Annotated in this window: 58 protein-coding genes, 4 tRNA genes and 2 pseudogenes (2 of these 64 cut by a window edge); 35 read left to right on the forward strand and 29 right to left on the reverse strand. The window is 67.4% G+C overall.

What is annotated here, in order from left to right:
• The 6 genes from GY812_07175 to purE form a co-directional block, all read left to right on the forward strand.
• On the forward strand, positions 1–260 hold the end of the coding sequence (locus GY812_07175; protein ID MCP4435265.1) for a hypothetical protein. The gene continues 976 nt to the left of window position 1, outside the view; only the last 260 of its 1236 coding nucleotides appear in the window; the start codon falls outside the window, past its left edge; its stop codon occupies positions 258–260.
• Positions 261–329: 69 nt separating this feature from the next.
• Positions 330–1610, forward strand: coding sequence for an adenylosuccinate synthase (locus tag GY812_07180; protein ID MCP4435266.1), 1281 nt, complete (start codon positions 330–332; stop codon positions 1608–1610).
• A 9-nt stretch (positions 1611–1619) separates the two neighbouring features.
• Positions 1620–1994, forward strand: a complete 375-nt coding sequence (locus GY812_07185) for an antibiotic biosynthesis monooxygenase (protein ID MCP4435267.1) — start codon at positions 1620–1622, stop codon at positions 1992–1994.
• 2 nt (positions 1995–1996) lie between these two features.
• A complete protein-coding gene (purD, locus tag GY812_07190; protein ID MCP4435268.1) occupies positions 1997–3223 on the forward strand; it encodes a phosphoribosylamine--glycine ligase in 1227 nt (408 codons plus the stop codon).
• Between the two features lie 68 nt (positions 3224–3291).
• Positions 3292–4404, forward strand: coding sequence for a 5-(carboxyamino)imidazole ribonucleotide synthase (locus GY812_07195; protein ID MCP4435269.1), 1113 nt, complete (start codon positions 3292–3294; stop codon positions 4402–4404).
• The gene (gene purE / locus GY812_07200; GenBank protein MCP4435270.1) at positions 4404–4910 is read left to right on the forward strand and encodes a 5-(carboxyamino)imidazole ribonucleotide mutase; all 507 of its coding nucleotides are present in this window, start codon (positions 4404–4406) and stop codon (positions 4908–4910) included. Before GY812_07195 ends, purE begins: the two co-directional genes overlap by 1 nt.
• 18 nt (positions 4911–4928) lie before the next feature.
• Here the strand turns inward: purE and GY812_07205 are convergent, their stop codons facing one another.
• Positions 4929–5237: a hypothetical protein gene (locus GY812_07205; GenBank protein ID MCP4435271.1), complete on the reverse strand. Its 309-nt coding sequence runs from the start codon at positions 5235–5237 to the stop codon at positions 4929–4931.
• 20 nt (positions 5238–5257) lie between these two features.
• On the opposite strand from GY812_07205, the gene GY812_07210 reads away from it, so the two are divergent.
• The 4 genes and pseudogenes from GY812_07210 to purQ all read left to right on the forward strand — a co-directional run bounded on the left by GY812_07210 (position 5258) and on the right by purQ (position 8721).
• Positions 5258–6814: an adenylosuccinate lyase gene (locus GY812_07210; GenBank protein MCP4435272.1), complete on the forward strand. Its 1557-nt coding sequence runs from the start codon at positions 5258–5260 to the stop codon at positions 6812–6814.
• Positions 6815–6843: 29 nt separating this feature from the next.
• Entirely contained in the window at positions 6844–7728 is an 885-nt protein-coding gene (locus GY812_07215) for a phosphoribosylaminoimidazolesuccinocarboxamide synthase (protein MCP4435273.1), read from the forward strand.
• A 54-nt stretch (positions 7729–7782) separates the two neighbouring features.
• Positions 7783–8037, forward strand: a complete 255-nt coding sequence (gene purS / locus GY812_07220; protein MCP4435274.1) for a phosphoribosylformylglycinamidine synthase subunit PurS — start codon at positions 7783–7785, stop codon at positions 8035–8037.
• A pseudogene (gene purQ / locus GY812_07225) lies at positions 8037–8721 on the forward strand (phosphoribosylformylglycinamidine synthase subunit PurQ). Before purS ends, purQ begins: the two are co-directional and overlap by 1 nt.
• Here purQ and GY812_07230 read toward each other — a convergent pair.
• Complete coding sequence (locus tag GY812_07230; protein MCP4435275.1) at positions 8714–9121, reverse strand: hypothetical protein; 408 nt, start codon at positions 9119–9121, stop codon at positions 8714–8716. The pseudogene purQ and the gene GY812_07230 overlap by 8 nt on opposite strands.
• Positions 9122–9264: 143 nt before the next feature.
• Here GY812_07230 and purL point away from each other — a divergent pair, with 143 nt between their 5' ends.
• The 7 genes and pseudogenes from purL (at position 9265) to GY812_07265 (ending at position 20148) form a co-directional block, all read left to right on the forward strand.
• Positions 9265–11520 (forward strand): phosphoribosylformylglycinamidine synthase subunit PurL, encoded by a 2256-nt coding sequence (gene purL / locus GY812_07235; protein MCP4435276.1) that lies wholly within the window; start codon positions 9265–9267, stop codon positions 11518–11520.
• 131 nt (positions 11521–11651) lie between these two features.
• The gene (locus GY812_07240) at positions 11652–13793 is read left to right on the forward strand and encodes a DUF4185 domain-containing protein (GenBank protein MCP4435277.1); all 2142 of its coding nucleotides are present in this window, start codon (positions 11652–11654) and stop codon (positions 13791–13793) included.
• Positions 13794–13864: 71 nt separating this feature from the next.
• A complete protein-coding gene (locus GY812_07245) occupies positions 13865–14776 on the forward strand; it encodes a tRNA glutamyl-Q(34) synthetase GluQRS (GenBank protein MCP4435278.1) in 912 nt (303 codons plus the stop codon).
• Positions 14777–14815: 39 nt separating this feature from the next.
• Positions 14816–16468, forward strand: coding sequence for an amidophosphoribosyltransferase (gene purF, locus GY812_07250; GenBank protein MCP4435279.1), 1653 nt, complete (start codon positions 14816–14818; stop codon positions 16466–16468).
• Complete coding sequence (locus GY812_07255) at positions 16461–17492, forward strand: phosphoribosylformylglycinamidine cyclo-ligase (protein MCP4435280.1); 1032 nt, start codon at positions 16461–16463, stop codon at positions 17490–17492. Before purF ends, GY812_07255 begins: the two co-directional genes overlap by 8 nt.
• Positions 17493–17540: 48 nt before the next feature.
• Positions 17541–18638 (forward strand): annotated as a pseudogene (locus GY812_07260) (hypothetical protein).
• 103 nt (positions 18639–18741) lie between these two features.
• A complete protein-coding gene (locus tag GY812_07265) occupies positions 18742–20148 on the forward strand; it encodes an NAD-dependent malic enzyme (protein ID MCP4435281.1) in 1407 nt (468 codons plus the stop codon).
• A gap of 43 nt (positions 20149–20191) precedes the next feature.
• On the opposite strand, the gene GY812_07270 is transcribed toward GY812_07265, so the two are convergent.
• The 7 genes from GY812_07270 to GY812_07300 form a co-directional block, all read right to left on the reverse strand.
• Positions 20192–20626: a hypothetical protein gene (locus GY812_07270; protein ID MCP4435282.1), complete on the reverse strand. Its 435-nt coding sequence runs from the start codon at positions 20624–20626 to the stop codon at positions 20192–20194.
• A gap of 231 nt (positions 20627–20857) precedes the next feature.
• Positions 20858–20930 (reverse strand) — tRNA-Phe (locus GY812_07275).
• Between the two features lie 27 nt (positions 20931–20957).
• Positions 20958–21032, reverse strand: a tRNA-Asp gene (locus GY812_07280).
• Between the two features lie 25 nt (positions 21033–21057).
• Positions 21058–21130: transfer RNA gene (locus tag GY812_07285), tRNA-Glu, on the reverse strand.
• Positions 21131–21204: 74 nt separating this feature from the next.
• Positions 21205–21705: a DUF2017 family protein gene (locus tag GY812_07290; protein ID MCP4435283.1), complete on the reverse strand. Its 501-nt coding sequence runs from the start codon at positions 21703–21705 to the stop codon at positions 21205–21207.
• Entirely contained in the window at positions 21705–21950 is a 246-nt protein-coding gene (gene clpS, locus GY812_07295; protein ID MCP4435284.1) for an ATP-dependent Clp protease adapter ClpS, read from the reverse strand. The genes GY812_07290 and clpS overlap by 1 nt, the downstream gene beginning before the upstream one ends.
• Positions 21951–21991: 41 nt before the next feature.
• Entirely contained in the window at positions 21992–22930 is a 939-nt protein-coding gene (locus tag GY812_07300; protein ID MCP4435285.1) for a heme A synthase, read from the reverse strand.
• Between the two features lie 122 nt (positions 22931–23052).
• On the opposite strand from GY812_07300, the gene GY812_07305 reads away from it, so the two are divergent.
• From GY812_07305 to GY812_07340, 8 genes are all read left to right on the forward strand, one after another.
• Positions 23053–23958, forward strand: a complete 906-nt coding sequence (locus GY812_07305; protein MCP4435286.1) for a protoheme IX farnesyltransferase — start codon at positions 23053–23055, stop codon at positions 23956–23958.
• A 128-nt stretch (positions 23959–24086) separates the two neighbouring features.
• Positions 24087–25661 (forward strand): hypothetical protein, encoded by a 1575-nt coding sequence (locus GY812_07310; GenBank protein MCP4435287.1) that lies wholly within the window; start codon positions 24087–24089, stop codon positions 25659–25661.
• Positions 25661–26239: a hypothetical protein gene (locus GY812_07315; GenBank protein MCP4435288.1), complete on the forward strand. Its 579-nt coding sequence runs from the start codon at positions 25661–25663 to the stop codon at positions 26237–26239. Before GY812_07310 ends, GY812_07315 begins: the two co-directional genes overlap by 1 nt.
• 7 nt (positions 26240–26246) lie before the next feature.
• On the forward strand, positions 26247–27092 hold the full coding sequence (locus GY812_07320; GenBank protein MCP4435289.1) for a hypothetical protein: 846 nt from the start codon (positions 26247–26249) through the stop codon (positions 27090–27092).
• Positions 27085–28305 carry a cytochrome c oxidase subunit II gene (gene coxB, locus GY812_07325; GenBank protein ID MCP4435290.1) on the forward strand — a complete coding sequence of 407 codons (1221 nt, stop codon included), beginning with the start codon at positions 27085–27087 and terminating at the stop codon, positions 28303–28305. Before GY812_07320 ends, coxB begins: the two co-directional genes overlap by 8 nt.
• Positions 28306–28345: 40 nt before the next feature.
• Positions 28346–30400 (forward strand): cytochrome c oxidase subunit I, encoded by a 2055-nt coding sequence (gene ctaD, locus GY812_07330; GenBank protein ID MCP4435291.1) that lies wholly within the window; start codon positions 28346–28348, stop codon positions 30398–30400.
• Positions 30401–30494: 94 nt separating this feature from the next.
• Positions 30495–31031, forward strand: coding sequence for a cytochrome oxidase subunit III (locus GY812_07335; GenBank protein ID MCP4435292.1), 537 nt, complete (start codon positions 30495–30497; stop codon positions 31029–31031).
• A gap of 10 nt (positions 31032–31041) precedes the next feature.
• The gene (locus GY812_07340) at positions 31042–31476 is read left to right on the forward strand and encodes a cytochrome C oxidase subunit IV family protein (protein MCP4435293.1); all 435 of its coding nucleotides are present in this window, start codon (positions 31042–31044) and stop codon (positions 31474–31476) included.
• 11 nt (positions 31477–31487) lie between these two features.
• On the opposite strand, the gene GY812_07345 is transcribed toward GY812_07340, so the two are convergent.
• Together GY812_07345 and GY812_07350 are read right to left on the reverse strand one after the other, a co-directional pair.
• Positions 31488–32216, reverse strand: a complete 729-nt coding sequence (locus tag GY812_07345) for an ABC transporter permease (GenBank protein MCP4435294.1) — start codon at positions 32214–32216, stop codon at positions 31488–31490.
• Complete coding sequence (locus GY812_07350) at positions 32213–33166, reverse strand: ABC transporter ATP-binding protein (protein ID MCP4435295.1); 954 nt, start codon at positions 33164–33166, stop codon at positions 32213–32215. The genes GY812_07345 and GY812_07350 overlap by 4 nt, the downstream gene beginning before the upstream one ends.
• Positions 33167–33258: 92 nt before the next feature.
• On the opposite strand from GY812_07350, the gene serS reads away from it, so the two are divergent.
• Positions 33259–34539: a serine--tRNA ligase gene (serS, locus tag GY812_07355; GenBank protein MCP4435296.1), complete on the forward strand. Its 1281-nt coding sequence runs from the start codon at positions 33259–33261 to the stop codon at positions 34537–34539.
• Positions 34540–34559: 20 nt separating this feature from the next.
• Here the strand turns inward: serS and GY812_07360 are convergent, their stop codons facing one another.
• A complete protein-coding gene (locus GY812_07360) occupies positions 34560–34892 on the reverse strand; it encodes a hypothetical protein (GenBank protein MCP4435297.1) in 333 nt (110 codons plus the stop codon).
• Positions 34889–35275 carry a CrcB family protein gene (locus GY812_07365; GenBank protein ID MCP4435298.1) on the reverse strand — a complete coding sequence of 129 codons (387 nt, stop codon included), beginning with the start codon at positions 35273–35275 and terminating at the stop codon, positions 34889–34891. Before GY812_07365 ends, GY812_07360 begins: the two co-directional genes overlap by 4 nt.
• A 35-nt stretch (positions 35276–35310) precedes the next feature.
• On the opposite strand from GY812_07365, the gene pdxH reads away from it, so the two are divergent.
• A complete protein-coding gene (gene pdxH, locus GY812_07370) occupies positions 35311–35964 on the forward strand; it encodes a pyridoxamine 5'-phosphate oxidase (protein MCP4435299.1) in 654 nt (217 codons plus the stop codon).
• Here pdxH and GY812_07375 read toward each other — a convergent pair whose 3' ends face one another.
• The 6 genes from GY812_07375 to orn all read right to left on the reverse strand — a co-directional run bounded on the left by GY812_07375 (position 35965) and on the right by orn (position 40868).
• Entirely contained in the window at positions 35965–36669 is a 705-nt protein-coding gene (locus GY812_07375; GenBank protein MCP4435300.1) for a hypothetical protein, read from the reverse strand.
• A gap of 9 nt (positions 36670–36678) precedes the next feature.
• A complete protein-coding gene (locus tag GY812_07380) occupies positions 36679–37647 on the reverse strand; it encodes a cytochrome c biogenesis protein CcdA (GenBank protein MCP4435301.1) in 969 nt (322 codons plus the stop codon).
• Entirely contained in the window at positions 37644–38273 is a 630-nt protein-coding gene (locus GY812_07385) for a TlpA family protein disulfide reductase (protein MCP4435302.1), read from the reverse strand. The genes GY812_07380 and GY812_07385 overlap by 4 nt, the downstream gene beginning before the upstream one ends.
• A gap of 155 nt (positions 38274–38428) precedes the next feature.
• Positions 38429–38794, reverse strand: coding sequence for a WhiB family transcriptional regulator (locus tag GY812_07390; GenBank protein ID MCP4435303.1), 366 nt, complete (start codon positions 38792–38794; stop codon positions 38429–38431).
• A gap of 355 nt (positions 38795–39149) precedes the next feature.
• Positions 39150–40301, reverse strand: coding sequence for an MBL fold metallo-hydrolase (locus tag GY812_07395; protein ID MCP4435304.1), 1152 nt, complete (start codon positions 40299–40301; stop codon positions 39150–39152).
• Between the two features lie 21 nt (positions 40302–40322).
• A complete protein-coding gene (gene orn / locus GY812_07400) occupies positions 40323–40868 on the reverse strand; it encodes an oligoribonuclease (GenBank protein ID MCP4435305.1) in 546 nt (181 codons plus the stop codon).
• On the opposite strand from orn, the gene dut reads away from it, so the two are divergent.
• Positions 40813–41346, forward strand: a complete 534-nt coding sequence (gene dut / locus GY812_07405; protein ID MCP4435306.1) for a dUTP diphosphatase — start codon at positions 40813–40815, stop codon at positions 41344–41346. The genes orn and dut overlap by 56 nt on opposite strands.
• Before the next feature lie 209 nt (positions 41347–41555).
• Here dut and GY812_07410 read toward each other — a convergent pair whose 3' ends face one another.
• Both GY812_07410 and GY812_07415 read right to left on the reverse strand, forming a co-directional pair.
• A complete protein-coding gene (locus GY812_07410) occupies positions 41556–42611 on the reverse strand; it encodes a site-2 protease family protein (protein MCP4435307.1) in 1056 nt (351 codons plus the stop codon).
• 108 nt (positions 42612–42719) lie between these two features.
• Complete coding sequence (locus GY812_07415) at positions 42720–44129, reverse strand: hypothetical protein (protein MCP4435308.1); 1410 nt, start codon at positions 44127–44129, stop codon at positions 42720–42722.
• A 179-nt stretch (positions 44130–44308) separates the two neighbouring features.
• Here GY812_07415 and GY812_07420 point away from each other — a divergent pair, with 179 nt between their 5' ends.
• Positions 44309–44950, forward strand: a complete 642-nt coding sequence (locus tag GY812_07420; protein ID MCP4435309.1) for a nitroreductase family protein — start codon at positions 44309–44311, stop codon at positions 44948–44950.
• 9 nt (positions 44951–44959) lie between these two features.
• Positions 44960–46030, forward strand: a complete 1071-nt coding sequence (locus GY812_07425; GenBank protein MCP4435310.1) for a glycosyltransferase family 4 protein — start codon at positions 44960–44962, stop codon at positions 46028–46030.
• Positions 46031–46057: 27 nt separating this feature from the next.
• Here GY812_07425 and GY812_07430 read toward each other — a convergent pair whose 3' ends face one another.
• On the reverse strand, positions 46058–46750 hold the full coding sequence (locus GY812_07430) for a hypothetical protein (protein MCP4435311.1): 693 nt from the start codon (positions 46748–46750) through the stop codon (positions 46058–46060).
• Between the two features lie 49 nt (positions 46751–46799).
• Here GY812_07430 and GY812_07435 point away from each other — a divergent pair, with 49 nt between their 5' ends.
• The 4 genes from GY812_07435 to GY812_07450 all read left to right on the forward strand — a co-directional run bounded on the left by GY812_07435 (position 46800) and on the right by GY812_07450 (position 50645).
• Positions 46800–47306: a hypothetical protein gene (locus GY812_07435; protein ID MCP4435312.1), complete on the forward strand. Its 507-nt coding sequence runs from the start codon at positions 46800–46802 to the stop codon at positions 47304–47306.
• 34 nt (positions 47307–47340) lie between these two features.
• Positions 47341–48270 carry an ABC transporter ATP-binding protein gene (locus GY812_07440; protein MCP4435313.1) on the forward strand — a complete coding sequence of 310 codons (930 nt, stop codon included), beginning with the start codon at positions 47341–47343 and terminating at the stop codon, positions 48268–48270.
• 3 nt (positions 48271–48273) lie between these two features.
• Complete coding sequence (locus GY812_07445; GenBank protein ID MCP4435314.1) at positions 48274–49428, forward strand: ABC transporter permease; 1155 nt, start codon at positions 48274–48276, stop codon at positions 49426–49428.
• 71 nt (positions 49429–49499) lie between these two features.
• Positions 49500–50645, forward strand: coding sequence for an ABC transporter permease (locus GY812_07450; protein MCP4435315.1), 1146 nt, complete (start codon positions 49500–49502; stop codon positions 50643–50645).
• A gap of 37 nt (positions 50646–50682) precedes the next feature.
• Here the strand turns inward: GY812_07450 and GY812_07455 are convergent, their stop codons facing one another.
• From GY812_07455 to GY812_07470, 4 genes are all read right to left on the reverse strand, one after another.
• Positions 50683–51048, reverse strand: a complete 366-nt coding sequence (locus tag GY812_07455) for a hypothetical protein (GenBank protein MCP4435316.1) — start codon at positions 51046–51048, stop codon at positions 50683–50685.
• A gap of 64 nt (positions 51049–51112) precedes the next feature.
• Complete coding sequence (locus tag GY812_07460; GenBank protein ID MCP4435317.1) at positions 51113–53356, reverse strand: glycoside hydrolase family 31 protein; 2244 nt, start codon at positions 53354–53356, stop codon at positions 51113–51115.
• Positions 53356–53431: transfer RNA gene (locus GY812_07465), tRNA-Lys, on the reverse strand. Before GY812_07465 ends, GY812_07460 begins: the two co-directional genes overlap by 1 nt.
• A 228-nt stretch (positions 53432–53659) precedes the next feature.
• Positions 53660–54184: a hypothetical protein gene (locus GY812_07470; GenBank protein ID MCP4435318.1), complete on the reverse strand. Its 525-nt coding sequence runs from the start codon at positions 54182–54184 to the stop codon at positions 53660–53662.
• 197 nt (positions 54185–54381) lie between these two features.
• Here GY812_07470 and GY812_07475 point away from each other — a divergent pair, with 197 nt between their 5' ends.
• Positions 54382–55224, forward strand: coding sequence for a class I SAM-dependent methyltransferase (locus tag GY812_07475; GenBank protein ID MCP4435319.1), 843 nt, complete (start codon positions 54382–54384; stop codon positions 55222–55224).
• 417 nt (positions 55225–55641) lie between these two features.
• Here the strand turns inward: GY812_07475 and GY812_07480 are convergent, their stop codons facing one another.
• The 3 genes from GY812_07480 to GY812_07490 form a co-directional block, all read right to left on the reverse strand.
• A complete protein-coding gene (locus GY812_07480) occupies positions 55642–55965 on the reverse strand; it encodes a hypothetical protein (GenBank protein MCP4435320.1) in 324 nt (107 codons plus the stop codon).
• A 322-nt stretch (positions 55966–56287) separates the two neighbouring features.
• A complete protein-coding gene (locus GY812_07485) occupies positions 56288–56563 on the reverse strand; it encodes a hypothetical protein (GenBank protein ID MCP4435321.1) in 276 nt (91 codons plus the stop codon).
• Positions 56560–56588: the 3' end of a thioredoxin gene (locus GY812_07490; protein ID MCP4435322.1), read on the reverse strand. 1345 nt of this gene lie beyond the right edge of the window; only the last 29 of its 1374 coding nucleotides appear in the window; its start codon lies beyond the right edge, outside the window; it ends in the stop codon at positions 56560–56562. Before GY812_07490 ends, GY812_07485 begins: the two co-directional genes overlap by 4 nt.

A 56588-nucleotide genomic window follows, 5' to 3' on the forward strand; every position in this document is an offset into this window, starting at 1 on the left:
TGATCGGGCGCATCCGCTCCGATGGCTGGTTCGATGCCGTGACCGAGCCTGCGGCGGTCGGATTCATCCTCGTGTGCGCATTGTGCGTGTGGGTGCTGGCATCGGCCGACCTGAGTCCCCGGTTCCTGTGGGTCGGGTTCCCGTTCGCCGCCTCCATGACGGCGGACTGGCTCGCGCAGGGCCACCTGGGCCCACTTCTCGAACGCCTCGCTCCGGAGCGCCTCGTCGGTGCCGACGACCGCGCCCGTGCGGCGGGCTGACGTCGTTGCACAGCGTGCTTCACGGCTAACATCGGCCGTTCGCAATTTTCACGGAGTAGGTGATTTCGCGTGCCGGCAACGGTTGTCGTGGGGACCCAATGGGGCGATGAGGGCAAGGGCAAACTGACCGACCTCATCGCCAAGGAGATGCAGATGGTCGTGCGCTACCAGGGCGGCCACAATGCTGGTCACACCCTGGTTGTCGACGGCGAGTCCTTCGCACTCCAACTCGTGCCGTCGGGGGTGCTCTATGACCACATCACCCCGGTCATCGGCAACGGCGTCGTGGTCGACCCGTTCGTGCTCCTCGCCGAGATCGACACCCTGGAGAGCAAGGGAGTCGACTGCTCGCGGCTCAAGGTGTCCGGCAACGCCCACCTCATCCTGCCGTACCACCAGGAAATCGACATGCTCACCGAGCGGTACCTCGGCAAGAACAAGCTCGGCACCACCAAGCGCGGGATCGGTCCCACCTATGCCGACAAGTCCATGCGGGTTGGCATCCGGGTGCAGGACCTGCTCGACAAGAAGATCTTCCGCGAGAAGCTCGACGCCGTGCTCGCCGACAAGAACACAGTGCTCGCCAAGGTCTACAACCGGCTCCCGGTCGAACCTGCCGAACTGGCGGACCGGGTCATGGCCGAGGTCGTGCCCCGCCTGACCCCGTACGTGGCCGATTCGGTCTCGCTCGTGCACGAGTCACTCGAAGCCGGCCAGCACGTTCTGTTCGAGGGCGCCCAGGCAACCTTCCTCGACCTCGACCACGGCACCTACCCATACGTGACCTCTTCCAACCCCGTCGCCGGTGGTGCATGCACCGGGGCAGGAGTGGGCCCGCGCGACATCCAGCGCGTCGTCGGGATCGCCAAGGCCTACATCACCCGCGTCGGTGCGGGACCTTTCCCCACAGAGCTGTTCGACGCCGACGGCGACACGCTCGTCGACCGGGGCCACGAGTTCGGCACCAACACCGGACGCCGTCGCCGCCCGGGCTGGTTCGACGCAGTGATGATGCGCCAGGCGGTACGGCTCAACTCGCTGTCCGAGGTGGCCATCACCAAGCTCGACATCCTCGACACCTTCGAGACCCTCAAGATGTGTGTGGCCTACGACGTCGACGGCACTCGCCACGAGCACCTGCCTTACCACCAGAGCGACCTGCACACGGCCAAGCCGATCTACGAATCGCTGCAGGGGTGGCAGACCGACCTCACGCAGGTGCGTGAGCGAGCGGACCTGCCGGCGGCCGCGGTGACCTACCTGGAGTTCCTCCAGGAGCAGATCGGCGTACCCATCACGTTGGTCGGCGTCGGTCCGGGTCGTGACCAGTTCGTCCACTTCAACGCCTAGGGAGGCCAAGTGAGTGTCGTGAAGATCAACGCCATCGAGGTGCCGGAGGGCGCCGGTGCAGAGTTGGAGAAGCGCTTCGCCGCTCGTGCCGGGGCGGTGGAGAACTCGGCGGGCTTCGAGTCGTTCCAGCTGCTGCGGCCCACCGAGGGCGAGACCCGCTACTTCGTGGTGACCCAGTGGGAGAGCGAGGAAGCCTTCCAGGGCTGGTTGTCGAGCCGGGATTTCGCGAAGGGCCACGCCAATGCGGGTGGGTCCGACGCAGCGGCCCCCGGCGGCGGTCACCCCGGTGGCGGCCATCCGGGTGGGGACGAGAAGCCGGTCTCCACCGGGGCCTCACTGCTGTCCTTCGAGGTCGTCGAGCAGATCCCGGCTCAAGGCGCCTGAGCATGCGCGTCTGTGTCGTCGGCGGCGGCGGACGCGAGCACGCCCTCGCCGATGTGCTCGGGCGCACGGCCGAGGTCGTGGTCACACCTGGCAACCCGGGCATCCCTGGGTCGGTCGACACGCCACCCGAGGAGGTCCAGGCCGACCTGTTCGTGATAGGGCCCGAGGCGCCGCTGGTGGACGGTCTCGCCGACCGCCTTCGGGCTGCGGGGCGACTCGTGTTCGGACCGGGCGCGGATGGCGCACGGCTCGAGGGGTCCAAGGCCTGGATGAAGGAGCTGCTCGATGAGGCGGGGGTTCCCACCGCTGCGCACGGCACGTTCACCGAGAGCGGGCCCGCGATGGAGTTCCTCGACACAATGGCGCCGCCATTCGTGGTCAAGACCGACGGCCTCGCTGCCGGCAAGGGAGTGGTGGTCACCGAGTCGCTCACCGAGGCGCGCAACGCGATCGAGGACTACCTCTCGGGCGCAGCGTTCGGTGATGCGGGGCGCCGCCTCGTGATCGAAGAGGGTCTGGTCGGACCGGAGCTGTCCGTGCTCGCAGTGTGCGATGGCACCAAGGCGTGGCCCCTACCTCCAGCACAGGACTTCAAGCGGGCGCTCGACGGGGACCTCGGTCCCAACACGGGAGGCATGGGGGCATACTCGCCGGTGCCGGCGGCGCCGCCCGAGCTGCTCGACACCGTGATGGTGGACTTCGTCGAGCCCACGCTGGCCGCTCTGAGCGCCCGGGGCATCGACTACCGCGGAGTGCTCTACGCCGGACTCATGCTCACCGCCGACGGGCCGAAGATGCTCGAGTACAACGTGCGCTTCGGCGACCCGGAGACGCAGGTGGTGCTGCCCCGACTCGAGAGCGACCTCGCGGAACTCCTGGCCGGCGCCGCCGCCGGCGACCTCGGCGAGACGATCCGCTGGAGCGACGACGCAGTTGTGACCGTGGTGTGTGCCAGCGAGGGCTACCCCGCCTCCCCGCGCACCGGCGATGTGATCGAGGGAATCGAAGCGGCCGAGTCGATCGAAGGGGTCCAGGTGTTCTGTGCGGGAGTCGGCGGCGAGTCCGGATCACTTCTCACCTCCGGTGGCCGGGTGCTCAATGTGACCGGAAGGGCGCCCACGCTGGCAGCGGCACGGGCACGGGCCATGGAGGGGGTCAACCGCATCTCGTGGCCCGGCATGCAGTTCCGCACCGACATAGCGCTGATCGCCTCGGAGGCCGCGTCCTGAGCGGCGGCTCCGCCCGCGGCGGCCCGGCACCCGTGCTGGGCATCGTCGGGGGTGGGCAGCTCGCGCGGATGCTCACCGAGGCCGCGACGCCGCTGGGCGTCGTTGTCAGGGTGCTGGCGGCCGAGGGCGAGCAGGGCGCCATCGGCGTTGCATCGGATGTCGTGACCGGCTCCGCGGCCGATCCCGAAGCGCTCAGGTCGTTTGCCGGTTCCGTGGACGTGCTGACCATCGACCATGAGAACGTGGACCACGACACATTCGCGGTGCTGCAGCAGCAGGGCGTGGCCGTGCGGCCCTCGGTGTCCACGCTGGCCTATTCCGACAAGGCCCACCAGAGACGCAGTTTCGCAGCGGCAGGACTCCCCGTGCCTGACTTCGCGGTGGTGAACCCTGTCTCGGACCTCGAGGGTGCGACCCGCGAGAGCCGGGGGTTCGCAGCCCGACACGGCGGCCGGCTCGTCGCCAAGGCGTCGCGCGGGGGCTATGACGGCCGCGGCGTCTGGATGCTCGCCGAGGCCGACATCGAGTCCTTCCTGGCCGACTACGAGGGCGCCCCCCTCGTGTTGGAGCCACGCCTCGACCTGGACATCGAGCTCGCCGTGCTGGTGGCTCGCAGTCCGTCGGGACAGGTGCGCACCTGGCCGGTGCTCGAGACCGTGCAGGTGGACGGAATGTGCGACGAGGTCGTGTTCCCGGCTCCGCTCGACGAGGCAACCTCGAGCCGGGCCCGCGAGGTGGCCACCGCAGTCGCGGACGTGACAGGTGCTGTCGGCGTGCTCGCAATCGAGTTGTTCGTCACCGGGGGAGAGGTGCTGGTCAACGAGATCGCTCCGCGCGTGCACAACTCGGGACACATGTCCATCGAAGCGTTCGCCACCTCGCAGTTCGAGCAGCACATCCGCGCAGTGCTCGACTGGCCGCTCGGGCCCACGGATCCCACAGCTCCGGTCGCGGTGATGGCCAACGTGATCGGTCAGGCGGGTCGTGACCCGCTCGACCGACAGCCGCTCGCTCTGGAAATGGTGCCCGAAGCGCACTTGCACCTCTATGCAAAGACCCCGCGCGACAAGCGCAAGATCGGTCACGTGACCGTGCTGGGCGACGACCGCGAGGCCGTGAGGGCGGCCGCAGCCCGTGCGGCGGCTGTGCTCGCCGGCGATGACCCGTACGATGGCCGGTGATGAGCGACAGCGACGGTGAGACCAAGCCCCTCGTGGGAATCATCATGGGCAGCAGCAGCGACGCTCCTGTGATGGCAGAGGCCGCGGACGCGCTCGCCGAGTTCGGCATCGACCACGAAGTGCACGTTGTGTCGGCGCACCGCAGCCCGGAGAGGATGGTCGACTACGCCCGCAACGCCGCCGGTCGCGGCCTGCGCGTCATCGTGGCGGGCGCCGGCGGAGCGGCGCACCTACCCGGGATGGTCGCATCGTTGACGACCCTTCCCGTGATCGGCGTGCCGGTGCCCACGAAGCACCTCGGCGGGCAGGACTCGCTGCTGTCGATCGCCCAGATGCCCGGGGGAGTCCCGGTGGCCACGATGGCCATCGGCGGGGCGCGCAACGCCGGCCTGATGGCGGCGCGGATCCTCGGCACCTCGGACCCGGAGTTGGCTGAGGCGCTGGAGCAGTTCCGGCTGTCGCTCGTGGACTACTCGGTGAACCAGGACGCCGGGCTGGAGCGCTGACGCGACCGGCTGCTGGTCTCAGAACCTCTTCGACCAACCGCCGGCTTGTTCGGCATCGATCTCACCTGCCAACCACGCCTCGTCGGAGTCCTCGGACTCGGTCGGCGCGGGTGGTGGGAGGGGCTCCGGTGCCTCGTCGGCCTTGTCGGCCAGCCGTTGCTTGACCTGCTTGTTCGCCAGCCGTGGCCGTCCCGTGTGCTGCTTGCGCACGCCACCCGCCTCCAGCGCACATGAAATGCAGAGCGGAGCCTTGGCGAGGCCGAATGGGAACACCACGCATTCGGGGCAGAACTCGTGTCCACAGCGGCCACAAACGTGATCGGACACTGCCATCGGGTGTTGCACGCATGATCCCATGCCCTCCGATCGGCGTCCGGTGGCGCGTTCTTGAAGGATTCGGCAGCCTCCGGCGGACCCGTCGCGTGGCGACGGAGGCAGCTCCGGTCGCCGGGTTGGGCGAGAATGGCTGTGTGAGCGAACCAGGCCCAGTTCCCAACGTCCTCGCCAACCGCTACGCCAGCGTCGAGATGACGCAGCTCTGGTCCCCCGACCACAAGGTCGTGCTGGAGCGCCGGCTGTGGCTGGCCGTGATGCGAGCCCAGGCCGAGCTCGGCGTCGACATCCCGACCGAGGCGATAGCGGCCTATGAGTCCGTGGTCGACGAGGTCGACCTCGAGTCGATCGCAGCGCGCGAGCGCGTCACGCGCCACGACGTGAAAGCCCGCATCGAGGAGTTCTCCGACCTTGCCGGCCACGAGTACGCACACACCGGGATGACATCGCGCGATCTCACCGAGAACGTCGAGCAGTTGCAGGTGCGCCGGTCCCTGGAGATGATGCGTGACCGTTCGGTGGCGGCACTCGTGCGCCTGGCGGATCTTGCGGTCGAACATGGAGAAACCGTCGTGGTCGGTCGCAGCCACAACGTGGCCGCCCAGGCCACGACGCTCGGCAAGCGCTTCGCCAACGCCGGCCAGGAGCTGCTGGTCGCTCATCGAGCGCTCCAGGGCCTGATCGACACGTACCCGCTGCGCGGCCTGAAGGGGCCGGTGGGCACACAGCAGGACCAGCTCGACCTGCTCGACGGTGATGTCGATGCAGTCGAGCGGCTGGAGGCGGCTGTCGCCCGACACCTCGGGTTCGCCAACGTGCTCGGCAGCGTTGGTCAGGTATACCCGCGCTCGATGGACCTGCAGGTGGTGTCGGCGCTGGTGCACCTGGTGGCGGGGCCGGCCTCACTGGCCACCACGATCCGGTTGATGGCCGGCAACGAGTTGGTCACCGAGGGGTTCCGCGAGGGTCAGGTGGGGTCGTCCGCGATGCCCCACAAGATGAACTCGCGCAGTTGCGAGCGGATCTCGGGATTCCGCGTGATCCTCGATGGCCACCTCACCATGGCTGCGGGCATGGCAGGCGAGCAGTGGAACGAGGGCGACGTGTCGTGTTCGGTGGTTCGACGGGTCCTGCTGCCCGACGCGTTCTTCGCCGCCGACGGCGTGTTCCAGACGCTGCTGGACGTGCTCGGGGGTTTCGGTTCATACCCGGCCGTGATCGACCGCGAGCTGCGGCGCTACCTGCCGTTCCTCGCGACCACGAGCGTTCTCATGGCAGCTGTTCGAAACGGCGTGGGTCGCGAGGCCGCGCACGAAGCCATCAAGGAGAACGCGGTGGCCGTTGCGCTCGACATGCGTGAGCACGGCACCGAGGTGAACGATCTCGTTGAGCGCCTGGCCGCCGATCCCCGCCTCGGTCTCGACCAGCAAACGCTTCGGGAGGCGATCGGGGATCCGGTGCGATTCGTGGGTCGTGCCCCCGCGCAGGTCGCCGCCTTCGCGTCGGAGGTGGCAGGTATCGCCGCCGAGTTCCCCGAGGCCGCTGCGTACGAGGCGGGCGACATTCTGTGAGCACGCTGGCTGCCACACCTCCGCTGGACCTGGAGCACCTGCACCGGGGGAAGGTCCGGGACCTGTTCGATGCCGGCGACGGCCGGATCCTCATGGTGGCGAGCGACCGGCTGAGCGCGTTCGATGTGGTCATGGCGGAGCCCGTGCCCGACAAGGGCAGGGTGCTCACTGCCATGTCGTCGTTCTGGTTCGACGAGCTGTCCGATGTGATCGGCAACCATCTGGTGTCGACCGACCTCGCGGCCCTGCCCGAGCCGGCACGCCTCGACGAGTTGGCCGGGCGCGTGATGCTGTGCCGACGGGCGCGGATGCTGCCGATCGAGTGCATCGTGCGCGGCTACGTGGCCGGCTCGGCTTGGAAGGAGTACAGCCGCAACGGCACGATCCACCACATGGAGGCGCCCGCCGGCCTCACGGAGGCCGAGCGCCTGCCCTCGCCGATGTTCACACCGTCGACCAAGGCCGAAGTCGGCGACCACGACGAGAACATCGCATTTGATGTCGCCGTCGAGATGGTGGGCGGCGATGTGGCCGAAGCCGCCCGGGAGTTGAGCCTGGCCATGTTCGAGCGTGCTTCCGCCCGGGCAGAAGCAGCGGGCTTCCTGCTGGCCGACACCAAGTTCGAGCTCGGCTTCGTCACCGACGAGTCGGGCGCGGACCAGTTGGTGGTGGCCGATGAGGTGCTCACGCCCGACTCGTCAAGGTTCTGGGCGGCTGCCGACTGGTCACCCGGATCCACTCCCCACGGCTTCGACAAGCAGCCGGTGCGGGACTTTCTCGACGGCCTCGAATGGGACAAGACGCCACCTCCACCGGCGCTCCCAGCCGAGGTGGTGGACGCGACCGCGCAGCGCTACCGCGACGCCTACGAGCAGATCTGTGGCCTCTCGCTGCACGACTGGCCCGGCGCCTGAGCGCTGTCAGGGGCCCTGTCGGAGCATCCCTTCGGGGTGTGCCAATGTTGGGCCATGACCTTCGATGTCGTGGTTGAAGTGACCCTCCGCCCCGGGATCGCCGATCCTCAGGGAGCGACGATCGAACGTGCCCTGCCGGCGCTCGGCTTTGACGGCGTGAGCGACGTTGCGGTGGGCAAGAGCATCCGGTTCACGCTGGAAGGCGCGGACGAGGCGGCTGCTCGTGCCGAGGTCGACGACCTGTGCCACCGCTTCCTGTCGAACCCGGTGATCGAAGACACTGCGGTCACCCTTTCGGCGGCTTCCTGATGGCAACCAAGGTCGCAGTGGTGCGCTTCCCGGGCACGAACTGCGAGTTCGACGTCGTGGAAGCTGTCGAGCAGCTCGGTGCAACCGCCGAGCTGGTGTTCCATGACAGCACCGATCTCGGCGGCGCCGACTGCGTGGTCATCGCTGGTGGGTTCGCCCATGGCGACTACCTGCGGCCCGGGGCCATCGCCCGCTTCTCACCGGTTATGGACGAAGTGAGCGCACTCGCTGCCGACGGTGGGGCTGTCGTCGGAATCTGCAATGGCTTCCAGGTGCTCACCGAAACACATCTGCTTCCCGGTGCACTCCAGAAGAATGCAGGGCTGAAGTTCCGCTGCGGGCAGGCACGAATCCGTGTCGAGACGACCGACTCGGTACTCACCTCCGAGGCGACTGTTGGTGACGAGCTGTCGATCCCGATCAACCACTTCGAGGGCAATTACACATGTTCCGGGGAGACCCTCGCCGAGCTGCGGTCCGAGGACCGGATCGTGTTCCGCTATGTCGACAACCCCAACGGTTCTATTGACGACATAGCGGGTATCTGCAACGAGGGGCGCAACGTGGTGGGGCTAATGCCCCACCCCGAGCGGGCATGCCATCCGCTACTCGGCTCAACCGATGGCGTCCCCCTGATGCGCTCGCTGCTGGCTGCGCCGCTGGCGGTCGCGGCCGGCTAGCTGACGGCTCCGCGACCTATGCCGGCGGCCTTGAGGGTTGCTGCTGGCACACCCACCTCGCGCCAGGCTCCGTAGCTGATGCCCTTGCGGCCGCTGTACCCGGCTGCGACATCCACGAAGGCCTTCTCGATCTCAGCGAACTCCGACGCGTTTTCCGTGCTGGCCAGCTCGTTGCGGAGGTCGATCCGCTCCTGCACCAGATTGAGCCTCTTGAGCGGATCCGAGTCGGCAATGGTCGCTTCGATGCCATCAAGACGCTTGCGGATGCTCTCGGGTGTGCGCTTACGGCCGCGCTTGGGCTTGTTTTCCTCGAGTGCTTCGAGGTAGGCCTTCACAACGCGACCTTCGACGCGCCCGGCGGCCATTGCCTTCTTGTGTGAATCGGAAACCTGTCGCTTTGCCATAGTCGCGAATATATCCCCGCGCTCGGCGGATGCAAGGCGGCGCACCCGGTCAACGCCATTGACGGAATGCGCGGCGGTCCATTTGGGCAATAGAGTCAGTTGGGGTCCTCATCCCGAGCGGACGATGCGACGTGGTCTGATGCATGCCCCGGCGGCTTGTAGGTTTGGCCGCGATGTCGAGTGATGCAGCAGATGAGGCGACATACCGGGCCCTCGGGCTCACCGATGACGAGTACGACCTGATTGCGTCGACCCTCGATCGCGCGCCCAACCACCTCGAACTGGCCATGTACTCGGTCATGTGGTCCGAGCACTGCTCCTACAAGAGCTCGCGGATCCATCTGAAGCGCTTCCCCACGGAGGCCCCATGGGTATTGGTGGGTCCTGGCGAGGGAGCCGGGGTCATCGATGTCGGCGACGGAATCGCAGTGGCCATCCGAATCGAGAGCCACAACCATCCGAGCGCGATCGAGCCGCACCAGGGAGCTGCCACAGGTGTTGGCGGCATTCTGCGCGACATCTTCTCGGTCGGCGCACGACCGATCGCGGTCATGGATCCACTGCGGTTCGGCCCGCTCGAGGACGCGAGGTCGCGCTGGATCGCCGAGGGTGTGGTGTCGGGAATCTCCCACTACGGCAATTCCGTCGGGGTGCCGACGGTCGGCGGCGAGACCGTCTTTGACGAGACCTACGCTGACAACCCGCTGGTCAACGTGTTGTGCCTCGGCACCATGCCAACGGAGAGGCTGGTGCTCGGTCGGGCAGAAGGCACGGGCAACCTCGCGGTCCTGCTCGGCTCCTCGACCGGGCGCGACGGCATCGGCGGTGTGTCGGTGCTGGCCTCAGCGGGCTTTTCGGACTCTGAGGCCGACGCCGGTAAGCGCCCCAGCGTGCAGGTGGGTGATCCGTTCGAGGAGAAGCGGCTGATCGAGGCGTGCCTTGAACTGCTCGACCGCGACCTGGCCGTGGGAGTGCAGGACCTCGGCGGTGCCGGCATCACCTGTGCCACGTCTGAGACCGCTGCCAAGGGTGGCGCCGGCATGGACGTGGTGGTCAGTTCGATACCGGCGCGCGAACCCCACATGGAGCCCTTCGAGGTGATGACCTCGGAGTCCCAGGAGCGCATGCTCGCCATCGTGGAGCCGGCCAAGCTCGACGATGTGCTCGACATCGCGCGGCGCTGGGAGGTCACCGCCACGGTCATCGGCGACGTGACCGGAAGTGGCAAGCTCAGGGTGCTCGACGGCCCGGATGGCGAAGTGCTCGCGGAGGTGCCCGCCAGCTCACTCGAGCACGACGCTCCGCTGTATGACCGTCCGCGCGCCGAGCCCGCGGACCTTGCCCAGCGCCGGACCGACTCGGCTGATCGCCTCGATCCGGGTGACCCGGCTGCTGACCTTCTCGCCATGCTCGCAGGCACCGAGTGGGTCTGGTCCCAATACGACCACATGCTGTTCCTCAACACCGTCGCCGGGCCCGGCTCCGACGCGGCCGTGCTGCGCCTCAAGCACCCCACCACGGGTGCCGACACGGGGCGCGGCCTTGCGGTCACCACCGATGGCAACCACCTGTGGTGTGCGGTCGACCCCCGCGCGGGCGGTGCGATGACGGTCGTGGAGTCGGTCATGAACCTCGCGGTGGTGGGCGCTGAGCCAAGGGCGATGGTCAACTGCCTCAACTTCGGCAACCCGGAGCACCCCGAGGTGATGTGGCAGCTGTCCGAGGCGGTTGATGGACTGTCAGCGGCACTCGACGCATTCGGCGTGCCCTGCGTGGGCGGCAACGTGAGCCTCTACAACGAGTCCCGCGGCTCTGATATCGACCCCACGCCGATAATCGGGTTGCTCGGCGTGATCGCCTCGCTCGACGAGCCACCCCCGCCACCGACACTCGTCGACGGCGGTCGGCTGCTGCTGGTCGGCGACGCCCCGTCGGGCCTCTCGGGCTCTCGTTGGGCTGCGACAAGGGGTCACCGCGGCCGTGGTGAGCTGCCGGCGACCGACCTTGCCACCGCCGGCCGTACCGCCGCTGTCGTGCGGGACCTGGTTCGCCATCCGGCGGTGCTCGGTGCCCACGATGTCGCTTCCGGAGGGGTAGGCCTTGCCTTGGCCGAGATGTGTGCATCGGCGGGTATCGGAGCCACGGTGGCGAGGATCGCGGACCATGTGGAGCTGTTCTCCGAGGCGCCGGGGCGCGCTCTGCTCTGTGTCGACCCGGAGCAGGTGGCCGAGGTCGTCGCCACCATCGAGGCAGCCGGTGTGTCTTGTTCGCGCATCGGCGTGGCGGGAGGCGACTCGTTGTCGGTCAAGGGCCTGCTCGACCTGCCCGTTGCCGATCTGGTCGGCGCGTGGAGCGACACACTGCCGGACGCCCTCGGCTCGGGTACGACCCAGGGGTAACCGCCGCCGGGCCCGGCGCCCGGCTGGATCGCCGAGATGGTGGTCCGTAGCCTGTTGTGTACGCAGAATCGCCCTCTGGAGAGGGTGTGAGCCCAGGTGGGAGCAAGGCAATGAAACATCGGCGGAGCATATTGGGCGGCTTCTCGGCCCTTGTGGTGCTCGCGCTCGTGTCCACCGGTTGCCTGCTGCCGGGCCAGTTCGATCCCACCGGAGGTGCTCCCATCGGCAGCCTCGACCTCGTGGTCGACGCAGGCGGCGCGATCCGCGTGGTCGGTTGGGCACTCGACCCGGAGACCGCCGGCCCGATCGTGATCAAGGTCGGCTCCGAAGGGGTCGTGCACGACGTTGTGGCCGACAGCCCCCGGTCCGACATCGCTGCCGCCTACCCCGGCCATGGCGCAGCCCATGGTTTCGACTACACCTTCAGCGGCCTCGCTCCGGGCCTGCGCGGCATATGCGTGTGGGCCCCCAACACCGTCGGCGTTGGCGATGACCGGCTGCTCGGGTGCGCCAACATCGAAGTGTCCGACGGAACTCCGATCGGCAGCCTGGACTTCGCCACCTCGCTGGCGCCGCGCACCGTGACCGTCGGCGGCTGGGTGTTCGACAAGAACCTGGCAGGCAGCTCCGAGATCGTCGTGAACGTCGACGGCCAACTCGCCAACCGGTCCGTGGCGTCCAACTACCGGCCCGACGTAGGGACCGTGTTCGGCCGGCCCAACTCCGGGTTCCAGGTCGAGGTGCCCACCTCTGCGGGATCACACCAGGTGTGTGTGGCCACGTTCAACGCGGGTCCGGGAGTGGACAGGCTGCTCGGTTGCCGCACCGTGGTCGTCGCCGAGTCCACCGAGGAACGCCGGCCCGTCGGTGAGCTGACCGCGGTCACGCCGGCCTCGCACGGCACGGTCATGGTGACAGGCGAGGCGTCGGACCCCGACGGTTCCGCCGGGCTCCAGGTGCGCCTCGACATCGACACGGGTACCCCCGACGCGCAAAGTGTCACGCTGCCCGTCAGCGGTGGCGTGTTCAGTACGACCATCAACGGGCTCGAGGCGGGCCTGCACACGATCTGCCCGGTCGGGCTCGACGTCAACGGCGGGTTCGGAGTCACCGGCGACCGGGCCTTCATCTGTGGATCCACCGTGGTGGGTGAGCTCTCGGTGGGAACGGGAGGTGCTGCGTCGGACAAGAACTGGGTGGCGCCCTCGCAGGGGCACCCGCTACGTGATGCCGAGCGCGACGCCGGGGTTTCCGTCGAGCTGTCCGATGGCTCGGTGATGTGGTTCTTCGGCGACACCCTGGCCCGTGACTCCGTGGGCAACGTGGAGTACTTCGTCAACAACACAGCCGCCTGGGCGTCTGCAGGTGCCCCCACGGTCACCCGCGACGGCACGGTCGGCAACAACCCCGTGCAGTTCGTGTCGCCCCCGCCCGGCATGTGCGACGGAGCACAGTTCCCCACAGCGGCCCTCTGGCCGGAGTCGGCGGTGGCCGTGCCCCAGGGCGGCGGGACCGACAAGGTGCTCGTGTTCGCGTCGAAGGTCTGCCTCGGCACGAACTTCCTCGACATCGAAGCGCGGGGCATGGCGCTGGTGGAACTGGACTACGACAGCTCGTCGCCGCCGGTCGACACTCCCGTCACGGGTGCGGTGACCCAGGCGAACCTGTTCGACGCGACGGATCCCTATGGCCGCGGTGCCGTGCTCGATGCCGACGAAACGACGATCTACACCTACCAGTGCGGCCGTTTCGACCCGGCGGACACGTCGGACTGGGGGCCGTGCAACGTGGGTCGCGTCGACTTCGTTGACCGCACAGTTCCCGCCAACTGGGAGTACTGGGACGGCGGCGACTGGACCAGCGACGCGAGCTGGGTGGTCAGTGCGGCGTCAGCTGCGCCGATCGAATCGCCCACTGGCAGCGACGTAACCGTGCCCGTTGCGGCCTTCACCGTCACATACGACGCGGCACACAATGCCTGGCTCATGGTCTACAGCCCCTGGCCCGGGTTCACCGACAGGGTCGAGGTGCGCGTGGCCGACACTCCGGTGGGGCCGTTCAGCGACCCGGTCACCGTCTACCTGCCGGGTTGCAACGACACCACAGGCGGGGTCGCCTACTACTGCTACGCGGGTACGGCCCAGCCGAAGCTGAGCTCCACCGGCCTGCTTGGCGTCGGCTACTACGACCAACTGATCTCCGTGGCACCGCTTCGGGCGCAGTACGTGACGGTCACGGTGCCGTTCTCGGTGGTTGTGACCCCGGCGCCCTGAGCCCTGGACGCCCTCTCGCCGCGGACAACGTGTCGTCACAGACGACGGGTCGCCGCGGTCACAATGGGGCCGTGACCACGGGCAGATTCGCGCCGAGCCCCTCGGGGCGCCTGCATCTGGGCAATCTGCGAACGGCCCTGCTGGCGTGGTGCCTGGCCCGCCATGACGGCGGGCGGTTCCTGGTTCGGATGGAGGACCTGACCACACAGGCAGTGGCTGACCGCGATGCGGAGCAGTTGCGCGATCTCACCGCGGTCGGAATCGACCATGACGGCCCGGTCTGGCGCCAGTCGGAGCGAGGCGAGGCCTACCACTCGGCACTGCGGCAGTTGCAGGAGGCCGGTCTCACGTATCCGTGCTTCTGCACGCGCCGCGAGATCCGCGAGGCCGCCGTAGCGCCTCACGGCGCCTCTGTGGAAGGCGCGTACCCGGGAACCTGCGCCGCGCTGCCCGACTCCGAGGTGCGGGCGCGCACGGCCGAGGGTCGCGATCCGGCCACCAGGCTCCGCGCCAGGGGTGAGGTCGTGTCGGTGAGCGATTCGATGCTCGGCACGATCGAGTACCAGGTCGACGACTTCGTGCTGCGGCGCGGTGATGGTGTCGCCGCCTACAACCTGGCGGTGGTCGTGGACGACGCGGCCCAGGGCGTGGACCAGGTGGTGCGCGGCGATGATCTGGCCCCGACGACCCCCCGCCAGGTACTGCTGCAGCGCCTGCTGGGCCTGCCGACGCCCGCTTACGTACATGTGCCGCTCGTGGTCGGGCCAGACGGCGACCGGCTGGCGAAGCGTCATGGAGCCGTCACCCTCGAGGCCCTGGCCGGCTTGGGCATCGGGCCCTCGGGCGTGCTGGCCATGCTCGCCTGCTCCCTGGGGCTGGCCGGGCCGGGCGAGTCGGTCACGCCCGATCAACTGCTGCGACGGTTCGACCCCGATGACATCCCTGTGGAGCCGTGGGTCTACGAGGCGCCTGGGGGCAGCTGAGCCGGGTCGGCCGGTGTCACTGCGGTGTGCCACGATGGCATGGTGACCCCAGAGGGTGCCCCGGCCTCTACGTCCTCCCACGTTGGATTCGATCCAGCAGCCGCGTCAGCGGCCGACGCCGCCGACGGCGGCAAGCCACGGGAGGCCTGTGGAGTCTTCGGTGTCTACGCCCCCGGCCAGCCCGTGGCGCACCACGCATACCTGGGCATCTACGCCTTGCAGCACCGAGGGCAGGAATCGGCCGGCATCGCTACCTCCGACGGCAACCACCTGACGGTGGTGAAGGACATGGGCCTCGTGTCCAACGTGTTCGATGACCGCACGCTCGTCGCCCTCGACGGCGACCTGGCGATCGGCCACACCCGATACTCCACGACCGGCTCCAGCATGTGGAAGAACTCCCAGCCGGTGTTCCGCGACTGCGAGCACACGCAGTTCGCGCTGGCCCACAACGGCAACCTCGTGAACACCTCGAAGCTGGCGGAGGAGGCAGGCGTACTGCCGGGCACCGTCACGAGCGACACGGACGCGATGGCGGAGTGGATCAGCCGGGCGGTTGCCGAGCACGGCATCGATGACGACGGCGCCCTGGTGCCTGCCATGTGCGAGGTGCTGCCCCATTTCGAGGGCGCCTTCTCGCTCGTGGTGATGGACCGCAAGCGTGTCATCGGTGTGCGTGACCCGCGGGGTTTCCGCCCCTTGTGCCTCGGCAAGCTCGAGACAGGCTGGGTGCTGGCTTCGGAGACTCCTGCGCTCGACGTGGTCGGCGCCCACTTCGTGCGCGAGCTTGACCCCGGCGAGATGGTCGTGATCGACGACACCGGGGTGAAGTCGCACCGGCCGTTCGACGACGTGAGCGTCGATCCGAAGCTGTGCCTGTTCGAGTTCGTCTACTTCGCCCGTCCGGATTCACAGCTCTATGGGCGCAACGTGCACCAGGCCCGGGTTCACATGGGCGAACAGCTTGCTGAGCAGACCCCGGTCGAAGCCGACCTCGTGATGGGTGTGCCGGAATCCGGGATACCCGCCGCCGAAGGCTACGCGAGGCGCTCCGGGATTCCGTTCGGCCACGGGCTGGTGAAGAACCGCTACATCGGGCGCACCTTCATCGCCCCCAGCCAGGAGATGCGTTCGCTGGGCGTGCGGATGAAGCTGAACCCACTGCGCGACAACATCGCCGGCCAGCGGCTGGTGGTGGTGGACGACTCGATCGTGCGCGGCACCACGACCCGGTCGATGGTGCAGATGCTCCGCGAGAGCGGCGCCAAGGAGGTCCACATGATGATCTCCTCCCCGCCGTACCGCTGGCCCTGCTTCTACGGCATGGACACCGGCTCGCGGGGCGAGCTCCTGGCGGCCAACATGGAGGTCGACGAGATCCGCGACTACCTGGGTGTCGACACGTTGTCCTACCTGTCGCTGGATTCACTGATCGATGCCGTGGGTGCGCCCGGCGCCGGTTTCTGCACGGCATGCCTCACCGGTGACTATCCGGTGCCGATCCCGCCCGAGGCGGGCAAGGGTGTGCTCGAGGGCGGCGAGACCGAGGCGCCGGAGCCACAGTCGCTGTTCCAGGGCTCGATGTTCGGCGGCGGCGATGCGACCATGCCCGCCCAGGAGGCCGCCGGCTCGGCTGCCGCACGCACAGACCCGACGAGCGCGGGCCAACCGATGGACGGGGCAGATGGGTGAGACCTACGAAGCCGCCGGTGTCTCGATAGACGCCGGCGAGGAGGCAGTCGAGCGCATCAAGGCCGACGTGCGCTCCACATTCCGCCCCGAGGTGATCGGCGACATCGGAGGTTTCGGCGGTCTGTTCCGGTTCGACCCGAGCAGGTATCGCGATCCGGTACTCGTTTCCACCACCGACGGTGTGGGCACCAAGGCGATCGTTGCCCGCTCGGCCGGTCGGTTCGACACGATCGGCCTCGACCTCGTGGCGATGTGTGTCGATGACCTGGTCTGCCAGGGAGCCGAGCCGCTGTTCTTCCTCGACTACATCGCGGTCGGCCAGCTCGACCCCGACCAGGTCGAGCAACTCGTCGGAGGCATCGCCGAAGGCTGCCGGCAGGCGGGGTGTGCGCTGGTCGGCGGTGAGATGGCCGAGCATCCAGGGGCGATGAAACCCGGCGAGTTCGACCTGGTCGGTTTCGCGGTCGGGGTCGTGGAACGCGACGCCATGCTGCCCTCGGGTGTGTCCAAGGGCGACCTCGTGCTCGGGATCCCGTCGCCCGGGCTGCGCTCGAACGGCTACTCGCTGGCGCGGCGCCTCATGTTCGAAGTCGGTGGCAAGTCACTCACCGACCCGGCGTGGGACGATCCCCATGCGCCGACCGTGCAGGAGGAGCTCCTTCGGCCATCGGTCATCTACGCCCCGGCGATCCGGGCGCTGAGCGAGGCCGCGGAAGTCCACGCGGTGGCACACATCACCGGCGGCGGCTTGCCCGGCAACATCGTGCGTGTGTTGCCCGACGAACTCGACGCCTCGATCGACGAGTCGAGCTGGGAACCACCGCGCCTGTTCGCCGAGCTCCAGCGGCTCGGCGGGGTGGAGCCACAAGAGATGCGCCGGGTGTTCAACATGGGCATCGGCATGATCGCGGTCGTGCCGCCCGAAGCGTCCAACCGGGCGCTCGACGTATTGCGCACTGCGGGGCACCGAGCGTCGGTGATCGGAGAAGTCACAGGCGGTTCGGGCGAGGTTCGCTTCCCCTGACCGTAGGCGACACACGGTCAGTGACCGTTCGCCTGTATGTTCCGGGCCATGGCCGCATTCAGCAGACCCCCCGTGCACGGATCCCTGTCGTCGTTCGACGACTTCCCGGTTCACCAGACCGCGGAGACCGTGCGCCACGCCGTCACCTCCGACCGCAACTTCTATGACCGGTACTACTTCAACTGTCATTCCAACGACGGCGAGGCCTTCCTGATCTTCGGGTTGGGCCAGTACCCCAACCTGTCCACCACCGACTGCTTCGCGCTGCTGGTCACCGGCAACACCCACCGGGTGGTGAGGGCGTCGCGCGAACTGGGTGACCGGATGGACACGTCGGTCGGCCCCCTCTCGGTGGAGGTCGTCAAGCCGCTCGAGGAACTGCGCATCTCGTGCTTGCCGCGCAACGACGAAGAGGCCGCCCATGGCCTCTCATTCGACCTGCACTGGACGGGCTCGATTCCGGCCTACGAGGAGCCCCGCCAGTTCCAGCGCATGCACGGCCGCCCCGTGTTCGACACGATGCGCCTCGCCCAGACAGGCCGCTGGCAAGGACACATCGAGCTCGACGGCCGGACCTTCGATGTCACTCCCGATTCATGGTGGGGCACACGGGACCGCAGTTGGGGTGTGAGGCCGGTGGGTGAGGCGGAGCCACCCGGCATCCGCACGGAGGGCCAGATGCAGGGCTTCTGGAACTACGTTCCGATGCAGTTCGAGGACCACTCGATCATCTACATGGTCAACGAGCACGACGACGGTACGAGGGTGCTCGAGGAGGCGACCCGGATCTGGAACGACCCGCAGCGTGCCCCGGAGCACCTGGGCCGGCCTGAGCACGACGCCGTTCTCACTCCCGGCACGCGCCACGTGAGCGGCTCCACTCTGCTGTTTCCCGATGCTCCCGGCGGCGGCTTCAAGGTGTCGGTCGAGCCGATGCTCGAGGCGTGGCTGCTCCTCGGAACCGGCTACGGGATCGAGGAGGACTGGCGTTTCGGCATGTACCAGGGCCCCGAAGAGGTCGTACAGGTGGTCGAGATCGACTACGAGCGCGATTCCGAGCGTCTGTTCGGGCTGGTCGACCAGGTGGGCCGCTTCACCCAGAAGGGCGGCCAGTCCGACGGTGCAGTCGGCTTCGGCTTGCACGAGTTCTTCTTCGTGGACACGTTCAGCCGCTACGGCCTTTCGGGCTGGGACCCCACGCTCGCAACGCAATGGGATGACGGCTGAGAGTCGCACTACCCTCGCCGCGATGGCCGATACACCCACCCCTGCCTACTCAGTGCGTATCCGCGTCCGGATGAGCAACCAGCCGGGCATGCTCGGCAAGGTCGCTATAGCCATCGGCGAGGTCGGCGGCAACATCTCGGCCCTGCAGGGCTTCGAGGTGAAGACCGCCAGCCTGGATGAGGACCTGGTGGTCAACTGCACCAGCGAGGCCCACCAGGAGCAGGTGCGCACTGCGCTCGAGGAGCTCGACGGCATAGAGATCCTCGACTTCGAGGACCGCACCTTCCGTATGCACGAAGGCGGCAAGATCGAGGTGCTGTCGCTGGCGCCTGTGCGTGATGTGGAGGACCTCTCCATGGCCTACACCCCGGGCGTGGCCCGCGTGTGCCGCGAGATCGAGAAGAACCCGGCTGCGGCGCACGACTACACGATCAAGAAGAACACCGTGGCCATCGTCACGGACGGCACTGCGGTGCTGGGCCTGGGCGACATCGGCCCAGCAGCGGCCATGCCGGTGATGGAGGGCAAGGCGCTCCTGTTCAAGCACTTCGCGGGTGTCGACGCGTTCCCGGTGTGCCTCAACACTTCTGACACCGAGGAGATCATCGAGACCGTGAAGCGCCTGGAGCCCACGTTCGGTGGGATCAACCTCGAGGACATCGCGGCGCCCGGTGCGTTCGAGGTCGAAGAGCGCCTCGATGCCGAGATGGACATCCCCGTGTTCCACGACGACCAGCACGGCACCGCGATCGTTACCCTCGCAGCGCTGGAGAACGCCCTTCGGATCGTCGGCAAGCAGATGGGCGACATCAAGGTCGTCGTGGCCGGCGTCGGTGCGGCCGGCGTGGCCGTATCGAAGATCCTGATGAACGCGGGTGTGGTGAACATCGTGGGGTGTGACCGGCAGGGCGCTGTGCACACAGGTCGCGACGGGCTCAACGATTCCAAGCAGTGGTTCGCCGAGAACACCAACCCCGAGGGCCTCACGGGGTCACTGGCGTCGGTCATGCCCGACTCCGACGTGTTCATCGGGTTGTCCGGCCCTGACCTGATCACCGTCGACGACGTCGCCTCGATGGCCAGCGACCCGATCGTGTTCGCGATGGCCAACCCCGATCCGGAGATCCGCCCCGAGCTGATAGCCGACATCGCAGCCGTGATCGCGACGGGTCGCTCCGACTTCCCGAACCAGATCAACAACGTGCTGGCCTTTCCCGGTGTGTTCCGGGGTGCCCTTGATGCCGGAGCCACCCGCATCACGGAGAACATGAAGGTGGCCGCAGCCCGGGCGATCGCCTCGGTGATCTCCGCGGAGGAACTGGCGTCGGACTACATCATTCCGTCGGTGTTCCACCAGGGCGTGGCGCCGGCAGTTGCCGAGGCATGCGCGGCGGCGGCCGAGGCGGATGGAGTGTGCCGCCACAGTTGACCCACCGGCACAGCGGCCAAGGCAGCGCACACGGCCGCGGCCGTCAGGTGTCCCAGGGTTCCCAACTCTCGGCGCGGTAGAGGTGGTCCGCGGCCTTGGTGTTGCACACAGCCTCGTACCGCTGCTGCCAGGAGCAGCCCACAGCGTCGAATCGCCAGTCGTGCACCCTCACGATCTGGAAGCAACCAGCGGCGCTGCTGCGGGCATTCTGTGCATCGGGCTGGTTGCGCGACTCCCGCCACACGATCGCCCGCGCCGTCTCCTCGTCTCCCGAGAAGTGCACAAGGGCGCTGTAGCAGTCCGGCGGTTGCGTCGTGCTGGCGGCCTCGTCGGCAGCCGCAGCGGCCGTGGAAGACCCGGTCCCGTCGTCGCCGAGGGATCTGAGGGCGAGCACGCCCAGCAGGAGGGCCCCCACGCCGCAGGTGACTGCGACCACCCGCAGGGGCAGTGGGCGGGGCGGTGCCTCTGAGGGCTGCATCCCGCAGTCTTCAGCTGCTGCGAACGGAGCGGCCCGCAGGCGTCGAGGCGGTTTGGGTGGCGACTTCGCGGCGAAGAACGAGTTCCGCCCCGTGGAGGCGATCGAGGTCGTCGAGCAGCATCCGTGACACGCCAGAGAAGCTAGCGCCGCGTGTCGGCGGCTGTCGGTGCGCTCGACGCCGGCGGTCAGCACGCGAGCGAAGCCCCCGCCGGGGCGGGGGCTTCGTCGATGTGGTCGGGACCGGCGTCGATCCGGTGACCTACCGCTTTTCAGGCGGTCGCTCTGCCAACTGAGCTACCCGACCGTGTTGTCCGAACCCTAGGTTCGGTTGCGGTCCCGACGAGATTTGAACTCGCGACCTCCGCCTTGACAGGGCGGCGTGCACTCCAAGCTGCACCACGGGACCAATCCGTGCCACCAAAGGGTGGACGCACCCCCAACGGGATTCGAACCCGTGTTACCGCCTTGAAAGGGCGGCGTCCTGGGCCGCTGGACGATGGGGGCTCGCACCCAATGGGAGCCGAGTCAACATAGCAGCACACCGGCGGCCTTCCAAAGGACAACAAGGGGCCCGGAGCTCAGTTGGCCGAGCCCCCGACGTCGTCGCCGGGTAGGTCCTCGATGGTCGAGTTGAGGGGCACCACGATCACCTCGAGGAGGTAGCCGAGGTACTCGTACACGGCGTAGGTGTCTGCCATGTCCTCGGCGATGTCAGGCATCGCGTGGTCGTTGTCGATTCCGAGCAGCGTGCCGAGAACCAGGCGCATGTCGTTGATCGAGCGCATCCAGGCCATGAGCTCCTCGGCGGTGAGGCTCGTCGCCCGGAGTGTCTCTCGCAGAGTGGCGATGGCAGCGGTGCGGTTGTCCATCAATTCGGGAGTCGCCAACGCCGCGTAACCCTCGTTGCGCTCCTCATCGTCCCCGTAGGGGGGAGGGAACAGTCTTGTGAGCAGCGGGCTGTCGCTCTCGAGGAGTGCCTCGAGCTCAGCGCACATGTGCTCGAGCATGTCGAGCACCGACGGGTCGAGCTCGATGGAGAAGTCACCTGACGGCTCGCGGCGAATGGGCTGGGGAGGCATCAGTCCTGCTGCATCGTGGCCCACAGGCCGTGTTCGTGGAGGCGGAACACATCGCGCTCCGCTTCGCTGCGCGAACCCGACGAGACGACAGCCTTGCCCTCGTTGTGCACCTGCAGCATCAGCTTGTGGGCCTTGGACTCGGAGTACCCGAAGAGCTTGCGGAAGACGAACTCCACGTAGCTCATCAGGTTGATCGGGTCGTTCCACACGAGCACGACCCAGGGGGTGGCCACCTGTTCGGCCATGCCCAGGTCGGGCTCGCGGACCTCCTGCGGGGCGGTCGTGCTCACACTTCGAGACTACCTGCGGGAGTGCGCTCGGACGCCGGGGTGATCCGCCACAGCCCCAGCTGGAACCAGGTGGCCGAGATGGCGATGCATGTGGCGCCGACAATGTGGGCGAGCACCAACCAGGCCGGGATGCCGAGTTCGTACTGTGTGTAGCCGATGGCCCCCTGGGCCACGATCACGCCGAGCAGCACCCGCCCCCGCCGCTGTACCGCAGCAGGCGCGCCGTTGCGGTACAGCCCCACCAGCAGCACCACCACGAGCAGGCAGAACAGCCAGGCACTCAGGCTGTGGATGCGTGCCGCGTCGGGGATGGCCACCGAGAACCGCCGTGCAGAGCCGTCTCCGGCATGGGGGCCGGAGCCGGTCACCAGAGGCCCCGTGACCGCGAGCACGAGTGCGCCAGCCGCCATCGCAAACCAGCTGAGCCGTACCTCGGCGGGCTTCACCAGTGCTGTCGCACGGCCGTCGTCGGTCGCGCCCGCGCGCCACACCAGCACGGTGGCGTCGACCACGAGGATCATCGACAACAGGAAGTGGCCCGCCACCGACACCGGGTGCAGGTGTGTCAGCACGGTCACGCCACCGAGCACGATCTGGGCGACCACGCCGGCGACAAGGCCCCATGACAGCCAGACGAGGTCGCGGCGTCGGGGAGCCAGCATGTAGGACCCGAGCACCGCCGCGGCCACGCCGATGGACACGAGGCCGGTGAACAGTCGGTTGATCTGCTCGACCGCCTGGTTGGGCGTCGAGATCTCGATGAACTGGCCCGGCTCGCAGTTGGGCCATTCAGAGCAGCCCATCCCCGAGCCCGTCAGGCGCACCGCTGCGCCGCTGACCACGATCGCGCACAGCAACAGCAATGCGACCACGGCCACGCGCCTGTAGGCGGCCAGGCTCAGGGTTCGCCGGGGTGTGGGGGCGTCGGGCGACACGCCTGAAGCGTACGGCCGGCCGTTGCCGCAGGGCCATACGCGCCCGTGTGACGCAGGTCCTGTCGGCTGAGCCCTCCCTGTGCTGGCGCTGTGCGCGGCAACCTCCTACTTTTGTGGCCGTCATGGTCGCCCCGGCACTTCCCGCACGGCAGTCGATCGGCGCCAAGGTCGGTGCGTACATCGCGCTGACCAAGCCGCGGATCATCGAACTGCTGCTCGTCACAACCGTCCCGGTGATGGTCGTGGCCGAACAGGGCTTCCCGTCGGTCTGGTTGATCGTGGCCACGGTTGTCGGTGGCTCGCTGAGCGCCGGTGGTGCCAACGCGATCAACATGTACGTCGACCGCGACATAGACGCAGTGATGCAACGCACGCGCAACCGTCCGCTGGTCACCGGCGAGATGACCCCGTCGGCCGCCCTCGTGTTCGCCATCACGCTCGAGGCAGTTGCCTTCGTGTGGTTGTGGGCGTTCGTGAATCTGCTCTCTGCGGTGCTGGCCCTCGCCGCCTGCCTCTTCTACGTGTTCATCTACACCCTCTGGCTGAAGCGAACCTCCACCCAGAACATCGTGATCGGGGGAGCGGCAGGCGCCGTGCCCGTGCTCATCGGTTGGTCCTCGGTGACCAACACCGTGTCGGTGTCGGCGCTGGTGCTGTTCGGGGTCGTGTTCTTCTGGACACCGCCGCACTTCTGGGCACTGGCGATCAAGTACTCCGACGACTACTCGGCGGCCGACGTGCCGATGATGCCCTCGGTTCGTTCCCTCGAGCACACCACCAACCAGATGCTGGCCTACACGGTGGTCGTGGTGGCCACCTCGCTCCTGTTCGGCTGGACGGCCTCGATGGGCCTCATCTACTGGGTCTCCGCGGCGGTGCTGGGAGCGGCCTTCCTGCAACTCACATGGGCGGTGCGTCGCTCATTGCAACCCCAGGACGCAGTTAGGCTGTTCACGTTCTCGATCACATACATCACCCTCCTGTTCGGCCTCATGGCCGTGGACGTCCTGGTTCGGTACGGGTGGTAGCAGCGATCGTGGAGCGGGTCCGGTTCCACACGGTTCCTGACGTTTTTCCAAGGTTGCGCGGCGCCGCGGTAGTGTCGCCCCGCACGCACCGGCCCACTCCTCGGCCGGGCCGAACGAGGTCTTGAGGAATGGCAATCACCGAGACGAAACCCCCTGAGGCGCCCCAGACCGAGGGCGCAAGCGAATCGTCCCCCACCGGCAGAAGGCCGGGTGAGCTGGAGAGCCTGATCGGAACTGCCGACCACACAACGATCGGTCGCCTGTACGTAGGGTTCTCGCTGCTGCTGGTCGTCGCCGGGCTCATCGCACGGGTGCTCATCGGACTCGACGGCGCCACCGACAACGGCATCCTCGGCAGCGTCTGGGCGTTGGTCAACAACAGCTCGCTGGTGGCGTTGGTGTTCCTGGGGGTCGTTCCACTGCTGGTCGGCATCGCCACGATCATCGTTCCCCTGCAGGTCGGCTCACCCACCATCGCCTTCCCCCGAGCCGCGGCGCTGGCAATGTGGACCTGGCTGATCTCGGCTGCAGTGTTCATCACCTCCATGGCCCTCGACGGCGGCATCGGCGGCAATGACTTCGATGCCAGCGTGCTCGGCAACGCGTCCTTCGGAGCCATCGTCGTCTCGCTTGCCCTCGCATCGGTCTGCATCGCAACCACGGTCGTGACCCACCGCCCGGCAGGCCTCACCCTGGCCCGCACGCCGCTGTTCGCCTGGTCGATGCTGGTCGCCTCGGCGGTGTGGATACTGTCGTTCGGCTCGGCGATCGCCTGGTCGGTCATCGGCCACCTGGGTGCGGATTCCGCACCGGCGCTGCTCGACAACTTCGCGGTTGGTCTCGGATGGCTGCTTCGGGGTCCGGCTGCCTACATGCTCGCCATCCCGGTACTCGGCCTCGCCGGCGATGCCATCAGCGCCGCCACCGGTCGCCCGCTGCGCAACTACGGCACTTTCCAGGCGCTCATCGCCTTCTATGGCGTGTTCTCCTTCGGTGCATGGGCCCAGAGCCCGGAGTCGGTCGACACGCTGCTGTGGGCGCTGTGGGCGCTGGCGATCATGGTTCCGCTGCTCGGCCTGCTCGGCGGGCTGGCGGAGTCGATGCGCCACGGTCCGGTGAGGATCACCGCTGCCGTCGTCGGCTCCCTGCTGGCGCTGGTCAACCTCCTGCTGGCCGGACTCGTGGGGCTGCTCATGGCGCTCGACACCGCAGGTTCGGGCAACCTCTTCGACTTCGGGCCCCTGCAGCTCGGCACCGCCCAGACAATCCTGGTGTTCACCGCCGCGCTGGCGGGCGGCCTCGCGGCCCTGGCGCACTGGTCCCCGCAGGTCTGGGGCACCCAGGTCAACGACCAGATGGCTGCGGCCTCCATCGGTGCGGTCGACGTGGGCGGCGGCATCGTCGGGCTCACGCTACTGATCGAGGTGCTGGTGCAGGCCGGCGGCAAGGACACCGCCGATGCGATCTTCGGCGGGTTCGAGGCGGCAGGCGCGGTCATCGCTCTGGCCGGTGTGGTCGCATCGCTGTTCGCCTACCTCGGAGCCTCCCGCGAGGAGTCAGTCGGCGACGGTGACGATGAGCCGGTGGTCGGCCTCACCCTCGAGTGGCAGGTGCCTTCACCTGCCATCGCCGGGGCCCGCACCGCTGAGCTGCCCGTCATCGACTCCCCATACCCGTTCCACGAGTCCGAGGAGGACGCCTGATGTCAGAGGCCGCCCTCGCCCTGCCGGCCCCACCCAGAGGCCGCCGCCGCGAGCTTCTCTTCGGCACCGCGTTCGCCACCTCCGGCGTCGTGATGCTGATGCTCACCCTCGTTGGCGCCTACCTGAGTGCCCGCAACGCGGGCGGAGCCGATTGGCTCTCCCAGAACGAGCTGCCGCTCACCCAGCCCAACATGCAGTTGTTCGGCCTCGCCCTGTCGGTCATCACCATCCAGTGGGCGGTCTACTCGATCAACAACGATGACCGCACCAGCACGCTCGTGGCCCTCGCTGCAACGCTCGTGCTCGGAGCTGCGTTCATCAACCAGACGGTCTTCCTGTTCAGCTTGGCCGGTGTAACCGCCGATCAGGCCGAGGGCACCCTGTTCTATGCGGTGACCGGCGGCCAGCTCGCCATGGCGGTGATCGCGATGGTGTTCGTCGTATTCGTCTCCTTCCGGGCGCTCGGGGGCCAGTACTCGAGCCGCAACCCCGACGGCATCGCTGCTGCAGCGGTCTTCTGGGACGCCATGGTCGCGGTCTACGCGGTCGTGTGGGTCGCCGTCTACATCATGAAGTGAGCTTCAGATGATCACCCGAGGTTCCAAGTTCTTCTACACAGCCGCAGCCGTGGGGTATCTCTCCGCGCTGGTCTATGGCTTCCTCACGGGCGCCTCCGACCAGGGCGGCGTCACACAGGTGTTCAGCGACGGCGGCATCGTCGATTCGATCATCGGTCCCCTCAGCTTCGGCTGGAAGGGCTGGGTCGGTGAACACGTCGGCTACACGGTGCTGATGTCGTTCTCCGCCGTGATGCTCGTACTCGGTGGCTTCCACACCGCATTCCGCGATGGCGACGCCGAGGCCCTTGCCGAGGTCGAGGGAGTCGAGGTCGCCGACCTTCCGGCTCCCACCCCGCCCATGGGTCTGAGCATCTGGCCGCTCACCGTTGCACTTGGCATCGGCGTCGGAATCGTGGGACTCGCACTCTCCACCTTCCTGTTCTGGGCCGGCGTGGTGCTCGTGGCCGCTGGAGCCCTCGAGTGGACCGTGCGGGCCTGGTCCGAGCGGGCAAGCGGCGACTCGGCCGCCAACGCCGGATACCGCACGCAGCTGCTGGCGCCGATGGAGATCCCCATCGCCGCCGTGCTGGTGATCGCGGTCATCGCCGTGGCCGTGTCGAGAGTGCTCCTCGCGGTTCCGAAGTCAGCTGCCGTCTATGTGATCATCGTGCTCGCAGCCGTGGTGTTCGGCGTCGCCAACCTGCTGGCGCGCCGCCCCGACCTGCGGGGCAGGGTCGTCGGTGTCGTGACCCTGGTCGGTGTGCTGGTCATCGTCGGAGCAGGCATCGCCGGACACATCAGCGGCGAACGTGAAATCGAAGAGCATCACGAGGGAGCCCTCGTGGTCCTCGAAAGAGGTGGGAATGCGTAACAAGCGCAACGCAGCGATCGCCCTCGTACTGGGGGTAGTGGCTTGTCTGGTCGGAACATGGCTGCTCCTGCGCGGGGCGACCAGTCTGGTCACCTTCCCGCTGAACACCCTCAACCCGCAGGGCCGCAAGGCCGAGGACATCTACGACCTGGTGCTCAAGGTGTTCGTGATCGCGGGCGTGATCTTCGTGATCGTCGAGGTCGGCATCCTGTGGATGGTCAACCGGTTCCGCCGCACCGACGGCGACGTCGAGGGCGTCGACGAGCCGGTGCAGGTGCACGGCAACACCGGCCTCGAGATCGGCTGGACCATCGTGCCGGCGCTCATCCTCGCAGTCCTCGCGGTGTTCAACGCCAACACGATCCTGCGGATGGACAACGTCAACGACGACGCCCTCGACGTCACGGTTGTCGGCCAGCAATGGTGGTGGGAGTTCCGCTACGACTTCGACTCCGATGGAGTAGTCGATGTAATCACAGCCACGCAGTTGGTGATGCCCGAGGGACGCGACGTGGAGCTGTCGATCCAGTCCCGCGACGTGATCCACTCGTTCTGGATCCCGGCGCTCAACGGCAAGAAAGATGCCGTGCCGGGCCGCACCCAGCCCCTCGTGCTCCAGGCCGACCAACCCGGGATCTACTCGGGGCAGTGCACCGAGTTCTGTGGCCTGTCGCACGGAGTGATGCGCATGCAGGTGAAGGTGCTCCCCGAGGACGAGTGGGAGGAGTGGAAGGGCGTCATGCTGGACGTGCCCGACCAGCCCGCCGCGGACGATACCGATGCGCTCGAAGGCCAGGAACTCTTCGTGCAGCAGTGCACGGGGTGCCACCAGATCGATGGTGTCGCCCCTGGCGACACGGCACCGCTGGAGTACTCCAAGACTCCTGACCCCGACTACGGCGCGACTGTCGGCACCGGACTCACCGCACAGAACGCCCCCAACCTCACGCACCTGATGATGCGCGACACGTTTGCCGGCAGTCTGCTCCCGCTCTACGAGGGCGGGTTGGCAGCAGACGAGACCTCCACCGACCCTTCGGACGTCGCGGCTGTGCCGGAGAGAGAGCCCAATACAAACAACCTGAAGCGCTGGCTGCGCAACCCGGAGGACATCAAGCCGATGGACCCGGACAACGGCCAGGGCATGCCCAATCTCGGTCTTTCCGAGGACCAGATCGACAAGCTTGTCGCCTTCCTCGTGACCCTCAAGTAAGCCCCACGCCAGAACCTGTCAGGCAAAGGATCCCGCACAGATGAGCACGATCTCACAGCGTTCACCGCTGGCACTGCCCCCCGGGGCCGACCAGCCGAGTGGCAACCCACTGGGCTTGTTCGCACGGCCCACCGCCACCTCCGGGTGGAAGTCTTGGTTCACCACCGTCGACCACAAGAAGATCGGCATCATGTACGGCGTCGCGGCGCTGTTCTTCTTCCTCGTGGGTGGCTTCGAGGCGATCCTGATCCGCCTCCAGCTGGCGGTGCCGGGCAACGACCTGCTCTCTGCCGACCTCTACAACCAGGTCTTCACGATGCACGGCCTCACGATGGTGTTCCTCGTGGTCATGCCGCTCGCCGCAGCATTTGCCAACTACCTGCTGCCACTGCAGATCGGTGCACGTGACGTCGCATTCCCCCGCATGAATGCGCTCTCGCTGTGGGTGTGGCTACTGGGTGCGATCTTCTTCAACACCTCATGGCTGTTCGGCGGTGGTGCGGACGGCGGTTGGTTCGGTTACGCCCCCAACTCGGGCGTGGCGTTCACACCTGGCCACGGCATGGACTTCTATGCGGTCGGCCTGCTGATCATGGGCATTGGCTCCACCGTGTCTGCGGTCAACCTGACCGTGACCGTGCTCAACATGCGCACCCCCGGCATGACACTGATGAAGATGCCGGTGTTCACCTGGATGACCTTCATCGTGCAGGTCCTGTTGGTGTTCGCGCTGCCGGTCATCACAGTGGCGCTGTTCCTGCTGATGTTCGACCGCCTATTCGGTGCATCGTTCTTCGACGCATCCAAGGGCGGTGATCCGTTGCTCTGGGAGCACCTGTTCTGGATCTTCGGTCACCCGGAGGTCTACATCATGATCCTGCCCAGCTTCGGCATAGTTTCCGAGGTCCTACCGGTGTTCTCCCGCAAGCCAATCTTCGGCTACCCGTTCATGGTGGGTTCCGGCATCGCCATCGGCTTCATGGGCTGGGGTGTTTGGGCGCACCACATGTTCGCTTCCGGTATGGGACCGATTTCGGTGCTCGCCTTCTCGCTGGCCACGATGTTCATCGCAGTGCCCACGGGCGTGAAGATCCTCAACTGGTGCGCAACGATGTACGGCGGCCGGCTGAAGTTCACCGTGGCGATGCTGTTTTCGGTTGCGGTGGTAGCGATGTTCACCATCGGTGGTCTCTCCGGCGTGGCACACGCGGTGGCGCCTGCTGACACCCAGCAGCACGACACCTACTTCATCGTGGCGCACTTCCACTACGTGCTGTTCGGTGGTGCGCTTCTCGGGCTCTTCTCCGGCATCTACTTCTGGTACCCGAAGATGTTCGGAATGTTCCTCAACGAGAAGATCGGCAAGTGGCACTTCTGGCTCATGCTGATCGGCTTCAACGTGACCTTCGCTCCGATGCACATGCTCGGTTTGCAGGGAATGATGCGCCGTACGTTCACCTACACCGACAACCAGGGCTTCGACATCTGGAACCTGGTCGCCACCGTCGGTGTGGGAATCCTCACCGTTTCGATCCTGATCTTCATCTGGAACGTGATCCACAGCTACCGCGCCCACAAGGCCGACGCCGTCGACCCGGGCCCGGACCCGTGGGATGCCAGGTCGCTGGAGTGGATGATCCCGTCACCCACGCCCGAGTACAACTTTGACGAACTGATCGTCGTCGAGGAGTTCGACGAGTTCTGGCACCGCAAGTACGGCCACGACGAAGACGGCCGCCTCGTACGCATCGCCAAGACCGAAGACGTCGTTCAGAAGCCGGGCGCCACGGGTGTCCACCTGCCGTCGCCGTCGTACTGGCCCCTGGTCATGTCCGTGGGCCTGCCGCTGGTGGGCTACGGACTCATCTTCAACCTCTGGTGGTGCGTGCCGGGCGCACTCCTGTTGATCCTGGGCATCTTCGGATGGGTGCTGGAGCCTGCGGATGACCCGCACGGTGGCCACGAGCACCACGACGAGCCCGAGCCCGACCGCGACGCCGGCTCGGCCGGCGAGCTCGTCGAGGGCGACGCGGAGGCCGGTGATGCCGCCGAGGAAGCCGCGGCGCCCGAGACCGAGGAGGCCCCCGTTGGCTGACGTGCCCGAAGTAGCACTCGAGCCTGTCGAGGACGTCGAGTTCCCCGACGACTCCCACGCCACGTCGACCGGCATCTCCAACCCGAAGCTGGCGATGTGGGTCTACCTGTCGTCGGACGCCCTCCTGTTCGGCGGGCTCATCTCCACCTACCTGATCTACAAGAACCGTGCCGGGGAGATCCCCGGCTTGTCCGGCAGCTCGACGCGGATCTCGGAGCTTTTCGACATCCCGTTCACGTCGATGACGTCGTTCATCCTGTTGATGTCATCGCTCACGATGGTGCTCTCGGTCACCTCCACGATGCGCGGTGACCACACCCGCATGAGGCTGTGGCTCGGGGCAACGGCGCTGCTCGGCTCGCTGTTCCTGGGTGGGCAGATCTACGAGTTCACCGTGTTCGTGAGGGAAGGCCTCGGCTTCACCACCAACGTGTCGTCGTCGGCCTTCTTCACGCTGACCGGGTTCCACGGCGTGCACGTCCTGATCGGCATCCTCATGTTGGTGTCGATGATCGGCATGAGCTTCAGACAGAAGATGCAGGCCGAAGCCGTCGAGGTTCTGGGCCTGTACTGGCACTTCGTCGATATCGTCTGGGTCGTGATCTTCACGATCGTGTACCTGATTCCCTGAGGAGCACCCTGTGAGCACAGATACCACAGACACAGGCGTCGAAGACGACCGCCACATGGGCCACCTCGACGAGGGCCACACCCATGGCCCGACGGACGGCCAGTACTTCGGCATCTTCTGGGTGCTGTTCGCAATCACGGCCCTCGAGGTCTCCACGTACTTCTGGGAAAGCTGGTTCGGCGAGGGCGACAGCGTGCGCCGCTTCGGCGTGGCGGTGCTCCTGATCCTCATGCTCGTGAAGTTCTTGCTGATCGCCGGCTACTTCATGCACCTGAAGTTCGACGCGGCTCTGCTGCGTCGCACTTTCGTGTTCGGTTTGATCATCGCTGTGGCCGTCTACACGGTCGCCCTCACGGTGATGAACATCTGGACCGACAATGGCAACCCGTGGTTCGACGATCCGCCGCCCGCGATCACGACCACCACGGTCGCCGAGGGCAGCTGAGCGCCGGCCGGTCAGGCTTCCCAGCGAAAGAGGCTCGCCGCCGCGACCGGCGCGGCGACTGCCCAGAGAGCAAGCGTGGGCCACGCCCACGTGGCCACCGATGCACCCTCGATGAGTGAGCCGGTGATCACCTCGGTCAGTGGGGCCGCCGGGAACAAGCGCGCCACGGCCGCCACCCCTGACGGCAGTTCATCGAGGGGCACCACCATTCCGCCCGTGAGCAGCAGCACCAGGTAGAGCCCGTTGGCCCCGGCCAGGGTGGCCAGGCCGGGCAGTGTGCCGGCCATGAGCAGCCCGAGGCCACCGAACGCGGCCGTACCCAGCAGGGCCCCGGCGACTGCAGGCAGCCATCCACTCCCGGGTGGCGACCAGCCGATGAGCACCGCGACGGCGATGAGGACCACCCACTGGATCACCTCGGTGACGAGCACACTCGCGATCTTGGCGGCCACCCACCGGCCACGACCCAGCGGCGAGGCGCCGAGGCGCTTCAGCACGCCGTACTGCCGCTCGAAGCCGGTGCCGATCCCCAGAGACACCATGGCGGTCGACATGACCGCCAATGCCAGCACCGCAGGAGCCAGGTAGTCGACCGGCTCGTCGGTTCCCGTGGGTAGCACGTCGACGCTCGAGAAGAACAGGAGCACCAGCAGTGGGATGCCGAGGCTGACGAGCAGCTGCTCACCCTGTCGCGACGAGAGCGCCAACTCGGTGCGGAGCTGGCCTGCGAACGCCTTCACCGTCGCTTCCCCCGTACACGACCGGTGCCCCTGACGTCCGGGCGTTCGGTAAGCCTGCGGAACACGTCCTCCAGGCGTTGCCGACCCGCGCGCAGGTCGGCGAGGGGCTGGTCCTGTTCGGCGAGCCAGTTGGTGACCGCGGCCACGACCTCGGGGCTCGGCACCGCTTGCACCCGGTACTCGCCTGGCGCGACCTCGGTGACGGCGGCGCCGACGGCGTCACTCATTGAGGCGGTGTCGAGACCACGCGCCGCCCCGAAAAGCAGGTCCTCGCCGGTGGCGGCACCCATCAGCTCCGAGGGTGTGCCGTTGGCGACCAGGCGACCATGGTCGATGATCAGGACCCGGTCAGCGAGTTGTTCCGCCTCGGCCAGGTCGTGGGTGCTCAGCACGATGGTGGTGCCGGCACCGCAAAGGTCGTGGATCAGCCCCCGGATCAGGTCGCGACCCTGCAGGTCGACGCCGGCGGTGGGCTCGTCGAGGAACAACAACTCGGGTCTGCCCACCAGGGCGAGCGCCAGCGACAGGCGTTGCTGCTCGCCGCCGGACAGCCGCCGGTACGGCGTGCGGGCACGCTCTGTCAGCCCGACCATGTCGAGCAGCTCGCCGGGTGCGACCGGGTCCGCGAAGAACGACGCGTACTGGGCCAGCACCTCATGTGGTCGGATGGCGGTCTGGATGCCGCCGTCTTGGAGCATGAGCCCGACCCGGTCTGCCAGCCGTCGCTGATCGCGGGCTGGGTCGAACCCCAGGACCGTCGCCGTGCCCCCCTGGCGCGCGAGGTAGCCCTCGAGGTGCTCGATGGTGCTGGTCTTGCCGGCCCCGTTGGGCCCGAGCAGCACGGTGGTCTCACCACGAGCCGCGGTGAAGGAGATCCCGTCCACCGCCGTGACCGACCCCCGTTCGATTACGAGTCCGTCGACTGCGACGGCTGGGGTGCTCGGATCCACGCAGAGAAGATACCCGGAGGCCCGCTCGCATCGACCAACCGACCGGGCGAATGGATGGCGCCGGCGCGGCACGCGATCGCTACCGTGGCGCCATGCTCGATGTGCGAACGATCCGCGCCGATGTCGACGCCGTGCGGGCCGCGGTGGCCCGCCGTGGTGACGACACGTCCCCGGTCGACCGGGCTGCCGAGCTGGACTCGGAGATCAGGGAGCTGACCACCCGGCGCGATTCCTTGCGTGCCGAGGTGCGAGCGATTTCCAACGAGGTCGGCCAACTGTTCCGTGACAAGCGCCAGGACGAGGCCAAGGAGCTCCAGGAAGCCTCGAAGGCACTCGGCCAGGAGGAGAAGGAATTCGACGCCCGCGCGGCGGAGCTCGAGTCGGAACTCCGCGCGATCATGCTCCGGATTCCCAACGAGCCCGCGCCCGACTGCCCCGACGGGGACTCGGAAGCCGACAACGTCGTGACGCGGGTCGAGCAGTACCTGCCCGACTCCTACGCGGAGCACCAGCGGGTTCCCCATTGGGAGGTCGCCGAGCAGCTCGGCATCCTCGATGTGGAGCGGGCGGTGAAGCTGTCCGGGTCGATGTTCGTCATGTACCGCGGTCAGGGTGCCGCCCTGGTGCGGGCCCTGTGCCAGCTGGCCCTTGACCGCAACGTGGATCTCTACGAGGAGATCAGGCCGCCCACCCTCGTGCGCACCGACACGATGGTGGCCACCGGCCACTTGCCGAAGTTCGTCGACGAGGCGTACCACATCGAGCGTGACGACCTGTGGGCCATCCCCACCGCGGAGGTGCCACTCACCTCGTTGGGCCGCGACGAGATTGCCGAGGAAGCCGAGCTGCCGCTGCGCATGTGCGCGCACACGTCGTGCTTCCGCCGCGAGGCCGGTTCGGCCGGCAAGGACACGCGGGGGCTGCTGCGGGTTCACGAGTTCGACAAGGTCGAGCTCCTGGCCTACTGCACGCCCGACCAGGCCGAGGACCTGCATGCCGAGATCCTCCAGCGTGCCGAGTCGCTGATTGCAGATCTGGGCCTGGCCTACCGGATCCTGGACCTGTGTGCGGGTGACATCGGAGCATCGGCGCGGCGCACGTTCGACATCGAGGTCTATGCGCCGGGTGTCGACAACTGGCTCGAGGTGTCGTCGGTGTCATGGTTCGGTGACTACCAGGCGCGGCGCGCCAACCTGCGCTACCGCCCTGATGGTGGCAAGGGCACGGAGGTCATGCACACGCTCAACGGGTCAGCCCTTGCGGTGCCGCGCGTGTGGGCTGCGATCGTGGAGACGTGGCGGCGACCCGACGGCACCGTGGAGATTCCGGATCCGCTGCGGCCCTACATGCGTGGAGCCGAAGCGATCGGCTGACCCCCGCTGAGGCGGTCGCTTCAGGTGCCCAGTCCCGCGACCGCGGCGCCGACTGCGCCGATCGTGGTTGCAGCGACGTAGGCGCCGCAGCGCAGGGGCGACTTCCCTGCGAGGGCGACCACCTCGACCGCGAATGTCGAGAACGTGGTCAGGGCCCCGAGCGCCGCGATGCCGACGATGGTCGACCAGGACTGCGGTGCCTGTGCCACCACGACGCCTGCTGCCAGCGATCCGACGGTGTTGACCGCGAGGGTGCCCCATGGCCAGTCGGGTTGGTTGAGCCAGGAGATCACCGAGCTGCGCAGGAGGGCGAAGGCACCAGCGGCGACCACGAAGCCCGCTGCCGCGATCACGGCGTCGATCCCCAGCGCTGAACGCCCAGTGAACGTCCCGCGAGTGCTGCGCCCACACCGATCAACAGGTTGGCTGCCAGCCACGCACCGGCGGCCAGCCAGGCTCCCGCACGGATGTCGGTCGCGCTCTGCAGGGCAAGGCTCGACCAGGTCGTGAGCGTGCCGGCGAGGCCGGCACCCAACATGTGTTGGACCGGGCCCAACCGTGGCGGCAGTTGCGACACCAACCCGAGCAGGAGGCACCCGGCGACGTTGACGGCCAGCAGTACCTCGTCGATGGCTGAGTCGCCGAACAGACGTATGGCCGCCCAACGGATGACTGCCCCGACGACGGCACCGAGCGAGACGACTGCGGCTTGTCGGGGATCCCACTGGTCGAGCACCGGATGAGCCTACGGCGCGTGGTTGACTTGGGGGCGTGGCAGAGTCATACCCGGACCTCAACGAGCGGTTTGACTACGAGTGGGGCACGCTCGCGGACGGAGAGCTCGACAGTGATCCGATCGTGGCCCTCGGTGACTGGCTCCACCATGCTGCGAGCAGCGACGTTCATGACTTCAACGCGATGGTGCTCGCAACTGTGGATGCAGAGGGCCGGCCGTCCTCGCGCAATGTGCTCCTGCGCGGCGTCGAGAACGGCCGACTCCAGTTCTTCACCAACCGCTCGAGCCGCAAGGGCCTCGACATCGAGGCGAACCCGAGGGTCAGCCTGCTGTTCAGCTGGCTTCCGGTTCACCGACAGCTGCGCGTTGACGGAACTGCAGTGAAGCTGAGTGATGCCACTAGCGACGAGTACTTCGACAGCCGGCCCCGCGACAGTCGCATCGCCGCCTGGGCGAGCGCGCAGTCCGAGGTGCTCGCATCGCGTGACGCGCTGGATGCCGCGATGCTCGACCAGGTCGCCCGCTTCGGAGACGGCCCGATCCCCAGGCCCGACTTCTGGGGCGGCTACGCGGTGGTGCCGACGATCGTCGAGTTCTGGCAGGGCCGCCCCAGCCGCCTGCACGACCGGATCCGTTACCACCGCGACGCGCCCGATGCCCCGTGGGTCATCGAGCGCCTCGCTCCGTAGTCAGCCGATCTCGAGTTCCGCCACCTCGTCGGGGCCCGTGCGGTACTGACCGCCCACGGGCAGGACCAGGTCGCCTCCTGGTGCGTGCACCTGCACCCCGCCGAGCAGGGCCACGTCCATGGAGTCCCACGGGGAAGCGGCCTCGACCTGGCGCCGGGCCTCGGTGAGAGCGGCCGCGGCAATGGCCATGGTGAGTTCCACGATGCTCCCTGGCGCTTCGTCGGCTCCTTGCTCGACCAGCGAGCGCAGCATCGCGGCCTCGTTGTCCTCATGTGCCGCAGGCTGCGCCCCCGCATCGGCCCAGCCGGCCAGCAGGGCAGCGGCCGCGCCGCACGTGGCGCTAGCCCGGCGCTGGCCCGGCCTGACGAACAGGCCGGCCTCGGGCTCCACGCCGATGTGAGCCAGGCAGATCACCAGCAGCTTCCCTCGGTCGACCTCGGTGGGCACGTGTGCGAGGCAGGCGCCCCACCCGGTGCGGCCGAGGGTGGGGATGCCGCCGAGCCCGCCGAGCGAGAAGGGTGCTCCCCAACGTCGGGCCACGGCTCCCGAGAGGTGCTGCGTGAGTTCGTCGCGGCAGATCGACACAGCGGCGAGCGTGGCATCAGGGGTGAAGCCGAAGGGGTCGAGCGCGCTCTGCACGGCGCTGAGGTAGTCGTCGAGTGGGAGCGAGTCGGTCAGTTCGGCGGGAAGGTCAGTGGTGGTCACGCCGGGATTCTACGGGTGCTCCGCGCCCGCCTTCTCACCACTGCCAGCCGTCTCGTCCGCCTGCGTCCCAGCCGTGCCGGCCGTCTCGTCCGCCTGCGTCCCGGCTATCCGGCTTCGGTGGCGGCGCAGGATGACCGAGATGGCGACCGCTCCGCCGATGATCACCAGTGCCGCCAGCGCCAGCCGGGCCGCGCCGAGGTCTTCTGCCCAACGCTGCAGGGCGCTTTGGATGTCGCGCACCCAGTCGACGACTGCCGAGGATCCGGTGCCGTTGAGCTCCTGGACCTCCACCCACGCGTAGTAGGCCACGAACAGGCCCGCGAGGATGAGCAGCACTCCCGAGATCGTGTGCATGTGGGGCAGAAGCTTGCGGAACCTGGCCACCAGCCCCTGCTTGGCAAGGGCCACGGCGATCGTGAGAACGGCCAGCGTGGCGCCCATTCCGAGCCCGTAGGCGACGAACGTGCTCACCCCACCGAGGAAGCTCGACTCGGTGAGGGTGGTGGAGGTGACGGCGATGAACACGCCGATCGTGCAACTCAGCGACGCGATCGCGTACGACACGCCGTAGAGGAACATGGAGGAAAGCTGCCGGCGGCGTTCCGAGAGCTGGAGCTTGGGGAGGTTGATGACCGGCTCGAACCCGCGCAGCATCGCGATGCCGAGCCCCACGAGCACCACTCCGATCGCCATCGTGAAGTAGGGCAGACGACCGCCGAGCCAGCTCGACACAGAGGACCAGATGATTCCCATGACGCCGAACACGACGACGAAGCCGAGCGTCACCGCCGCGCTCACCGCCAGAGCCCTGGTGACGGGGTTGGGTCGTTCGGCACCGGGTTCGCCGCTGCCGGCGTCGCCCGCGGTGTCCAGCCCGAGGAAGTAGCTCAGGTAGGCCGGCAGCAGCGCGAAGCCGCAAGGGTTGACCGTCGCGACAGCGCCCGCGATGAACGCAAGGGTCAGCGCACTGGTGTTCACGTGAGGCCGCCGTCCTCGAGCGCTTCGCGCAGTTCCTCTGCGCTCATCTGGCCGTTGTGGGTGTCGATCACAATGCCGTCAGCGCTCACGAGCACAGTCCGGGGCAGGCTGATCCCACCGAAGGCCCCCAGCACCTCGGCACGCGGATCGCGTGCATTCGGGTAGGTCACGCCGGTCTGCTCGACCATGTCGAGCCCGGCCTGCTCGGTGTCGGTGACGTCGACGCCGAGAAAGGCCACGGCGCCGTCCAGCTCGGAATGGACCGACTCGAAGTCGGGCATCTCGGCCAGGCAAGGAGCGCACGTGGATGACCAGAAGTTGACCACCAGGGGTGTGCCGCCGTAGTCGGCGATGCTCCCTTCTCCGCCGCCGAGTATCTCGAAGGTCACATCCGGCGCGGGCTCGCCGACCTCGAAGCTGCCACTGGACCCCTCGTCGGACTCTATGGCGTCGGTGACGTCGACGGCGTTGCTGTCGTCCTCGGATCCGAACACCTTGAGGATCACGAGGGTGGCGAAGATGGCGATGGCCAGTGACACCGCGGTGAGGGCGGCGAGGGACAGCGGGTCCAGCTTCGGGCGGCGCGAGCCGGGCTCTTCGGAATCGGGGGTACGTGGAGGGCCCAAGGCCCTCCACGGTACCCATGGGGTCCCCAGCGGTCAGGTCGAGCAGGCGCCTGGTGGCACCGTCGTTGCTGTCCGCCGGCCCTCTGGGCGGCCCCACCCCCGGGGGAAAGGGGCGGGGCCGCCGGGCAGTCGGGACCAGATCAGTGGCCGGCTGCTCAGGCCACCGGAGCGGCCACGAGCCGACGGTACGGGGCCGGCACCTCGACCTCAGGCAGGGTGTCCTGGGGTCTCGGGACCTTCGGGGGCCGGCCCCTGCGCCGCTTCGACAACACGATCTTGCCGGCGACGAACAGGTGGCCACCCCACACTCCGTACTGTTCGCGCCGCCCGACGGCGGCGTCCAAGCAGGTGGCGCGGACCTCGCATGACAGGCACACGAGCTTCGCCCGGGCGACGTCGTCGAGGTCGTCGGAGAAGAACGCACCGGTGGCAAGGTCGCGGCAGGCCGCAGCGTCCTCCCAGCCGGTGGGGAGTTCGGCTGTGGGGTCGGTGCCCGGCTGTGCGGGTGCGATGGTGCTCATGGTCAGTCCTTCTCGTGGGTATGTGGTTGTGAGGGTGTTTGGCGGGCGTGGGCGAAAAACGAAGAAGCCGCCGGGTTTGTCACCCGACGGCTCTGCGGAACTTTGTCTGCACTGTGTGTCAGTGCTGAAGAGCTCCCCGTCGGGTTGGCCGGCCATTCAGGGCCTTTGCGAACTTCGGGTCGATGGAGATGTGCATCATCGTGCCGGTCTCGCAGGCGTAGCTGGCCGCGCCAGTCACCACGTGTCGCCACGTGCGGGCGGAGGTGGTGGTGGGGCTCGTGAACATCGGCTCTACGAAACAGCACCCTGATGGATGCGTCAAGTGATTAACGGCGGATGCTGTGGAATCCGTATGTCAGGCGGTGTGTGGCCTGTAGACCAACCGGCCTTCGGCATCGGTGCTGCGGTCCATCTTCCCGAGCAGCCGCAGGTGCTCCAGGTGGGCGTAGGTCTCCGACTCGGCCATCGGTCCCCAGTTGCGCTCCTCGAACAGCTCGTGGCTGTACGGGCGCACGCCGGCGAGGCCGATTCCGTCGCCGATCGCAATGAGTCGCTCGAGGCGCTCGTCGTGGTGTTCGATGATGTCGGCCACCCGACCGGCGAGGTCCGAGAACGGAAGTCCGTGGGCGGGCAGCACGGTGGTCACATTCGGCAGCGCAGCCACCCGTCCGAGGGCGGTGAAGAAGTCGCTGAGGGCGTCGTCGCTGGGAGTCAGCCCCGAGATGTGCGGGGTGATGGTGGGCAGCACATGGTCACCGGAGAGCAACAACCCACTGGCCGGGTCCCACAGGCAGAGGTGGTCGCCGGTGTGGCCGGGTGTGTGCAGCGCCTGCCATTCGCGCCCGCCTATGGTCATCCATTCGCAGTCGGACACCCTGGTGGTGGGCGCGAGCTGAAGCAGCCCCTTCTTGGACAGGTCGTCCCAGGAGCGCATGAACTCCAGCTCCTCTGCGGGCAGCCTGAATCCGTCCTCGCCGTAGGGGGTCTCCCGCACAGGAAAGTCTGGGATGTCGCCGGTGCCGAACAGCACCGATGCAAACCTGCGGTTGACCGGACCGTCCATGTCGGGGAGTTCGACATCGGCTCCGGCGTCGGCCAGCCCCTCGGTGGCGGGCCCGTCGGTGGCGATCGGGATCTCGGTCAGTTCGAGGTCGACCGGCTGGGGGTCGAACGGTGTGGCGAAGCTGTCATGTGCCACCACATCGCAGTGGTGCTCGGCGCGCAGTCGTCCCGCCCCACCGAAGTGGTCGGGATGCGAGTGAGTCACCAGCACCGTGTGCACCCGCTCCGGTGCGATGCCGACCGAGCCCAACCGTTCCACGAGGGTGGCGTTGGACATCGGGTCGGGCAGGCCCGGGTCGACGAGCGTTACGCCCCTTTCGTCGGGCAGCACGTAGCAGTTCACGTGGCCCAGGCCGGGCAGCATGATCGGGATCTGGATGCGCAGCACGTCGGGTGCCATCTCGTCCACCTGATCGGACGCAGCCAGGCGCTCCTGTCTTTCCACGATTCCCCCCAACCGGCCGGCTCAGCCGGCCTCCGGCGCGCGGAAGACCTTCTCGCGCCAGTACTTCAGCTCCGCCACCGACTCCTTGATGTCGTCCATCGCACGGTGAGCCGACGGTCCCTTGGCCAGCCCGCCCATTTCTTCGGGGTACCAACGCCGGGCCAGTTCCTTGATTGTCGAAACGTCGATGGAGCGGTAGTGAAGGAACTCCTCGATGTCGTTGAGGTGCACGCTGAGGAAGCGGCGATCCATGCCGATCGAGTTGCCGCACAGCGGCACCGTGCGGGGCTGGGAGATGTGTTCGGTGAGGAAGTCGAGCGTGGCCTTGCCGGCCTCCTCGAGGGTGATCTCCGAGGCACGGATCGAGTCGAGCAGCCCGCTCGAGGTGTGCATCTTGGTCACGACCTCGTCCATTCGGGCGAGCGCGTCCTCTGGTTGGTGGATCACGAGGTCGGGGCCTTCGGCGATGATCTCGAGGTCGTCGTCGGTGATGAGGGTGGCAATCTCGACGATGGAGTCCCGGTTGGCATCCAGGCCGGTCATCTCGAGATCCATCCAGGCGAGCATCTGCCAAGGCTACGGCACTGGCGCCGGTAGTCTCGCTGCCGTGTTGGAGATACCCGTCACACGTTCCGAACCCGACCTGGAGCTGCCTGCGCACGCAAAGCCGGGCGACGCCGGGGTCGACCTGCGGTCATCGGAGACCCTCACGATCCGCGCAGGCGGCCACCGGGTGCTCGTGCCCACAGGGCTGTCGATCGCCATCCCGCGCGGCTACGCGGGCTTCGTGCAGCCCCGGAGTGGGTTGGCGCTGAAGCACGGGGTCACCTGTCTCAACACTCCCGGCCTGATCGACTCCGACTACCGGGGCGAGCTGAAGGTGCTGCTGATCAACACCGATCCCGCGGAGGACTTCGAGATCCAGCGCGGTGACCGCATCGCACAGCTGGTCATCCAGGCGGTCGAGCACCCCGAGTTCGTGGAAGTCGAGTCGCTGGACGACACCGAGCGCGGCGCCGGTGGTTTCGGTCACACAGGGATCTGAGGTCACGCGCGGCACCGGTTCACCTACGCTCCGCCGGAGCGACGGAATCGACATCGGGGGACCCATGACCGTTGCGTGGCTGCTGGAGCCGAGGTGATGCTCGAGCCTGAATCCCCCGAGTACGACCCCGAGGGACTGGTGTTCACCGTGGTCGACGCCGAGGGCAACCTCTGGTCGTTCGGCACCTACGCGGGCGAGGACTGACCGGGTCAGCGAACGGCGTCGCCGAGCGGGTGCAGGATGTCGAGATACATCGCTGAAGCCGAGATGGTCACCAGCACCGCGACCACCGCCACGGCCACGGGCGTGAACTTGTTGGGATCGAGCCGCAGGTCGCGCTTGCGGCGGATCCGCGCCCATGCGCTTTCCACGACGATCAGCGCCGCGTGGCCGCCATCCAGTGGCAGCAGCGGCAGCAGGTTGAGCAGCGCCAGTGATGCCGAGAAGATCGCGGCGAGCAGCCAAAGTCGCGATGCGTCGCCCTCCATCAAGCCGTCCGCGATCTGGGCGCCGCCGATGGGCGAGACCAGCCGGTTCTCGGGAACCTCGCCGGACGCCACCGACTTCGCATAGTCGTCGGCTCCGAACACCAGGGTGCCGAGGCCGTCGAGTGTGCCGGTTGCTACCTGGGTGGTGCGACTGACGCCGACGCCCGCAGCCTCGACCGGTCCGGCGTCGGCCTCGACGGCCGCATAGCCGGCGAACAGGGCCACCGCGATCAGGAAGTTCACCGCCACGCCGGCGAGGATCACCAGCATGCGGTTGCGGCGCGACGCGGCGCGGTAGGTGTAGGGCTCGAGGGATGCTTCGACTTCCTCGCGGGGCCCCATTCCGGGGAGCTTCACGTAGCCACCCGCAGGGATCAGCTTCACCCCGTAGCGGAGTCCATTGGAGGCGGTTCGGGCCCATACCGTGGGCCCGAAGCCGATGAAGAACTCGGTGGGCCTCATGCCCACGCGCCGGGCGACGGCGTAGTGGCCGAGTTCGTGCAGGAACACGAGCACGGAGAGGATCCCGATGAAGGCGACGGCTCCGGGTGCCCACTGCCAGATGAGGCCTATCGCGATCGCGAGTCCGCAGGCCCGGAACAGGTTGAACTCGTTCCTCGTGCCTTCGGAGCGGCCGGCGCGTCGCCAGGCCGTGAGGGCGCGCACCGGGGCGGGGTCGTCGCGCAGCACGACGGGGTCGGGATGTCCCTTGTCGCCCTGCTGCTCGACGGGTGGCCGTTCGCCCAGCCGGTCTGTTTCCGTCGCATCGCTCGCCATGTCTCAACAGAGTCTTTCACGGAGTCTCATGCGATGCCAGAACCTGATGGGGGCAGTTGTGACCGCTTTCAGCACTTTACGTGGGCAGCCGCTCACCGGTATTGGCGGTCAGGTGGGGATGTCTGCGACGCGGGCGACCGCGAGGGTGTTCCCGTCGGCCTCCATCTCGTAACGGCACAGGCCGTCACCATCCTCGCGCCAGATCACCAGGCCGACCGGATCCGCCCGCGACGGCTCCCACTCGATTGCCGAGACAGCCGCGTCGAGCACACCCGTGCCCGAGTTGGCGTACAACGTGGGCTCGCCGTGCTCGTCGACCGGTCGCAGCATCGGGTAGTGCGTGTGGCCGAACAGCAGCCAGGGCCACCCATCAGCCGGTGCATCTGCCGCCAACGCAGCGAAGAGAAGCTCCTCATCCAGGCTGTCGAATCGGCGGTTGCCGCCGAAGCGCGGGTCGAGGCTCACCAGCCGGTTGCGTCCCCGCCCATCGAGCAGCCGCTCCACGGCCTCCTCGTCCGCCAGCCCCTCGCCGGCACCGGGGGTGGGCAACTCCTCGAGGCCGAGCCCGAGCCATGTGATGGCCCTTCCGAGTGCGCTGAAGCCCGGGCCGTTCCAGGAGTCGGTGAGGTGTCCGTGCGCCACCACAGCCATCACGTCGGCCGCATCGCTCACGCTGTCAGCATCCCGACCGACTCCGGGGTCAACCAACACAAGACTGTCGACCGGTTCCACGCCGGGAAGGTGCGCCCCCAGCCGCCGGGCGACCTCGTCGTCCGCCAATGCCTCGTCATGGTTGCCGACCGTGCGGTGGTACCTGCCCTCGGCGGCGAACCGATCGCGGATCGTCCGGTAGATCAGTGCGTTGTTGTCGACGATGCGGTCGAGTTGTTCACCGAGCAGCTCCACCTCCAGTGTGCGGTCCAACGGCGACGCGACGCTCCCGGCCATCCGGGCGATGTCGTAGAAGGCACCCCACGTGGTGCCCCCGACCATCCAGAAGTCCTCGACGTCGCCGTTCTCGATCAGGCCCCAGCCGCGGTCCGCATACCGTCCGAGCATGCGCGCGTAGAGGTCCTTGGTGCGTTGCCTGCGCGGCCAGTCGACGCGGCCCGGAATGCAACGGTGGAGATCGGATGTGATGAGCCACCGTTGGCGGCCGTCGATCCGCTTGGTCGACCGGGCGGGCAGTGGGCTCGGCGCGCCGGCCATCACTGCGCGCAAGTGGTCTCCGAACGCGGCGGTGCGCTCGCGGGACAGCGCCGCGGTTCGTCGCGCGGCCACCGCGAGCGTGGGCGCGCTCACCGGTGCGGAGGCGAGCACCCCTGCGGTGCGCGCCAACGCCCAGGCGCTCGCGGCAATGCCCACCCCGCCGTCTTCGGTGCCCGCAGGCGGTACCCGTTCCAGCGAATCCACGGTGTCGGCCGCTGCGCCCACCCGGCCGAGTACAGCCCTCACAGCAGAGCTGACCAGTTGCCTGGCCGGCGGCAACGAGTCGGTCCGTTCATCCGGTTCGCTCAACCGGCCTTCCTTTCACACGATGCGTTGGTTGCCCGTAGCATCGCAGCCACGACGACGATCCGGGGAACACCGCAGCGATGGCCGACAACACCGACTCCGCAACCGATGGCTCCGCCACCATCAACGAACGTGCCCCCGAGGGCGACCGCTCCTACGCCGCCGTCGCCGACCGGCTGTCGATGCCGCTCGACGAGGCGATGCTCACGCAGCGCGCCGTGCGCAGGGTGCTGCCGGACGACGTCGATGACGACATCGTGCTGCGCTGCATCGAACTGGCGCTGAAGGCGCCGACCGGTTCCAACGGCCAGAACTGGGAGTTCCTGGTCGTGAAGGACCGTGCCACGAAAGCCGCCTTCGCGGAGCAGTACCGCCGTGCCTGGAAGCTCTACGGAGGGCTCGGCGAGAAGGTGGTGGCCAGGGATGCCGACATGGCGAAGATCCTGCGCGCCGTGCAGTGGCAGGTCGACAACTTCGAGGACATCCCCGTGATTGTGGTGCCGTGCCTCGTGGGCCCCATGCGCCTCGCTCCGATCCATCTGTCCCAGTCCAGCCACTACGGCTCGGTGTACCCGAGCGTGCAGAACCTTCTGCTGGCCGCTCGCGCGATGGGGCTGGGCGCCTCGCTGATCACCTTGCCCCTCTGGGGCCTGACCAAGGCCCGAAAGCTCCTCGGGCTCCCGTTCAACACCCAGCCGGTGTGCATGGTGCCGCTCGGTTGGCCACGCGGCCGCTACGGCCCCACCACGCGCAAGCCGGTCGGCGAGGTCGTACACCTGGACCGCTTCGGCAACAGGGCCTGGCAGGGTCACGAGCCGGGCTGACGGACACCCATGCACCTGGCGGTCTACACGGACGCAGATGAGCGCGGCGGCGCGGAGTCGGCGATGGGCAACTTCATCGAGCGGTTCTCCGACGACATGGCAGTGACCGTCCTCGGTCCCGATGAGGCAGTGGTTCGCTGGCTCGCCTCCAGGCGCCCCGGCGCGCGCTACAGCGTCCTTCCACCAGTGCGCGACCGAAGAGACGTCGTGGGGATGTGGCAGACGCGCAAGGCGTTCCGTGCGCTCGACGCCGACATCATCCACTTCAATCTGTCGTCGATGTCATCGTGCCAGTGGGCGATCGTGGCCGCGATGTCGATCCCCGGCCAGCGTTACGTGGTCATGGAGCATTCTCCGGTGGGTACCTGGTCTGCGATGTCCCAGCGTCTCAAACTGGTCACCTCCCGTCGTGCGGCCGCGCATGTGACCGTGGGTCACCGCGCGGCCGAGCTGATCGAGCTGCTGGGTGATCTGCCGCCCGGGTCGCTCCGGGTCATCCATTCGGGCGTCCCGGTGGTCGAGCTTGACCCTCCGCCACGGTCGACGGAGGACTTCACGGTCGGCATGCTCAGCCGGCACGACCCGGTGAAGGGGATCGACCTGGCGATCCGCATGGTGGGCCAACTCGGCGACGGCTACCGACTGGTGGTTATCGGCGAGGGCTGGGAGACCGCCAACCTCGAAGCGCTGATCGAGGATCTCGAAGTAGGAGACCGGGTCGAGCTGCGACCCTTCTCAGAGGGTGCGCGCGACCTGTATCCGACCTTCGACGTGTACCTGCTGCCCTCACGACTGGAGGCGTTTCCGGTGACCATCCAGGAAGCCATGCAGGCAGGTGTACCCGTTGTTGCCACCGAGGTGGGCAGCGTGCGCGAGGCGATCGACGACGGCGAGACGGGTTTCGTGGTGCCCGTGGAGGACGTCGACGCGCTCGCCGACGCCGTTCGCCGGCTGCACGACGAACCCGAGCTGCGCCGGCGCATGGGCGTCCGAGCCGCAGAGATCGGGCTGGAGCGTTTCGACATGGCCGCAGGCGTCGCCGCCTGGGAGGCTCTGTACCGCGAGGTTCTCGAGTCCTGACCTGCCAGTGAGGTGCGGGGTGGTGGCTCAGCCGACCTCGACAGAGCCGCTCGCAGTGGCGATGCGTTCGATGCCCTCGCCGTCAGCCGGAGAGCAGCCATCGCCGAATCCGGACACGATCTCCACGGTCACGTCGTAGGTGCCGTTCGGCAGTGTGTCACCGGGCAGGATCGTGAACTCGCTGCTTGCATCCAGCGTGGAGGCCCCGCCTTGCTGTTCACGCACCGCGATCGCGGCGCATCCGATCCGTGGGTCACCCGGCGAGCTGAGTCGGAGCTCGCTGTCACCGGCGATGGTGGGGTCGACGCAGCCGAACGCCTCCAGGTTGGCAGGCCCGTCCAGGGTGACCAGCGCGCAATGGCGCGTGTCCGACTCACTCGACACCGGGGTCGACGGATCGGCCACCTGAAGGGCCAGCACCCCGTCGCCTGTTTCCCTGAGCACTACGTCGAAGTCGCCCGCCGTGCTGTCGTGAACAACGTTGTCCGGATCGTCGTCGGCAATGTCGACCCCGCCGGCCACATCAGGCTCGTCGGCGGTCTCGGTGTTGCTTGCGGCCGAGACCGACACGATCACCACTGCTGCGATTAGGCCCACCGCCACTGCTGCGATGGCGAGCGCCGCCCGTCCACGGAGTAGGCCGGGAGCAACGGGCGGTCCAGTTTGCTCGTCCACCATGGACAGCGCTTCGTCGTCTTTGGTGGGCCTGTCTGAGGCCACGGTGACCCCCTGGTGTCACGTTACCGAGACGATACCCACCATCGCGCCCGTGGGTACGATTCGCCCGATGTCGGTGCTGGATGCTGCCTACTGGGTGACGTGCCTCGTGCTTGTCGTGTCGGGTGTGGCGAAGCTGGCAGACCCGCGCGCGACGCAGGCCACGATGCTTGCGCTCGAACTGCCCTTGCCCAACGCGGGTGCTCGTGTGCTCGCCGTGGTCGAGGTGTTGCTGGGAGCCGCAGGACTGATGGCGGTCGGACCGGTGGCACGCGCGGTCGCGGCGCTGGTGGCGGCCACCTTCGCCGCATTCGCGCTCGTCGTGCTGGCCGCCCGGCGAAGGGGCCTCGATGACTGCGGCTGCATCGGGGTGCGCCCGAGCGCACCGAGCGTCGGCCACGCAGTCATGAACCTGGTGTTGGGCGCCGTGGCAGCAGCCGCTGCACTGGCCGGCCCGGTGGACCTGGCAGGTGGGCTCGGGGCACTCCACAGTGCTGTGGCCGTGCTGGTGGGAGCCGGCGTGGCCGCGGGCGCCGGACTGGTGGTGGCTCGCCTCTAGCCCCGTGTGTGCCGTCTATGGTCGCGGCGTGGATGTGCTCGTAGCCGAAGGACTTCACCGGTCATTCGGGGAGCGCCGGGCGGTCGATGACGTCAGCTTCGTGATCGAGGCAGGCGAGACCTATGGCTTGCTCGGCCCCAACGGTGCGGGCAAGACCACCACCATCTCGATGGCGTGTGGTCTCCTGGCTCCGGACTCGGGCACGGTCACGGTGCTCGGTGAGCCCATGAGGACTGACCGCTGTGTGGCCAAGTCACACCTGGGCCTGGTGCCACAGGAGCTGGCGCTCTACGGCGACCTGTCGGGAAGGGAGAACCTCGACTTCTTCGGCCGGCTCCAGGGATTGTCCTCAGAGCACCTTGGTAAGCGGGTCGATGAGGTGCTGGAGCTGATCGGGTTGACCGATCGTGCCGGTGAGCGGGTCGAGGCCTATTCGGGAGGCATGAAGCGGCGCTGCAACATCGGCGCAGCCCTGTTGCACCAACCCGATGTGCTGATCCTCGATGAGCCGACCGTCGGTGTCGACCCACAGTCGCGCAACGCCATTCTCACCGGCATTGCCGAATTGCAGTCCTCAGGCATGGCTGTGCTCTACACGACCCACTACATGGAGGAAGCCGAGCGGCTCTGTGACCGCATCGGAATCATGGACGAAGGGTGCCTGGTGGCCGAGGGAACTGCATCAGAGCTGGTTGCCCTGGTGGGCGAACACCCGGTGGTGCGCATCTCGGGCGACGGTGACCTGGCGGGGCTCGGCGACTCGGTCGAGGCACTGCCCGGAGTCGTCGCTGTGACCCCATGTGACGACCGGGTGGACGTGGTGGTGCAGTCGGCCGGAAGCGTGCTTGGTGAGGTGCTGCGCAAGGCCGACGATGCAGGCGTGAGGGTGGGCGGCGTGGCGGTCGAGGAACCCGACCTCGAGGACGTCTTCCTGCATCTCACGGGCAAGGCCCTTAGGGACTGACGGATGCCGGCGACGCTCACGCTCGCGCGCAATGGCGTGCGCCGCGGACTGCGCAACCGTTCGGTGTTGCTGCTCGGCATCGTCGGACCCCTGGCCCTTGGGTTCGTGCTCGCACTGGCGTTCGGTGGGAGTGGGCCGACCATCAAGGTGGCCCTGGTCGACCTCGACGGGTCCGATCTGTCAGCGGGCATAGCCAGTGGTCTCTCCGACGGCCTGGCAGGGAGTCCTATCGAGATGGAGCTGATCGACGCTCCAGAAGACGGGGACCTGTCAGGGCTCGAGAAGATGGTGGAGGACGGCGCCCAGGGCGCGGTCATGGTCATCCCGCCTGGATACGGCGACTCCGTGGTGGGGGTTCCGGAATCGTTGGTCGTGCTCGCCGCCGGTGACAACGCCATCGCCGGTTCGGTCGCCGAGGGGCTTGCGGACTCGGTTGCAGGGACCACCGACCTGCAACGTGCGGTGGCGATCGCGCTGGACCGAGCCGGTCTCGACCCCGGCGCTGCGCTGGGTGGCGACCCGGTCGAGCCGGTCGTGTCCGTGCGCGAGGCCGAGTTCTCCGAGTCGTTCGATGCGCCGACCTACTTCGGCCCGTTCGCGGTGTTCCTGTTCCTGGGGCTGGGGGTCACGGCCCGCTCGCTGCTGCGCGACGAATCCGACGGGATCCTCGACCGGGTGCGCGCATCGCCGGTGTCGATGCGCGAGGTGGTCGGGGGAGCGGCAACGACTGTGATGGTTCAGGGAGCACTCGCCGCGGTGGCTGTGGTCGGCGTCTCCACGTTGGCGTTCGGTGCCTACTGGGGAGATCCCGTCAACGTGGTGGTCGTCGTGTCGGTCTTCATCGTGTCGGTCGCAGGGATGCTCGGGATAGTCGTCGGAGTTGCTTCCAGCGAACTCCAGGCCGAGTCGTGGACGAACGTCCTGGCGTTCAGCTTCGCGATCATCGGAGGATCGTTCTTCGGAGGCGCGCTGTTGCCGGGAGTATTGGGTGTGATCGGCACCATGACGCCCAACGGGGCGGCGATGCGGGCGCTGATCGAGCTCGGTCCGGGCGGCCAGAGCCTCGGCGACGTGTGGTATCTGCTCGCGTGGATGCTGGTGATCGGAATCGGTGGGATGCTGCTGGGTGGGCGGCTGCTGCGGAGGCGGCTGAGGTGAGCGTGCAGGTCGAGGAACCGTCCGAGACTGCCCGCAGAGGGTCTGTTCCGAGCAGGGCGCGGGTTGTGCGGGTGGTCGTTGCCAACGACCTTCGCCGGCTGTCGAGGGACCGGCTGGCGCTGTTCTTCGTGGCCGTGCTGCCGTTCGTCCTGATCGTCGCGATCGGGTCGTTCATTCCGTCCGATGATGTCGACGTGATCCTGGCGGTTGTGGACAACGACCGCACCGAGGCGTCACAACGGTTGCTCTCTGCGCTCGGCGACACCGACGGGTTCGCGCTCCGCGATGGCGGCGACCGTCGCGAGGCCGAACGCGACGTGCGGATCGACGAGGTCAGCGCCGCCATCGTTGTCCCGGCGGGTTTTGCCGAGGCGCTCGAGGCGGGTGGCGCAGACGTGGAGTTGTTGTTGGAGCCGACCAGCTCCACTTCGACCCTGGTCCGTTCCGCGGTGTCGGAGGCCATCGACGCCCAGGCGGCGCGCCTCACCGTGGAGCGCGAACTCGAGGCTGCTGGCTCAGAGGGAGCCGATGAGCTCGCCGGCGACGTGGTGGATGGTCTCTCCCCATCGGAGGTCGACTACCGGATCGTCGGCGCCGAGTCAGGGGGATCCAACTATGCGTTCACCGCCGGCGGCCAGATGATCCTGTTCATGTTCATCAACTCGCTCACCGCCGGTGCGGGCTTCATCGAGATGCGCCGCCAGGGGATCCTCGGCCGCGCCGTCGCAGGCCCGGTCAGCGCGAGTGACATGTTGCTGGGGATGGGCGCCAGCAGGTTCCTGGTGGCCTCGACCCTTGCCGTGGTGATCACGGTCATGGCCGTGCTCGCGTACGGGGTGGACTGGGGGAGCCTCTGGGTGATGGGCATCGTGATCGTGATGTTCGGCATCGTCTCCGCTGCGGCCAGCACGCTGATCGGAGCGCTGCTGAGCCAACCCGACGCGGCTGTGAGCGTCGGCGTGCCGCTGGGGATCGGAATGGCCGCGCTCGGCGGCTGCATGTTTCCGTTGTTTCTGGCACCGACCGGCATGCAGGTGGTCGCGAAGATCCTCACTCCACACGCGTGGGCGGTCGACGCGATCCTGTCGTCGGCCTACGACGGTGACGGTGTGGCAGACCTGTGGCCCAACTTCGCCATGCTGGCGCTGTGGGCCGTGGTGCTGCTCTCGCTGGCCTGGGTGTTCGCCGGCCGTTCTGTTCGCGCTGGATCACGCTGAGCGTGATCCAGCAACAACGAAACCGCCGGGCAGGGCTCTAGAGGTTGCCGAAGTCGATCACGAGCAGAGCCAGGAGAAGCCCGATGACCGAGAGGTTGATCACGGTGATCGGCCACTTCCAGCGGTGATCCGCTATCCAGAAGCGCCTGATCGAGGCGATGTTGAAGCTGATGGCCACAACGCCGATCACGATGCCTATCCACGGGCCCACACCCCCGGCGACTCCCAGCGCCGGCAGCACCCACGGGAAGATCACGTACGCGAGCACGCAGCGGATGCCGGAGATGACCACCGACTGGCTGAAGACGCGGGTGGCGGTTTCCTCAGATGCGGCTTCCTGCGCCTCGGCCGTTTGACCGGCGGCGGGGGCAGGGGACGGGTTCGCGAGGGGCGTGTCGGTCATGACCCCACCAGTTTCGCGTCTGGCGGACCGCAATGGGTAACGGAACCCCTGAACCGCCGCACCATCACGGTTCCTGGCCGCCGGCGCGGGCCTGCAGTTCGGCTGAGGGCTCGATGTTGAGCAGCGGCGAATCCTCTGACACCCACATCGGCAGCTTGCCGAGTGGGGCTTCGACGGTCAGTTCGACAGGGCCCTCCACGCTCGATTCGCGGTCCCAGAAGTCCACCCAGTCGCCCGGCGGCACCCAAACGGTCCGCTCGCGGGTGCCGGACTCCCACGCCGGGGCCACCAGGAGGTCATCGCCAAGCATCCACTGGTCCCAGCGATCGATCGCTCCGGGCTCGTCGGGCCACATGAACACCAGCGGTCGAGCCATGGGCATGCCCTCGTTGACGGCCTGCTCTGCAGTGGACGCCAGATACGAATTCATGTCGTGGCGCAGCACGATGTAGCCGCGGTAGATGTCCATCAGCTCCTGGCTGAAGGAGCCATCGGGGGGCACGTTCCAAGGGGAGCCGTCTCGGCCGTGGAAACGCATGATCGGACTGGCGAAGCCCACCTCGATCCATCGGGCGTACACATCGGGGTCGAGCCAGCCGTTGTAGCCGCCGATGTCGCTGCCCCAGAACGGGGTGCCCATGAAAGCCGCGCGCTGCACCGAGATGAGCACCGAGCGCAGACCCTTGTCGGTCGAGGGTGACTCCTCGGGCGTGAACTCCACCTCGGGAATCGCGAATCCGTCGCGTCCGTGGGTGTCGCCGCCCCAGCGCATCACGTCGGCATGCGAACCGGTGTAGCCGGCCCGCATGAGCAGGTAACCGTCGTCGGGTCGCTCCGAGTCGATGATGTCGCGGTAGATCTCCGCGTACTCGGTCGGATACCAGTTGTGCACCTGGCGGCCGTTGCGTCCGTCGTGCCAGATGTCGGTCACCTCGCTGGACACGTCGGCCTCGTCGCCACGGTCCATCACGAACCCGTCGATGTAACGACCCTCGTTGCCGTCGAGGAAGTCGATGACATTGTCCCGGTACCACTCGACCGCCTCCGGATTGGTGAAGTCGACCGACACGCCAACGAGCTCCGAGCCGCCGCTCGGGTCGCTGTTGGGTGCCAGGAAGCCGAGCTCGCGCGCTTCTTCACCGAGGCTGCCCATTGCCCAAGGTGCTGTGAATACGTGCATCTTCCAGCCGCGGTCGGAGAACACATCCAGCATGTCCTCGGCGTTGGGGAAGCGCTCCGGGTCGAACTCCCACTCCGCGAACCCGACCGCCCCCGAGGTCCATGGCCGGTCGAATCGGTACAGACCGGCGGGTATCTCGTACTCCTCGTAGATCGAGAGGTCCTCGGCTGCGGTCGCGTTCATCTCGACGCCGTCGATTGCGACCGGCTCTGCGACCGGGTGCTCGTCACGGCCACGCCAGTGCAGGAACACATGGTCGGGCGGCTCCGGTGGCCGTCCGGTCAGGGCGTGGTAGGCGTCGTTGACCTGCTGGTGGCCCGGCCCGGAGAACAGGTGGAAGCTCGCCGCATCCGAATCCGGATCCCACTCGAACTCGATGTCGAGCACTCCGGGCGTCGTCGCCGCCAGGTCGTACACGCCCGGCATGTAACCGTCGACGAGCATGCCGTAGCCGGCGGAGCTCTGGAAGAACGGCGCATATCCGGAGATGGTCGGCTCGATCCACATGTCGATTCGCTCGCCACGCCGGTTGAGGGAGCCGACCGCAGCGGGGAACACCTCGGAGTCGCGGTAGTCCTCCGAGATCCGCTCGGTGAGGCCGTAGATGAGCTCCCCCTCGGGAGAGGCCAAGCTCTCGCCCCACCCGGTCACACCGGTGAGGTCGTCAGGTGTCAGCGACACGTTGACGGTGTCGTTGCGCTGATCGGTCCGTTCAGTCCTGCCTACCGTCACGGTTCCTGTCGAGCCGTCGGTGAAGGCGACCTCGAAGGCTGCGGAGTCGTCGCTCGTCTTCACGGCTGTGGCCGACTCGATCGTGAGCCGCTCGCCGTCGCGCAGGATGAACAGGCCGCCGGACTCGGTGACGAATGGCGAAGGATCCTCGGGGCGCTTCGCCGTGATCAAGAACGGTTCGTCGGTAACCGTGAGCTCCATCTCGCCCGTGTCGATGACCGTCTTGCCTTCACGCTCCTCGATCGACCATTCGATCCGAGGCGACGGCTCCAGCCCTTCGGCTTGCGTGGTGGTCGTGGAACCATCCGAGTTGTCGGTGCAGGCAGCGGCCAGGAGCGCAGCCGCGGCAAGGGCGGCGAGGAACCCGCTCGTCGGGCGGGTAGATCGGTATCGCATGGTGGGCCCCGTGGGGATCGAACCCACGACCGATGGATTAAAAGTCCACTGCTCTACCAACTGAGCTAGAGGCCCGGGACTGCGAGATTATCCGCGAGAAAACGCGCAAGAGAATGGGGGTGGGACCAGCACCCGCCGCTGAGCGTGCCCTGCGGGTGTTGGCGGTCAAGCAGGTCCACGAATCTTGAGCTGGTTCGGCTGTTGCATTCCGCATCGTCTTGGGCAGCCTCGTTCCGCACGTCCCCACTCCGGCTCACCCACGAGATGGGCAAAGTCCGCCGTCACCGCACCGCCTTGAACCCGTCAGCTGCGTTCGAGGCTCCTCGCGAACTGCATGGCTTCCTCGCTTGCCAGGGTGCCGGCAACGACGGCTGCGGTTTCGTGGAGCGCGCACGGGTTGTCGTGAGCGATCGAAACGATGCAGGTCCCGAGCGCGTGGTCCACACCGATCGCAGCGCTGGCACCCGACACCGACACGTTGGCCGTCTCCAGCCCCCGCAGCAACTGTTCGATGAGCACCGGACCGAGTTGGGACGTCACCACGATTCGCTCGCCTCCGGCAGCCCGCTCGCGGTGCAGCCCGCCCCCGATCGGTTCAAGGGAGCCGCCAATGCTCAGTCCTGCGATGTACTCCAGCGGATCCGGCTCACCGACGGTCGGCTTGGCGAGCACCACACGCCGGAACTGGCAAGCCGTCACCTCTGCGCTTGGTCCGGATCCCACCAGAAGGCCTGCTCCCGCGGTGGACTCGACGTGCAACGTCGCCCCCGGAGTGCTGTGGACCAGCGCGGCAGCGATTCGGATCAGTTCTCTGGTGGGTCTCGCCATCCGGCGATGTTAGGCATCCTTAATGTTGTATAGCAAGTGCTCTGACTCATCCCACCACCTCGAGTGACTCGGCGAGGTCGCTGATCTCCTGACCGAGGAGGGGCGTGACTAGCACCCGGAAGCCCAGGGTGCCCTGCAGCCGACCAGCGTCAACCACACCCAGTTAGTGTCTCTGCACCGCCGACCGGGGATGTGCGATGAGTGATTCGAGCGTCAACGATGCCCAGGCCCAGTTCTGGACCGCTGCAGGAACGACCTGGACCGAACAACGTGACAACTTCGACCAGCAGGCAAACGACCATGGCCTTGCTGCCGTGGATGCGCTCGCACCCACCAAGGGGGAGTTCATCATCGACATCGGTTGCGGGGCCGGCACCAGCAGCGTTCAGCTGGCAAAGCGTGTTGGCGACTCCGGCCGGGTGTCCGCTCTTGACATCAGTCCAACCATGATCGAGGGAGCCGAGACGTTCGCGGCCGGCCACGGCATCGACAACATCACTTTCGCAGTTGCCGATGCGATGTTCGATGACATGGGCCCCGATGCCGATTGCGTCTACTCCCGCTTCGGTGTCATGTTCTTCGCGGATGCTACGGCGGGGCTTGCCAACATGCGGCGAGCATTGCGTGACGGTGGCCGCTTGTCGTTCGTGTGCTGGCAGTCGCCGAAGGAGAACCCATGGGCGTCGGTACCCCTGAGCATCGCCTCCAACCACGTAGAGATGCCCTTCGGCACAGATCCCACAGCACCAGGTCCCTTCTCGCTCGGCGATCCAGACCGTCTCAACGCCGTCCTCGACGATGCCGAATGGTCCGATGTCGTACTGACGTCACGACAGGCCGATCTAAACCTCGGCGACGACCTCGACGAAGCGATCGCGTTCATGACCAATCTCATGCCGCCGCTGCAGGCACTGGCCAAGACCCATGCAGAGAAGTTCGCAACGTTTCGGTCTGAGCTCAGCGAAGCGCTTTCGACCTGGACCACGTCAGAGGGTGTGATCTGCCCGTCCGCAACTTGGATCGTCACTGCCAACAAGTGACCCAGACGGTTCGACAAGATCCGCCGACCCCCCCGTGCGATTGTCTACTGTCACGGCGAGAGCGGCCCGTTTGCAGGGACCGATGACCATCGAATAGTTGACACCTTTTCAGCTGTGCGGACGGTCTCGAACGGAGTCCGACATGGGCGCTCGGCGACGACAACCAGCTGGCGGTGGCCTGACCCGCCAAGCCGCCGGTTCCAACAAGCAACCGACTCCGTTCCAGATAGCCGGACCCGACACCCCGAAGGGGGCGCTTTGGCGCGCGCTGGGGCTTGATTTCTTGCAGCTCCAGAGGCCCGGGACTGCGAGATTATCCGCGAGAAAACGCGCAAGAGAATGAGCCGTGGTGAGGGGCTCGTCATCGATGACGGTGCTTGATCTGGCAAATCCGCAAGAGGGGTCGAGGGCTGCGCCTCACGGGCCGTGGCGCTGGGTCGTCTGGTCGCCGTCATTCGTTGTGTCGGTGCCGCGCGGGTAGCCCGGCAATCGCTCCCGGGTGACTCCGAGGAAGCTCCGCAATGGTCTGATCGGGCGGATCACCAGCTCGATGAATGCAATCAGCAGCACGAACGACATTGCGGCCACAACCGTTCCGAGAGCGAGAGGTGAGATGGAGTAGAGATCCCAGAAGATGTCTGCGGTGAAGTCGTTCGCACTTGCCGCCTCCTCGTCGTCCCAGTCGAGGACCATCCGGAGCGTGGCTGCGATTGCGGGCGCGTGGAGCACGTAGAAGGCCACGATGATGCCGAGGCCGTAGGCCAGCGGCTTGCTTCGTTGGTTCCAGAACCGCTGGCCGAGGGGATCTGTTCCCGCCGACGGCGGTTCAGCGGGTGATTGCCGCCACGACCTCGTCGATCACCTGGTCGGCGAGGGCTTCCATCTCTTCGTCGGTGCGGTCCTGGATCGGATGGGGCACGAACACCCGCGCCGCGTCGATGCCGAGGGCCTTGGCCTGCGTGTCGGCCGCGTCGATGAACTCGGAGGAGGCAATGAACATCGAGGGCACTCCTCGCCGTTCCAGATCTGCGATGTCATGCAAACTGCACGACGTGCAGCTGCCTCAATCGGCGAGCGCCTCGATCACGGCCTCGCACTGCTGGGCGATGTCGCGGCGCAGATCGTCGGGGGCCGGCTTGGTGAACGTCGGCTTGGAGAAGCGCAGGACCTTCGCCCCGCGATCCACGAGGTGACCCTCGATGCGGTCCAGAAGGACGTTGCCGCGGGCCTTTGTGATGTCGAGCAGGCCCACCGTGCGGCCACTCAGTGACGGCAATCGATCTGACAGTGGCCGATCGGCAGGATTCAGTTCACCTGTGGGGTCCAGGATCACGTTCACTGTCCGACCTCCCTGGTCACTGGTT

It is taken from the genome of Actinomycetes bacterium (genome assembly GCA_024222295.1).
In the GTDB taxonomy this organism is placed as follows: Bacteria; Actinomycetota; Acidimicrobiia; order Acidimicrobiales; family Microtrichaceae; genus JAAEPF01.

Bases quoted from the DNA above. Each gene is read 5' to 3' on its own strand.
- clpS (MCP4435284.1), bottom strand. From the start codon at position 21,950: ATGGCCGAACAGGTGGCCACCCCCTGGGTCGTGCTCGTGTGGAACGAC.
- coxB (MCP4435290.1), top strand. From the start codon at position 27,085: ATGCGTAACAAGCGCAACGCAGCGATCGCCCTCGTACTGGGGGTAGTG.
- orn (MCP4435305.1), bottom strand. From the start codon at position 40,868: ATGCTCGCCTGGATGGATCTCGAGATGACCGGCCTGGATGCCAACCGG.
- GY812_07305 (MCP4435286.1), top strand. From the start codon at position 23,053: ATGGTCGCCCCGGCACTTCCCGCACGGCAGTCGATCGGCGCCAAGGTC.
- GY812_07455 (MCP4435316.1), bottom strand. From the start codon at position 51,048: ATGACCGACACGCCCCTCGCGAACCCGTCCCCTGCCCCCGCCGCCGGT.
- GY812_07335 (MCP4435292.1), top strand. From the start codon at position 30,495: ATGTGGGTCTACCTGTCGTCGGACGCCCTCCTGTTCGGCGGGCTCATC.
- GY812_07255 (MCP4435280.1), top strand. From the start codon at position 16,461: ATGGGTGAGACCTACGAAGCCGCCGGTGTCTCGATAGACGCCGGCGAG.
- GY812_07290 (MCP4435283.1), bottom strand. From the start codon at position 21,705: ATGCCTCCCCAGCCCATTCGCCGCGAGCCGTCAGGTGACTTCTCCATC.
- GY812_07460 (MCP4435317.1), bottom strand. From the start codon at position 53,356: ATGCGATACCGATCTACCCGCCCGACGAGCGGGTTCCTCGCCGCCCTT.
- GY812_07310 (MCP4435287.1), top strand. From the start codon at position 24,087: ATGGCAATCACCGAGACGAAACCCCCTGAGGCGCCCCAGACCGAGGGC.
- GY812_07420 (MCP4435309.1), top strand. From the start codon at position 44,309: ATGCCGCTCGACGAGGCGATGCTCACGCAGCGCGCCGTGCGCAGGGTG.
- purS (MCP4435274.1), top strand. From the start codon at position 7,783: ATGACCTTCGATGTCGTGGTTGAAGTGACCCTCCGCCCCGGGATCGCC.
- GY812_07410 (MCP4435307.1), bottom strand. From the start codon at position 42,611: ATGGCGAGCGATGCGACGGAAACAGACCGGCTGGGCGAACGGCCACCC.
- GY812_07320 (MCP4435289.1), top strand. From the start codon at position 26,247: ATGATCACCCGAGGTTCCAAGTTCTTCTACACAGCCGCAGCCGTGGGG.
- GY812_07315 (MCP4435288.1), top strand. From the start codon at position 25,661: ATGTCAGAGGCCGCCCTCGCCCTGCCGGCCCCACCCAGAGGCCGCCGC.
- purE (MCP4435270.1), top strand. From the start codon at position 4,404: ATGAGCGACAGCGACGGTGAGACCAAGCCCCTCGTGGGAATCATCATG.
- GY812_07425 (MCP4435310.1), top strand. From the start codon at position 44,960: ATGCACCTGGCGGTCTACACGGACGCAGATGAGCGCGGCGGCGCGGAG.
- GY812_07210 (MCP4435272.1), top strand. From the start codon at position 5,258: ATGATCCCATGCCCTCCGATCGGCGTCCGGTGGCGCGTTCTTGAAGGA.
- GY812_07265 (MCP4435281.1), top strand. From the start codon at position 18,742: ATGGCCGATACACCCACCCCTGCCTACTCAGTGCGTATCCGCGTCCGG.
- GY812_07470 (MCP4435318.1), bottom strand. From the start codon at position 54,184: ATGGCGAGACCCACCAGAGAACTGATCCGAATCGCTGCCGCGCTGGTC.
- ctaD (MCP4435291.1), top strand. From the start codon at position 28,346: ATGAGCACGATCTCACAGCGTTCACCGCTGGCACTGCCCCCCGGGGCC.
- GY812_07230 (MCP4435275.1), bottom strand. From the start codon at position 9,121: ATGGCAAAGCGACAGGTTTCCGATTCACACAAGAAGGCAATGGCCGCC.
- GY812_07390 (MCP4435303.1), bottom strand. From the start codon at position 38,794: ATGAGCACCATCGCACCCGCACAGCCGGGCACCGACCCCACAGCCGAA.
- purL (MCP4435276.1), top strand. From the start codon at position 9,265: ATGCCCCGGCGGCTTGTAGGTTTGGCCGCGATGTCGAGTGATGCAGCA.
- GY812_07445 (MCP4435314.1), top strand. From the start codon at position 48,274: ATGCCGGCGACGCTCACGCTCGCGCGCAATGGCGTGCGCCGCGGACTG.
- purF (MCP4435279.1), top strand. From the start codon at position 14,816: ATGGTGACCCCAGAGGGTGCCCCGGCCTCTACGTCCTCCCACGTTGGA.
- GY812_07195 (MCP4435269.1), top strand. From the start codon at position 3,292: ATGCTCACCGAGGCCGCGACGCCGCTGGGCGTCGTTGTCAGGGTGCTG.
- serS (MCP4435296.1), top strand. From the start codon at position 33,259: ATGCTCGATGTGCGAACGATCCGCGCCGATGTCGACGCCGTGCGGGCC.
- purD (MCP4435268.1), top strand. From the start codon at position 1,997: ATGCGCGTCTGTGTCGTCGGCGGCGGCGGACGCGAGCACGCCCTCGCC.
- GY812_07270 (MCP4435282.1), bottom strand. From the start codon at position 20,626: ATGCAGCCCTCAGAGGCACCGCCCCGCCCACTGCCCCTGCGGGTGGTC.
- dut (MCP4435306.1), top strand. From the start codon at position 40,813: ATGGAGTCCCGGTTGGCATCCAGGCCGGTCATCTCGAGATCCATCCAG.
- GY812_07475 (MCP4435319.1), top strand. From the start codon at position 54,382: ATGAGTGATTCGAGCGTCAACGATGCCCAGGCCCAGTTCTGGACCGCT.